The organism is Streptomyces ochraceiscleroticus (genome assembly GCF_000720485.1).
GTDB lineage: Bacteria > Actinomycetota > Actinomycetes > Streptomycetales > Streptomycetaceae > Streptomyces > Streptomyces ochraceiscleroticus.
Map to the genome: position 1 here is coordinate 282,687 of NZ_JOAX01000008.1, position 42,822 is coordinate 325,508.

34 protein-coding genes (1 of these 34 cut by a window edge) are annotated in these 42,822 nt (G+C 72.5%); 17 read left to right on the plus strand and 17 right to left on the minus strand.

All coding sequences use genetic code 11. The annotated features are described in order from the left end of the window. Both IG84_RS0113405 and IG84_RS0113410 read right to left on the minus strand, forming a co-directional pair. Window positions 1–837, minus strand: partial view of a LacI family DNA-binding transcriptional regulator gene (locus IG84_RS0113405; RefSeq protein ID WP_063761786.1) — the 5' portion only. 285 nt of this gene lie to the left of the window's left edge; the window shows 837 of its 1,122 coding nt (coding positions 1–837); it begins with the start codon at window positions 835–837; the stop codon falls past the left edge of the window. Beyond that, window positions 818–2,452 (minus strand): glycoside hydrolase family 13 protein, encoded by a 1,635-nt coding sequence (locus tag IG84_RS0113410; protein ID WP_051861671.1) that lies wholly within the window; start codon window positions 2,450–2,452, stop codon window positions 818–820. The genes IG84_RS0113405 and IG84_RS0113410 overlap by 20 nt, the downstream gene beginning before the upstream one ends. A 231-nt stretch (window positions 2,453–2,683) precedes the next feature. On the opposite strand from IG84_RS0113410, the gene IG84_RS0113415 reads away from it, so the two are divergent. The 7 genes from IG84_RS0113415 (at window position 2,684) to pulA (ending at window position 12,640) form a co-directional block, all read left to right on the plus strand. Next, window positions 2,684–3,952, plus strand: a complete 1,269-nt coding sequence (locus IG84_RS0113415) for an extracellular solute-binding protein (RefSeq protein WP_031055485.1) — start codon at window positions 2,684–2,686, stop codon at window positions 3,950–3,952. A 98-nt stretch (window positions 3,953–4,050) separates the two neighbouring features. Then, window positions 4,051–4,929 carry a carbohydrate ABC transporter permease gene (locus IG84_RS0113420; protein WP_051861687.1) on the plus strand — a complete coding sequence of 293 codons (879 nt, stop codon included), beginning with the start codon at window positions 4,051–4,053 and terminating at the stop codon, window positions 4,927–4,929. 2 nt (window positions 4,930–4,931) lie between these two features. Further along, on the plus strand, window positions 4,932–5,762 hold the full coding sequence (locus IG84_RS0113425; protein WP_031055492.1) for a sugar ABC transporter permease: 831 nt from the start codon (window positions 4,932–4,934) through the stop codon (window positions 5,760–5,762). Between the two features lies 1 nt (window position 5,763). Next, a complete protein-coding gene (locus tag IG84_RS0113430; RefSeq protein ID WP_031055494.1) occupies window positions 5,764–7,359 on the plus strand; it encodes a glycoside hydrolase family 13 protein in 1,596 nt (531 codons plus the stop codon). Then, window positions 7,347–8,423, plus strand: a complete 1,077-nt coding sequence (locus IG84_RS0113435; protein WP_037800210.1) for a LacI family DNA-binding transcriptional regulator — start codon at window positions 7,347–7,349, stop codon at window positions 8,421–8,423. The genes IG84_RS0113430 and IG84_RS0113435 overlap by 13 nt, the downstream gene beginning before the upstream one ends. Window positions 8,424–8,585: 162 nt before the next feature. Then, window positions 8,586–9,971 (plus strand): alpha-amylase, encoded by a 1,386-nt coding sequence (locus IG84_RS0113440; RefSeq protein WP_031055504.1) that lies wholly within the window; start codon window positions 8,586–8,588, stop codon window positions 9,969–9,971. A gap of 23 nt (window positions 9,972–9,994) precedes the next feature. Then, on the plus strand, window positions 9,995–12,640 hold the full coding sequence (pulA, locus tag IG84_RS0113445) for a pullulanase-type alpha-1,6-glucosidase (protein ID WP_078648799.1): 2,646 nt from the start codon (window positions 9,995–9,997) through the stop codon (window positions 12,638–12,640). Between the two features lie 27 nt (window positions 12,641–12,667). Here the strand turns inward: pulA and IG84_RS0113450 are convergent, their stop codons facing one another. The 7 genes from IG84_RS0113450 to IG84_RS0113480 form a co-directional block, all read right to left on the minus strand. Next, a complete protein-coding gene (locus tag IG84_RS0113450) occupies window positions 12,668–13,564 on the minus strand; it encodes a PP2C family protein-serine/threonine phosphatase (protein WP_051861672.1) in 897 nt (298 codons plus the stop codon). A 164-nt stretch (window positions 13,565–13,728) separates the two neighbouring features. Continuing rightward, window positions 13,729–14,427, minus strand: coding sequence for a TetR/AcrR family transcriptional regulator (locus IG84_RS0113455; RefSeq protein WP_031055513.1), 699 nt, complete (start codon window positions 14,425–14,427; stop codon window positions 13,729–13,731). Window positions 14,428–14,512: 85 nt separating this feature from the next. Then, window positions 14,513–15,592: a PDR/VanB family oxidoreductase gene (locus tag IG84_RS0113460; RefSeq protein WP_031055516.1), complete on the minus strand. Its 1,080-nt coding sequence runs from the start codon at window positions 15,590–15,592 to the stop codon at window positions 14,513–14,515. 1 nt (window position 15,593) lies between these two features. Further along, the gene (locus IG84_RS0113465) at window positions 15,594–16,511 is read right to left on the minus strand and encodes a metal-dependent hydrolase (RefSeq protein WP_031055520.1); all 918 of its coding nucleotides are present in this window, start codon (window positions 16,509–16,511) and stop codon (window positions 15,594–15,596) included. Window positions 16,512–16,631: 120 nt separating this feature from the next. Continuing rightward, the gene (locus IG84_RS38890) at window positions 16,632–18,614 is read right to left on the minus strand and encodes a hypothetical protein (protein WP_031055525.1); all 1,983 of its coding nucleotides are present in this window, start codon (window positions 18,612–18,614) and stop codon (window positions 16,632–16,634) included. A gap of 100 nt (window positions 18,615–18,714) precedes the next feature. Next, window positions 18,715–18,951: a DUF397 domain-containing protein gene (locus IG84_RS0113475; protein ID WP_030256868.1), complete on the minus strand. Its 237-nt coding sequence runs from the start codon at window positions 18,949–18,951 to the stop codon at window positions 18,715–18,717. A 131-nt stretch (window positions 18,952–19,082) separates the two neighbouring features. After that, window positions 19,083–22,235: an alpha-N-acetylglucosaminidase gene (locus IG84_RS0113480; protein ID WP_031055528.1), complete on the minus strand. Its 3,153-nt coding sequence runs from the start codon at window positions 22,233–22,235 to the stop codon at window positions 19,083–19,085. Window positions 22,236–22,631: 396 nt separating this feature from the next. On the opposite strand from IG84_RS0113480, the gene IG84_RS0113485 reads away from it, so the two are divergent. Both IG84_RS0113485 and IG84_RS0113490 read left to right on the plus strand, forming a co-directional pair. Beyond that, complete coding sequence (locus tag IG84_RS0113485) at window positions 22,632–23,441, plus strand: GNAT family N-acetyltransferase (RefSeq protein WP_031055530.1); 810 nt, start codon at window positions 22,632–22,634, stop codon at window positions 23,439–23,441. Continuing rightward, window positions 23,438–24,286 carry a lysophospholipid acyltransferase family protein gene (locus IG84_RS0113490; protein ID WP_245659339.1) on the plus strand — a complete coding sequence of 283 codons (849 nt, stop codon included), beginning with the start codon at window positions 23,438–23,440 and terminating at the stop codon, window positions 24,284–24,286. The genes IG84_RS0113485 and IG84_RS0113490 overlap by 4 nt, the downstream gene beginning before the upstream one ends. A 64-nt stretch (window positions 24,287–24,350) precedes the next feature. Here the strand turns inward: IG84_RS0113490 and IG84_RS0113495 are convergent, their stop codons facing one another. Both IG84_RS0113495 and glnII read right to left on the minus strand, forming a co-directional pair. Next, entirely contained in the window at window positions 24,351–24,911 is a 561-nt protein-coding gene (locus IG84_RS0113495) for a winged helix-turn-helix domain-containing protein (protein ID WP_031055536.1), read from the minus strand. A 325-nt stretch (window positions 24,912–25,236) separates the two neighbouring features. Further along, window positions 25,237–26,265, minus strand: a complete 1,029-nt coding sequence (gene glnII / locus IG84_RS0113505) for a glutamine synthetase (RefSeq protein ID WP_031055541.1) — start codon at window positions 26,263–26,265, stop codon at window positions 25,237–25,239. Between the two features lie 285 nt (window positions 26,266–26,550). Here glnII and IG84_RS0113510 point away from each other — a divergent pair, with 285 nt between their 5' ends. The 6 genes from IG84_RS0113510 to IG84_RS0113535 all read left to right on the plus strand — a co-directional run bounded on the left by IG84_RS0113510 (window position 26,551) and on the right by IG84_RS0113535 (window position 33,523). Next, complete coding sequence (locus IG84_RS0113510) at window positions 26,551–27,423, plus strand: HalD/BesD family halogenase (protein ID WP_031055544.1); 873 nt, start codon at window positions 26,551–26,553, stop codon at window positions 27,421–27,423. 90 nt (window positions 27,424–27,513) lie between these two features. Then, window positions 27,514–28,377 (plus strand): class I SAM-dependent methyltransferase, encoded by an 864-nt coding sequence (locus IG84_RS0113515; RefSeq protein ID WP_051861673.1) that lies wholly within the window; start codon window positions 27,514–27,516, stop codon window positions 28,375–28,377. Then, entirely contained in the window at window positions 28,374–30,218 is a 1,845-nt protein-coding gene (locus tag IG84_RS0113520) for a choline/carnitine O-acyltransferase (protein ID WP_031055547.1), read from the plus strand. The genes IG84_RS0113515 and IG84_RS0113520 overlap by 4 nt, the downstream gene beginning before the upstream one ends. Before the next feature lie 119 nt (window positions 30,219–30,337). Then, window positions 30,338–31,159, plus strand: a complete 822-nt coding sequence (locus tag IG84_RS0113525; RefSeq protein WP_157848868.1) for a hypothetical protein — start codon at window positions 30,338–30,340, stop codon at window positions 31,157–31,159. Beyond that, complete coding sequence (locus IG84_RS0113530) at window positions 31,156–32,532, plus strand: hypothetical protein (RefSeq protein WP_031055551.1); 1,377 nt, start codon at window positions 31,156–31,158, stop codon at window positions 32,530–32,532. Before IG84_RS0113525 ends, IG84_RS0113530 begins: the two co-directional genes overlap by 4 nt. Window positions 32,533–32,761: 229 nt before the next feature. Further along, window positions 32,762–33,523, plus strand: coding sequence for a GNAT family N-acetyltransferase (locus IG84_RS0113535; protein ID WP_037800128.1), 762 nt, complete (start codon window positions 32,762–32,764; stop codon window positions 33,521–33,523). 109 nt (window positions 33,524–33,632) lie between these two features. Here the strand turns inward: IG84_RS0113535 and glnA are convergent, their stop codons facing one another. Further along, entirely contained in the window at window positions 33,633–35,042 is a 1,410-nt protein-coding gene (gene glnA / locus IG84_RS0113540; RefSeq protein ID WP_031055557.1) for a type I glutamate--ammonia ligase, read from the minus strand. Between the two features lie 283 nt (window positions 35,043–35,325). Here glnA and IG84_RS0113545 point away from each other — a divergent pair, with 283 nt between their 5' ends. Then, window positions 35,326–35,793: an RDD family protein gene (locus IG84_RS0113545; RefSeq protein WP_031055560.1), complete on the plus strand. Its 468-nt coding sequence runs from the start codon at window positions 35,326–35,328 to the stop codon at window positions 35,791–35,793. Between the two features lie 80 nt (window positions 35,794–35,873). Here the strand turns inward: IG84_RS0113545 and IG84_RS0113550 are convergent, their stop codons facing one another. From IG84_RS0113550 to lipB, 4 genes are all read right to left on the minus strand, one after another. Then, a complete protein-coding gene (locus IG84_RS0113550) occupies window positions 35,874–36,569 on the minus strand; it encodes a DUF4191 domain-containing protein (protein WP_031055564.1) in 696 nt (231 codons plus the stop codon). Between the two features lie 10 nt (window positions 36,570–36,579). Further along, the gene (locus tag IG84_RS0113555; RefSeq protein WP_031055567.1) at window positions 36,580–36,801 is read right to left on the minus strand and encodes an SCO2195 family GlnR-regulated protein; all 222 of its coding nucleotides are present in this window, start codon (window positions 36,799–36,801) and stop codon (window positions 36,580–36,582) included. A 354-nt stretch (window positions 36,802–37,155) separates the two neighbouring features. Further along, complete coding sequence (lipA, locus tag IG84_RS0113560) at window positions 37,156–38,106, minus strand: lipoyl synthase (protein ID WP_030256822.1); 951 nt, start codon at window positions 38,104–38,106, stop codon at window positions 37,156–37,158. A 136-nt stretch (window positions 38,107–38,242) separates the two neighbouring features. Then, on the minus strand, window positions 38,243–39,025 hold the full coding sequence (gene lipB, locus IG84_RS0113565; RefSeq protein WP_030256819.1) for a lipoyl(octanoyl) transferase LipB: 783 nt from the start codon (window positions 39,023–39,025) through the stop codon (window positions 38,243–38,245). A 426-nt stretch (window positions 39,026–39,451) separates the two neighbouring features. On the opposite strand from lipB, the gene IG84_RS0113575 reads away from it, so the two are divergent. Beyond that, window positions 39,452–40,936, plus strand: a complete 1,485-nt coding sequence (locus IG84_RS0113575) for an NsdA family TPR-like regulatory protein (protein ID WP_031055571.1) — start codon at window positions 39,452–39,454, stop codon at window positions 40,934–40,936. Between the two features lie 173 nt (window positions 40,937–41,109). Here IG84_RS0113575 and IG84_RS0113580 read toward each other — a convergent pair whose 3' ends face one another. Then, window positions 41,110–42,636 carry an NAD(P)/FAD-dependent oxidoreductase gene (locus IG84_RS0113580; protein WP_051861675.1) on the minus strand — a complete coding sequence of 509 codons (1,527 nt, stop codon included), beginning with the start codon at window positions 42,634–42,636 and terminating at the stop codon, window positions 41,110–41,112. Between the last annotated feature and the right edge of the window lie 186 nt (window positions 42,637–42,822).

Here is a 42,822-nt window from a genome sequence, read left to right on the forward strand (position 1 = left end):
GGAGTCGTCGTACCCCACCACCGAGACGTCGTCGGGTACCTCCAGGCCGCGCTGCCGGGCCGCCCGGATCGCGCCGAGCGCCATCATGTCGCTCGCGCAGACCACCGCCGTGCAGCCGCGCTCCAGCAGCGCACCGGCCGCGGCCTGCCCGCCTTCGAGCGTGTAGAGGGAGTGCTGCACGAGCTCCCCGGCCTCGGCCGGATCCATCCCGAGCTGCTCGCGCATGGCGCGCAGAAAGCCCTCGATCTTCCGCTGTACCGGCACGAAGCGGCGCGGGCCGAGCGCGAGGCCGATGCGCTCGTGGCCGAGGGCCGCGAGGTGGGTGACCGCGAGGGAGATCGCCACGCCGTCGTCCGGCGAGATGAAGGGCGCCTGCACCTTGTCCGAGTAACCGTTGATCAGGACGAACGGCACGCCCTGGCCGCGCAGCGCCTCGTACCGGCCCATGTCCGCCGTGGTGTCGGCGTGCAGCCCGGAGACGAAGATGATGCCGGCCACGCCGCGGTCCACCAGCATCTCGGTCAGCTCGTCCTCGGTCGAGCCGCCGGGGGTCTGCGTGGCGAGCACCGGGGTGTACCCCTGGCGGGTCAGGGCCTGGCCGATGACCTGCGCGAACGCCGGAAAGATCGGGTTCTCCAGCTCGGGCGTGATCAGCCCGACCAGCCCGGCGCTGCGCTGCCGCAGGCGTACCGGGCGCTCATAGCCCAGGACGTCCAGTGCGGCGAGTACGGACTGGCGGGTGGTGGCGGAGACGCCGGGCTTGCCGTTGAGCACCCGGCTGACGGTGGCCTCGCTGACACCCGCCTGTACTGCGATGTCAGCCAGGCGCGCGGTCATGGAAGGCGACCTTACCGGTCGGGATCCGGCTTGCCCACCACGCGCAGGATTCGCCGGGAAGGAGCACCCGGCCCTCCTCGGTGCGCAGCGGCGCGCTCGCGAGCAGCGGACGGCCCGCGCCCGACACCTCCACCGGCCGGGTGCGGGTGTTCAGTACGCACACGAAGCCGTGCCGACGCAGCGCCAGCACCCCCTCCGGCGCGTCCAGCCAGCTCATCCGCCCGTCGCCGAGGCCGGGCAGCGCGCGGCGCCAGGCGAGCGCGGCACGGTACAGCTCCAGCGTGGAGCCGGGGGTGCCGGTCTGCGCCTCGACGGTCAGCTCCGCCCAGCCCGCCGGCTGAGGCAGCCAGCTCCCGCCGGGCCCGAAGCCGTACGGCGCTTCCGTACCGGACCAGGGGAGCGGCACCCGGCAGCCGTCGCGGAAGCCGTCCTGGCCGTCGCCGCGGAAGAACGCGGGGTCCTGGCGGACCGCGTCGGGCAGCTCGGTGACCTCCGGCAGCCCCAGCTCCTCCCCTTGGTAGAGGTAGGCCGAGCCGGGGAGGGCGAGCATGAGGAGGGTGGCGGCGCGGGCGCGCGCGAGGCTGCCGAGCCGGGTGGTGTGACGGACGACGTCGTGGTTGGAGAGCACCCAGGTGGTGGGCGCGCCGACCAACGAGGTGGCGGCCAGCGACTCGTCGATGACGCGGCGGAGCGCGGCCGCGTCCCAGTCCGCTTGCAGGAAGTGGAAGTTGAACGCCTGATGCAGCTCGTCGGGGCGTACGTAGTGGGCGAGGCGGTGGGCGTCGGGGGCCCATGCCTCGGCGACACCGATGCGTTCACCGCCGTAGGAGTCCAGCAGCCGGCGCCAGTGGCGGTGGATCTCGTGCACGCCGTCCTGGTCGAAGAAGGGGAGCACGTCGGTGCCGATGAGGCGGGCCTGCTGGCGGCGGCCGACATCGGGCAGTCCGGGCGCCTTGACCATGCCGTGCGCGACGTCGATGCGGAAGCCGTCGACGCCGCGATCCAGCCAGAACCGCAGGATCGCGTCGAACTCGGCGCGCACCTCGGGGCGCTCCCAGTCCAGGTCGGGCTGCTCGGGCGCGAAGAGGTGGAGATACCAGTCGCCGCGCTCGGTGCGGGTCCAGGCCGGGCCGCCGAAGACGGACTCCCAGTCGTTGGGCGGCAGCTCGCCGTGCGACCCGCGGCCGGGGCGGAAAATGTACCGCTCGCGGGCCAGGTCCGGGTCGCGGAACCACGGGTGCTGGTCGGAGGTGTGGTTCGGGACGATGTCGACGATGACGCGCAGGCCCAGCTCGTGGGCGGTGTCCAGGAAGTCCTGGGCGTCGTCGAGGGTGCCGAACAGCGGGTCGACGGCGCGGTGCTCGGCGACGTCGTACCCGCCGTCGGCCTGCGGTGACGCGTAGAACGGCGTCAGCCAGACGGCGTCGGCGCCCAGCTCCTTCAGGTACGGCAGCCGGGCGCGGGCACCGGGCAGGTCCCCGACGCCGTCGCCGTCACCGTCCCCGAAGGACCTTACGTAGATCTGATAGATGACGGCGTCGCGCCACCAGCCCGTGCCGGGGCGGTCCGGGGCCGGCGGCGCGGCGGGCGAGGGAAAGGTCAGCTCTTCGGTCATCGGCCGTCCTTCGGTCGATCGGGCTACTGATGATCAACGCCCCGGCGGGCCCGGGGGTGACGGGTCGAGGTAACCGGGCTGCAACATCTTCCGGTGGTCTTGCAGAAATTTGCCGCAAGCTCTTTCGGTTTCTTTTCGCCGCTGTTACGTTCCTGACGCCCTCTCGGGCGGATTCCTACGTACCTCGTTCGTATCTCGGCGTATCTCGGGCTTTTCCAGAAGGAGTTCACAATGCGACGTGGCATAGCGGCCACCGCGCTGATCGCGGGTCTGGCACTGACGGCGACCGCGTGCGGCGGTGACGGCGGCGGGAGCGACCAGAAGAGCGGCGGCAAACTGTCCGGCACCGTCACCTTCTGGGACACCTCCAACGACGCCGAGAAGGCGACGTACAAGAAGCTCGCCGAGGGCTTCGAGCGCGCGCACCCGGGGGTCGACGTCAAGTACGTGAACGTCCCCTTCGGCGAGGCCAACGCCAAGTTCAAGAACGCGGCCGGCGGCAACTCCGGCGCGCCGGACGTGATGCGCACCGAGGTCGCCTGGGTCGCCGACTTCGCCAACCTCGGCTACCTGGCGCCGCTGGACAACACCCCGGCGCTGGACAAGAACGAGGACTACCTGGAGCAGGCGGCCGGCAGCACCCGCTTCAAGGGCAAGACCTACGCGGCGCCCCAGGTCATCGACACCCTCGGCCTCTTCTACAACAAGAAGCTGCTGAAGGAGGCGGGCGTCGGGGTTCCCAAGACCTTCGACGAGCTGAAGACCGCCGCCAAGAAGATCAAGTCGAAGACCGGCGCCACCGCGCTCTACCTGCGCGGCGACGACCCGTACTGGTTCCTGCCCTACCTCTACGGCGAGGGCGGCGACATGGTCGACACCAAGACCAGAAACGTGGCCATCGACGACCAGGCCGGCGTACGCGCATTCAAGACGATCAAGGACCTGGTCGACTCCAAGGCCGCCGTCACCGACGCCACCGACGGCCAGGAGAACCAGCTCAAGGCCCTCAAGGACGGCAACGTCGCGATGGCCGTCGACGGACCCTGGGACATCGAGGGCGCGCTGGCCGGCAAGGAGTTCAAGGACCGCGGGAACCTCGGCGTCGCGCCTGTGCCCGGCGGCAGCAAGGCCCAAGGGTCCCCGCAGGGCGGCTGGAACCTCTCCGTCTACGCCGGCTCCAAGAACCTCGACGCCTCCTACGAGTTCGTGAAGTACATGAGCTCCGCCAAGGTCCAGCAGCAGACCACCGAGAAGCTGAGCCTGCTGCCGACCCGCAAGTCCGTCTACGACGTGCCGTCCGTCAAGGACAACACGATGGTGAAGTTCTTCCGCCCCGCCGTGGAGAAGGCCGTCGAGCGCCCCTGGATCGCCGAGGGCAACTCGCTCTTCGAGCCGATCAAGGTCCAGATGAACAAGGTCCTCACCGGCGCCGCCACCCCCGAACAGGCCGCCAAGAACACCGGTGACGCCTACCGGAAGCTGCTCAAGGACTACAAGTGACGACGCTCGCCCCCACAAAGACCCAAGGCAAGGCGGCGCCCGCCGCGCCGCCCGGCCGCCTCCGCCGGGCCCTGAGCACCCACTGGTACGCCTGGACCATGGTCGCCCCGGTCGTGCTCGTCCTCGCGGTCATCATCGGCTACCCGCTGGTCCGCGGCCTGTACCTCTCGCTCACCGACGCCACCGAGGCCAACGTCGCCCGCGACATCGGCATGAACCACATCCCGGCGACGTACAAGTTCGTCGGCCTGGACAACTACACCGCCGTGCTGAGCGACAGCGTCTTCTGGAGCCGGCTGGGCTGGACCGTGGTGTGGACCGTCGCCTGCGTCGGGATCACCTTCACCCTCGGCCTGGTCCTCGCCAACCTCCTGAACCGGAAGCTGAAGGGCCGCACCTTCTACCGGCTCGCGCTGATCCTGCCCTGGGCGATCCCGGCCTTCATCTCCGTCTTCACCTGGCGGATGCTCTACAACGAGAAGAACGGCCTGCTCAACAAGATCCTCCAGGGCGGCGGCATCGACGCGGTGCCCTGGCTCAACGACCCGACCTGGGCGAAGCTCTCCGTCATCGCCGTCAACGTCTGGCTCGGCGTGCCCTTCATGCTCGTCGCGCTGCTCGGCGGGCTGCAGTCCATCCCCGGCGAGCTCTACGAGGCCGCCGAGATGGACGGCGCGAGCGCCTGGCAGCGGTTCCGCAACATCACCGTGCCGTCCCTGCGCTCCGTCTCCAGCACGGTGATCCTGCTCAGCACGATCTGGACTTTCAACATGTTCCCGGTGATCTTCCTGCTGACGCGCGGCGGGCCCGGCGACGCCACCGAGATCCTCGTGACGTACGCCTACCGGCTCTCCTTCATCGACAGCCCGCGCAACTTCTCCGAGTCGGCCGCCTGGGGCGTGCTGATCCTGCTGCTGCTCTCGGTCGTCGCGGTCGTCTACCGGCGCAGCCTGCGCAAGCAGGGCGAGGTGTGGTGACCATGCGCGAAAAGAAGAGAAGCCCCCTGGCCTCCACCGGCCTGCACGCGACCCTCATCGCCGCCGCCGTCGTCGCGGTCTTCCCGCCGCTGTGGCTGCTGGTCACCTCCTTCAAGCCGAAGAACGACGCCTTCACCACCGAGCCGGTCACCGACTTCACGCTCGCCAACTACACCCATGTACTGGCCGATACCTCGTTCCTGACCTGGTTCGGGAACTCCGTGGTGATCGTCGGCGTGACCACCGTCCTCGGCGTCTTCCTCGCCGCCACCACCGGCTACGCCGTCAGCCGCTTCCGCTTCCCCGGGATGCGCCCGCTGATGTGGCTGCTGCTGATCACGCAGATGTTCCCGGTGGCCGTGCTGATCGTGCCGCTGTACAACCTGCTGGCCAGCCTCGGCCTGCTCAACCAGCCGGCCGGCCTGGTCGTCACCTACCTCACCATCGCCGTGCCGTTCTGCGCCTGGATGATGAAGGGGTTCTTCGACACCATTCCGGTGGAGATCGACGAGTCGGGCCGGGTCGACGGGCTCAACCCCTTCGGCACCTTCTGGCGTCTCGTGCTGCCGCTGGCCCGCCCCGGGCTCGCCGTCACCGGCTTCTACACCTTCGTCACGGCCTGGGCCGAGGTCGCCTACGCGTCCGCCTTCATGACCGGCGAGGAGAACCTCACCCTCGCCGGCGGTCTGCAGACCTTCGTCAGCCAGTACAACAACGACTGGGGATCGATGACCGCCGCGGCCGTGATCGTCGCTGTGCCGGCGGCCGCCGTCTTCGCCTTCGCCCAGCGCCATCTCGTATCCGGCCTCACCGCCGGCACGACCAAGGGATGACATGAACCAGAACTCCACCACCCCTGCCACCGAGTGGTGGCGCCACGCGGTGATCTACCAGGTGTACCCGCGCAGCTTCGCCGACGGCAACGGTGACGGGATGGGCGACCTGGCCGGCATCCGCGAGCGGCTGCCGTACCTGAAGGACCTGGGCGTCGACGCCGTCTGGCTCAGCCCCTTCTACGCCTCGCCGCAGGCCGACGCCGGCTACGACGTGGCCGACTACCGGGCCATCGACCCCATGTTCGGCGACCTGCCGGACGCCGAGGCGCTGCTCCGCGACGCCCGCGAGCTGGGCCTGCGCACCATCGTCGACGTGGTGCCCAACCACTGCTCCGACCAGCACGAATGGTTCAAGCGCGCGGTGGCCGAGGGGCCGGGCTCGACGCTGCGCGAGCGCTTCCACTTCCGCAAGGGCCGCGGCGAGAACGGCGAGGAGCCGCCCAACGACTGGGAGTCCATCTTCGGCGGCCCCGCCTGGACCCGGCTCCCCGACGGCGAGTGGTACCTCCACCTCTTCGCTCCCCAGCAGCCCGACTTCAACTGGGAACACCCCGCCGTCCAGGACGAGTTCCGCTCCATCCTGCGGTTCTGGCTCGACCTGGGCGTCGACGGCTTCCGCGTGGACGTCGCGCACGGCCTGGTCAAGGCCGCCGGGCTGCCCGACATGGGCCACGCCGAACAGCTCAAGCTGCTCGGCAACCAGGAGCTGCCCTTCTTCGACCAGGACGGCGTGCACGAGATCTACCGCTCCTGGCGCAAGGTCCTCGACGAGTATGCGGGGGAGCGCATCGCCGTCGCCGAGGCGTGGACGCCCAGCGCCGACCGCACTGCCCTCTACCTGCGCCCCGACGAGCTGCACCAGGCGTTCAACTTCCACTACCTGAACGCCGGCTGGGACGCGGCCGAGCTGCGCGCGGTCATCGACTCCTCGCTGGACGCCATGCGCCCGGTCGGCGCGCCCACGACCTGGGTGCTCTCCAACCACGACGTCGTACGCCACCGCACCCGGCTCGGCGGCGGCCTGCCCCGCGCCCGCGCCGCCGCGCTGCTGATGCTCGCGCTGCCCGGCTCCGCCTACGTCTACCAGGGCGAGGAGCTGGGTCTGCCCGAGGTCACGGACCTGCCCGACGAGGTCCGCCAGGACCCCTCCTTCTTCAAGGAGAACGGGCAGGAGGGGCTGCGGGACGGTTGCCGGGTGCCGCTCCCGTGGTCCGGTACGCAGGCGCCGTACGGCTTCGGGACCGGTGGAAGCTGGCTGCCGCAGCCCGACGAGTGGGCGTCCCTGAGCGTCGCGGCGCAGACCGGCGACCCGGACTCCACGCTGGAGCTGTACCGCACGGCGCTCGCCGTCCGCCGGGAGCACCCCGCGCTCGGCGCGGGCGACACGGTGGAGTGGCGCCCCGCGCCCGAGGGCGTGCTCCACTTCCGCCGCGCGGGCGGCTTCACCTGCGCGGTGAACACCACGGCGGAGGCCGTGCGGCTGACCGCCACCGGGCGACCGCTGCTGTCCAGCGGCGCGCTGCCGCAGGAGATCCCGGGCCACCCCGGCACCTACGAACTGGCCGCCGACACGGCCGTGTGGTGGGCCGAGTGACGCTGCCCCCCAGGCTCGCTGACATCGCCGCGCAGGCCGAGGTCAGCGAGGCCACCGTGAGCCGGGTGCTCAACGGGAGGACCGGGGTGGCCGGCGCCACCCGGCAGCGGGTGCTGGCCGCACTGGACGTACTCGGATACGAGCGTCCGGTGCGGCTGCGGCGGCGCAGCGCGGGACTGGTCGGGCTGGTCATCCCGGAGCTGACCAACCCGATCTTCCCCGCGTTCGCGCAGATCATCGAGCAGGCGCTGGCCGGGCACGGCTACACGCCCGTGCTCTGCACGCAGATGCCGGGCGGCGCGACCGAGGACGAGCTGGTCGAGCAGTTAGAGGCGCGGGGCGTCACCGGGATCGTGTTCCTCTCCGGGCTGCACGCGGACACCGGTGCCGACCCGGCCCGCTACACCCGCCTCACCGCGCGCGGCGTGCCGTACGTCCTGATCAACGGCTACAACGCGGACATCCACGCCTCATTCGTCTCGCCCGACGACCGGGCGGCCGCCAAGATGGCCGTCACCCACCTCGCCGCGCTGGGGCACACCCGCATCGGGCTGGCCGTCGGCCCGTCCCGGTACGTGCCGTCCCGGCGCAAGGCGGAGGGGTTCACCGCGGTCATGGAGGAGCTGTTCGGCCTGGCACAGGGGGAGGCCCAACAGCTTGTGCAGCACACGCTGTTCAGCGTCGAGGGCGGGCACGCCGCGGCCGCCGCGCTGCTGGACGCGGGCTGTACGGGCGTGGTGTGCGGCAGCGATCTGATGGCGCTGGGCGTCGTACGGGCCGCCCGGCAGCGCGGCCTCGCCGTGCCGGGGCAGCTCTCGGTGGTCGGCTTCGACGACTCGCAGTTGATCGCGTTCGCCGACCCGCCGCTGACCACCGTGCGGCAGCCCGTACAGGCGATGGCGACCGCGGCCGTCGGCGCGCTGATCGAGGAGATCCAGGGAAATCCCGTACAGCGCACGGAGTTCGTCTTCCAGCCGGAGCTGGTGGTACGGGGGTCCACGGGGCCGGTGCCCGGAGGACCGGTCCGGCCGGCCGGGCGCGTGAGGTCCCCACACAGCGGGTGACCCCCGGCCGGCCGGACCGGGGTGTTGCCCGCTGAAGTTAACACCGTTGCAATGTCTTGCGAAAGGTCTTGCAACAACGGATTGCGGCGGCTAGAACTGCAACAGCCTTACGGGCATGGCGCGTTGCCGGGCAAGGCTTTCGTCTCCCCCTCAGGAGGAACCATGCCCCCTCGCAGACCCCTGGCCCGCGGCTGTGCGGCAGCCGCCCTCGCGTTCACCGCGGCGGCCCTCGGCACCCCCGCCGAGGCCGCGCCGCCCGGCACCAAGGACGTCACCGCCGAACTCTTCGAGTGGCGGTACGACTCGGTCGCCAAGGAGTGCAAGGACACCCTCGGCCCGGCCGGATACGGCTACGTCGAGGTCTCCCCGGCCACCGAGCACATCCAGGGCGGCCAGTGGTGGACCTCGTACCAGCCCGTCAGCTACCGGATCGCCGGCCGGCTCGGTGACCGCACCGCCTTCAAGAACATGATCGACGCCTGCCACGCGGCCGGCGTGAAGGTCGTCGCGGACGCCGTCATCAACCACATGTCCGCAGGGTCCGGCACCGGCACCGGCGGCTCCTCGTACAGCAAGTACACCTATCCCGGGATCTACCAGCCCCAGGACATGGACGACTGCACCGCGCAGGTCGGCAACTACCAGGACCGCTGGAACGTGCAGCACTGCGAACTGGTGGGCCTGGCCGACCTGGACACCGGCGAGCCGTACGTCCGCAGCCGCCTCGCGCAGTACCTCAACGACCTGCTCTCGCTCGGCGTGGACGGCTTCCGCGTCGACGCCGCCAAGCACATGCCGGCCGAGGACCTGGCCGCCATCAAGGGACAGTTGAGCAACCCGGGCGTGTACTGGAAGCAGGAGGCGATCCACGGGGAGGGCGAGGCCGTCTCCCCGAGCGAGTACCTCGGCAACGGGGACGTGCAGGAGTTCCGCTACGGCCGCGACCTCAAGCGCGTCTTCCAGAACGAGAAGCTCGCCTACCTCAAGAACTTCGGCGAGGGCTGGGGGTACATGGTGAGCGGCAAGTCCGGGGTCTTCGTCGACAACTGGGACACCGAGCGCAACGGCTCCACGCTCAGCTACAAGAACGGCGCGGACTACACCCTCGCCAACGTCTTCATGCTGGCCTGGCCGTACGGCTCCCCGGACGTGCACTCCGGCTACGAATTCAGCAACAACGACGCCGGGCCGCCCAACGGGGGCACGGTGAACGCCTGCTGGCAGGACGGCTGGAAGTGCCAGCACAAGTGGCCGGAGATCAAGGCCGTGGTGGCCTTCCGCAACACCGCGCACGGCACCGCCGTCACGAACTGGTGGGACAACGGCAACGACGCCATCGCCTTCGGACGCGGCGAGGCGGCGTACGTCGCGATCAACCACGAGGGGTCGAGCCTGAGCCGTACGTTCCAGTCCTCGCTGCCTGCCGGGAACTACTGCGACGTACAGAGCGGGCGGACCGTCACGGTCGACGGCGCCGGCCGGTTCACCGCCACCCTCGCTCCGAACACCGCCCTCGCGCTGCACACCGGCGCCCGCACCTGCGGCTGAACACCGTGAAGGAGACCCCCTCCGTGACCGGCACCCTCCGCCGAACCGTCACCGCGCTCGCCGCGGCGCTCTGCGCCGCGGCGGCCGCCGCCCTGCCCGGCGCCGCGCCCGCGCAGGCGGCCCCGCCGCCCTACCCCGCCAAGGCCGAGGCCCAGTGGATCGACCGGGACACCGTCGTCTGGAAGGGCGCGCCCGACCCGGCCGGCGGCACCCTCCAGCTCGAATCCGGACCCGACGGCGACCGGCGGCTGCGCCTCGCCCCCGGCACCCTGACCCCCGACGAGCGCGCCAAGTACCCGCACCTGAAGGGCTTCCCGGCCTTCACCGTCGACCCGCGTGACCAGGCGGCGGCCGCCACCGCGCTGCGCGACCGTCTCGTCGCCACCCGCCGGGCCGCCGACGGCACCCTGCGCGAGGCCACCGGCGTCCAGATCCCCGGCGTGCTGGACGACCTGTACGGTGCCGCCGCCTCCCGGGCCCGGCTCGGCCCGGTCTTCGACCGCGGCCGCCCGACCCTCTCCGTCTGGGCACCCACGGCCCGTACCGTCGCCCTCGAACTGGACGGCCGTACGGTGCCGATGACCCGCGACGACCGGACCGGGGTGTGGTCCGTGCGCGGTGAGCGCGGCTGGACCGGCAAGCCGTACCGCTACGCCGTCACCGTCTTCGCGCCCGCCGCCGGGCAGACCGTCACCAACAAGGTCACCGACCCCTACGCCACCGGGCTCACCGCCGACGCCGAGCGCAGCCTCGTCACCGACCTCGCCGACCCCCGCCTCGCACCCCGGGGCTGGGACCGGATCGAGAAGCCCGGCGCCGTACCGCTGCGCGACGCCCGCATCCAGGAGCTGCACATCCGCGACTTCTCGATCGCGGACCGCACCTCGAAGCATCCCGGTCAGTACCTCGCCTTCACCGACCGCGCCTCCGACGGCATGAAGCACCTGCGTACCCTCGCCCGCACCGGCACCAGCCACGTCCACCTGCTGCCCGCCTTCGACTTCGGGTCCGTCCCCGAGCGCCGCGACCGGCAGGCCGCGCCGGACTGCGACCTCGCGTCCTACCCGCCGGACTCCGAGAAACAGCAGGAGTGCGTCGCGAAGACCGCCGCGAAGGACGCGTACAACTGGGGCTACGACCCGGTGCACTACACCGTCCCCGAGGGCTCGTACGCCTCCGACCCCGACGGCACGGCCCGCACCGTGGAGTTCCGCCGCATGGTGCAGGGCCTGAACGGCGCCGGGCTGCGCACCGTCATGGACGTCGTCTACAACCACACCCTCGCGAGCGGCCAGGACCCCCGGTCCGTCCTGGACCGCATCGTCCCCGGCTACTACCACCGGCTGCTGGACGACGGCACCGTCGCCACCTCCACCTGCTGCGCCAACACCGCGCCCGAGCACACCATGATGGGCAAGCTCGTCGTCGACTCGCTCGTCACCTGGGCGAAGCAGTACAAGGTCGACGGCTTCCGGTTCGACCTGATGGGGCATCACCCCAAGGCCAACATCCTCGCCGTGCGCAAGGCCCTGGACGCCCTCACGCCCGCGAAGGACGGCGTGGACGGCAAGGCGATCGTTCTTTACGGCGAGGGCTGGAACTTCGGCGAGGTCGCGAACGATGCCCGCTTCGTCCAGGCCACCCAGAAGAACATGGCCGGGACCGGCATCGCCACCTTCGACGACCGCTCCCGCGACGCGGTACGCGGCGGCGGCCCCTTCGACGCCGACCCGCGCGTCCAGGGCTTCGCCTCCGGCCTGTTCACCGACCCCAACGACTCGCCCGCCAACGGCACTCGCGAGGACCAGCGCGCCCGGCTGCTGCACTACCAGGACCTGATCAAGGTCGGGCTGACCGGCGGCCTCGCCGACTACACCTTCACCGACAGCGCGGGGCGCCGCGTCAAGGGCTCCCAGGTCGACTACAACGGTGCGCCCGCCGGCTACGCGGCTGCGCCCGGCGACGCGCTGGCCTACGCCGACGCGCACGACAACGAGACCCTCTACGACGCGCTCGCCTACAAGCTCCCGCGGCGCACGAAGCCCGCCGACCGCGCCCGTATGCAGGTCCTCGCGCTGGCCACCGCCACCCTCTCCCAGGGCCCGGCGCTCTCCCAGGCCGGCTCCGACCTGCTGCGCTCCAAGTCGCTGGACCGCAACTCCTTCGACAGCGGCGACTGGTTCAACGCGCTGCACTGGAACTGCGCCGACGGCAACGGCTTCGGGCGCGGCCTGCCGCCCGCCGCCGACAACAAGGACAAGTGGCCCTACGCCCGGCCGCTGCTCGCCGACCCCGCGCTGCGCCCCGGCTGCGCGGAGATCACCGGCGCCTCGGCCGCGTACCGGGACCTGACCCGGATCCGCGCCACCGAGCCGGACTTCGGCCTGGCCACCACCGAGCAGGTGCAGCGGGCGCTGTCCTTCCCGCTGTCCGGGCGGGACGAGATGCCCGGGGTGGTCACCATGCGGCTCGGCCGGCTGGTCGTGGTCCTCAATGCCACGCCGGAGCGGCAGACGCAGACCGTACGGGACGTGGCCGGGCAGCCGTACGCGCTGCACCCGGTCCAGGCCCGCGGCGCCGACCCCGTCGTACGGACCTCGTCGTACGAGAAGGGGACCGGCACCTTCACCGTCCCGGGCCGTACGGTCGCGGTCTTCACCCGCGGCTGACCCGGCGGCCGCCCGGCCGTCCGGCGCTCAGGACGGCCCGCCCGTCCGTTCCCCCGGCCCGCGCGCCGCGGGAACGGACGGCACCGGGGCCCGGACCCCCGGCTGGCACAGCATCAGCGCCAGGTCGTCCCGGAGCGGGGCCGCCGTGTGTGCGGTGAGGAGGTCCTGCAGCGCCTCGACCGCGTCGTCCAGCGTGGGCCGGGTCAGCGCCTCGCGGACCCGCTCGTCCAGCGGAAAGGGGTCACCGTCTGGGTCCAGCGCCTCGATGAGTCCGTCGGTGTAGAGCAGCAGCCGCTCGTTGGCGCTCAGCCGGAAGCGCTGCGGACACGGGACCGGCTGCAGGCCGAGCGGCGGCCCCGGCTCGTCGGGGGCCAGCAGATCCAGCCGCGCGCCGATCCGCAGCGGGGCCGGATGGCCGCAGTTGACCAGCCGTACCTCGCCCGGCGCGAACTCGGCCAGCACGGCCGTGACGAACCCCTCGGAGTCCAGCTCGGGCGCGAGCCGCTCGTCCAGCGATCTGGTGAGCTGGACCAGGTCGGGCGCGGTGAAGGCGTGTTCGCGGAAGCAGCCGATCGTGAGCGTCGCGAGCCGCGCCGCCTCCAGGTCGTGGCCGCGTACATCACCGATCAGCACCCGCGGGCCGTACGGGGAGTCCGCCACGTTGAGGAGGTCGCCGCCGAGGACGGCGTTCTCGGTGGCGGGGCGGTAGCGGCCGGCGAGACCGACGCCGTTCAGTTCACCGGAGAGGGGCTGCAGGAGCGCCCGCTGGGCCGCGTGCGCGACTGCTCCCAGCGCGGCGGCGCATGCGTCGTGGGCGTCGGGCACCGCAGACGGCGTCCGTGATCGGCGCTCCGCGAGTACGCCGCAGGCCAGGCCGGTGAGGAAGCCGCAGCCGTACCCGAGCAGCGCGCCGATGAACTCCATCGCGGTCAACCCACGTCCCTCCCACGACCGGCGGTGGGACGGCCACTCTGGCACTGTCGCGGAGCCGCGCGGAAGCGGATGTCACAAGCGGGCGGCAGACGATCGCACCAGGTCGGGAAGTGTCCGGTGGTGACGCGAAAACGATCGCCAACGGAGCCCGGGGGTCAGGCGTCGCCCGGTACGAGGGCGAACAGCCGGGCCGCCAGCTCCGCGAAGGGGCCGTCGATCGGCTCGGCGGCGAGGATCGCCCGCAGCGTCTCCGCCGTCTCCTCGTCGTACGCGGCGCTCACTGCCGCCAGCGCGGCGAAGTCGTGCACGAGCTGCCGCTCCAGCTCGGCGCGCGGGATGCGCTTGCCGTCCAGCCACTGCAGCGCGGTGGACTCGGCGAGCGAGATCCAGGAGCGGATGACCAGCTCCATGCGCGGGGCCGGGGTGACCAGGCCCAGGTGGACGACGATCTGCTCGTAGGCGGACTGCCGCACGCCGTTGATCATCGCGCTGGTGCGGCTGGAGCCGACCGCCGGGCCGCCGCGCATCAGCGCGGAGAAGCCGGGGCCGTGCTCGTCGACGAAGTCGAAGAAGCGGCCCATGACCCGCAGCAGGCGGGAGCCCAGCGGGCCTTCGTGCGGCTCGACGAAGCGCGCGGCCAGCTCGTCGGCGGCCCGGCCGAGCGCCGCCTCGTACAGGCTCTGCTTGCCGGGGAAGTAGTGGTAGACCAGCGGCCGCGAGATGCCCGCGGCCTCGGCTATCTCATCGATCGACACGTCCTCGGGCGCACGGTGGCTGAACAGGCCCAGAGCCACGGAGATCAGTTGGTCACGGCGTTCCTCGACGCCCATCCTGCGGCGCACCCCGGTCGTCATGCGAACACCCTAACGACCGGGGTGCGGCAGCGGTATGCCACCGCCTCCAGGCCCGTACCGCTTCAGCCCCGGAGGGGAGCCTGCCTCACAGATCCAGCACCAGCCGCTCCCCGTGGCAGCGCGAGACGCAGATCAGCATCTGGTCGTGGCGCTCGGCGTCGGTCAGCAGCTCGTCGCGGTGGTCGATGTCGCCCTCGACCACACTCTGCAGGCAGGTACCGCAGAAGCCCTGCTCACAGCTGTACGGGAGGTTCGGCAGGGCCTGCTCGCGGACGGCACGCAGGATGCTCTGGTCCCCGGCCACCGCGACCGTGGCGCCGGTGCGCCGCAGCTCCACCTCGAAGGCGCCGCCCGTCGTGCCGGCCGCCGGCGCGAACGCCTCGGTGTGCAGTTCCAGCCCCTCGGGCAGCAGCTCGGCGACCGCGTCCATCAGGGGCTGCGGGCCGCAGCAGTAGACGGCGGAGTGCGGCGGCGCGCCGGCGAGCACGGCGGCCAGGTCCGGCCGGCCGTCCTCGTCCTCGGCGACGACCGTCACTCGGTCCCCGCCCGCCCCCGCCAGCTTCTCGATCTCGGCCAGGAACGGCATCGAGACGCGCGACCGCCCGTAGTACAGCAGCCGCCACGGCACGCCCTCCCGCTCGGCCTGGCGGACCATCGGCAGGATCGGCGTGATCCCGATGCCGCCCGCGAGGAAGAGGTACGCGTGGCAGTCCGCCAGCCGGAAGCGGTTGCGCGGCCCGCGTACTTCCACGACCGTGCCCTCGTGGAGCTGCTCGTGCACCTCGCGCGAGCCGCCCCGGCCGTCCTCGATGAGCCGGGCGGCGATGGTGTACGTACCGCCGTCGGCGACGTCACCGCAGAGCGAGTACTGGCGCACTGCGCCCGAGGGCAGCACGAGGTCGATGTGCGCGCCCGGCTCCCAGCCCGGCAGCCGCTCGCCCTCCAGGCGCAGCCGTACGACGCCCTCGGCCTCCTCGGCGCGCTCGATGACCAGCAGTTCGCGGCGGCCGGGGCGCCCGGCGCCCGAGACCGGCTCCTCCAGGGCCGGCATCGGCCACAGCGGGGACTCCTCGACCCGGCGGCGCAGGGCGCGGTTGACCAGCAGCGCCGCGCCGGTGGCCACCACGAGGGCGCGGACGCGGCGGGAGCGGAAGACGGCGGTCATGTCAGGCGGCTCCGGGAGAGGTGCGGGACTCCGCGGCGGTCGCGGCGGGGGAGGCGGCGAGGTACGCGGCGGCCTGCGAGGTGCTGCCGTACTGCGAGGGGTGGTACGTGCGGTGCAGGTACTGCGGGATCGTGCGGGCCACGGCGCCGGTGGTCGGCAGCACGCCCTGCCGACCGGCCCGGAAGAACTCCTTGAACGACGCCTTGCCGTCCAGCAGGGTCGGGTCGTTCGCCATGAAGAAGCGCACGCCGCGCTGCCACAGGAAGACCAGCGCGGCGAAGGCGGTGGCCCAGGTGCGGGCGCGGCGCCGGTAGCCGCCGTCGAGGTGCAGGAAGAGGTCGAAGGCGACCGAGCGGTGCTCGACCTCCTCGGCGCCGTGCCAGCGCAGCAGGTCCAGCATGGTGGCGTCGGCGCCCTTGGCGTCCAGCGCCTCGGCGTTGAGCACCCAGTCCCCGAGGAACGCCGTGTAGTGCTCGATCGCGGCGATCAGCGCGACCCGCTCCAGCAGCCACCAGTGGCGCGCGCGGCCCGGCGGCAGGGTGCGGTCGCCGAGCAGCTTCTCGAAGAGCCAGTCGACCTGCGCGGTGTACGGCGTGGGGTCCAGGCCCTGCTTCTTGAGGTGCGGCAGCACGTCGTCGTGGGCCTGGGAGTGCATCGCCTCCTGGCCGATGAACCCGATGACGTCGGCGCGCAGCCGCTCGTCCCGGATGTACGGCAGCACCTGCTTGTAGACGTGCACGAACCAGCGCTCGCCCGCCGGCAGCAGCAGGTGCAGCACGTTGATCGTGTGCGTGGTGGACGGGTCGCCGGGGACCCAGTGCAGCGGGGTGCCGGCCCAGTCGAAAGCGACGTTGCGGGCCTTCAGCGGTATGTGTTCGGACGCGACCGGCTCGGGCCGCAACGGGGCCTTGTTAGACATGGCGTCAATGTACTGGGCGGTAAGGAGAGAGCGACAGACCCTTGCACGAGGTTTTCCCGCACCATGCCGACGGGGGTACGGGCGCGTGCCCGTACCCCCGTTCCGTGGCCCCCGGGCCGCTCAGTGCAGCGCCGTGAGCCGCCCGCCGTCCGGCAGCCGTGCGGTGAGCCGGGCCCGCTCGCCCGCCTCGGCGCGCACCGCCAGCAGCCGGCCCTTCGTACGGCCGCTCACCCCGCCGCCCGCCGTCACCTTGCGCAGGTCCGCGCTGCCCGCCGCCACCAGCCACCAGTGCCCGGCCGCCGACTTCCACAGCACCCCGGCCAGCGCGTGCGGCGACCGCGGCCCGCAGGCCCGGCCGCCCTCCGTCCGGGCCGCCACCGCACCCGGTGGGTACCGCCGCGCCCCGGACGCGCCGTCCGCCACCGGCGCCTGGAACTGCGCCATCGTCCGGCTCCCGGGCCCCCGCCAGGTCTCGGCCCGCGTGCACAGCCACGCCGCCGTCCCGCCGTGCTCCGGAAGCCGCTGGCGCGCGTACTCCCAGGCGTTCACGCTCCGCACGCCCAGCGACCGCACGGCCGAGAGCTGGCAGGCCGTGCGCGCCCAGGCCGTCAGCGCCGCGTCGCCCGACGGCTCGCCCGCGCGGCCCGGAGCGCCGTACGTCAGCCGCGCCGGCGTCAGCTCGCCCAGGTCGGTGTAGAGGTGCCCGGCCATCCGCAGCGCGGGCCAGCGGGCGCAGGACGCGCCGCGCGCGGGCGCGGGCGCCGGGTCCGTCACTCCGTCCGCCGTGCGGCCCAGCGCGGCCGCCCGCTCCGCCGGACCGCCGGTCAGGTCGGCGAGCGCGACCTTGCGCACCCAAGGGGCCGTCAGATAGCGGACGTTGCCGTCCGTGCGGCTGACCACCAGCGCCGCCGACCCCGCGGCGTCGGCCCCGTCCGTACGTGCGAAGTCCAGTGCCGCGCCGCCGCCCGGCCCGTCCGCCGACTCCGCGTACCGCGCCACCCGTAGCCCGTCGTACAGCAGCACCACGGCCGCCCGGTCCACCACGCCCGCGAACAACAACTGCGCGGGACCGGCGGCGGGCCCGGACGGCGTGCCGGGCGTCGCGGAGACCTGTACCCGGGGGCCGGGGCGGGCCCAGGCCGCCAGCGCGCGGCGCAGCAGGGCATTGTCGTGCGTCCGGCCGCCGCGCGCCGGCCAGGCCGAGAAGTCCGTACGGACCGCGGTCACCCAGGCATGATCGGGCGCGCGGGTCAACTCGCCCGGATCCAGGGCTCGTTCGGCCGCAGCGTTGCGGGCGTACGGGGGCGCCGCCGCACCGTCCCGTCCCCAGCCGTCGCCCGGCAGCGCGAGCAGCGCCCCGCACACCGCCGCCGCGGCGCCCGCCGCCAGCGCGGCACGCACATGCTGCCGTCGCCGGATCAGGTCCGTCGGCCGGGCCTGCAGAGAGCAGGGGTCGAACTCGGCGGAGTCCAGCAGCGAGCCGTCCCGGCTGCCCGCCGGGGCCGCGGCACCGTCCGCCTCGGCCAGCGCGTCCCGCGGCTCCGCCACGCCCGCGGCCGCCAGCGTCCGCCGCACCTCGCGGTCGCCGAGCCCCTCCAGACCGCGCAGCGCGTACGCCGCGCGGGCCGGGGCCGACAGCGCCGACAGGGTCTGGTCCAGGGCCAGTTCGTCGGCGCCGCCGGAGCGCGGGAAGAGCCGCAGCCCCCAGACCTGGGGGAGCGGCGGCGGGAGGTGCGGCAGCGGCACCCGCCAGGGGCCGAGGCGCAGCGCGGGACGGCCCGAGGCGAGCGCCGCGCGCAGCACCCGCTGGCGCACGAAGGCGTACGCGGGGTCCGGCGCGGGCCGCCCGTCAGCGCCGGGGCGCTGCGCGGGCAGCGCGCTCTCCGCGACGTCGGTGCGGTGCCGGGGCAGTGCGCGCTGGGTGACGGCGTGCGCGGTCAGGACCCGGCGGCTGCGGCCGAGCCGGGGCGGCAGCACCAGATAGGCCAGCCGCACCAGCCGTGGGTAGTGCTCCACGAGCACGGCTTCGGCCTGCTCGACGTCGATGACGCCCAGCGGGGAGGTGCGGTCCGGTGGCGGGGATATTGCCTGCTGCTGTTCCACGTTCCGTAGAACGAGTGATTCTTCGGATGGTCACTTTGACCATCGGACGGACCGGCCGGGGCGCGGCCGGTCCGGAGCCGCGGTGCGCCGCGGCCCCCGCTCAGCGCTGCCGGTCGAGGTCGAACTCGCCGTCCCGGGCGCCCAGTACGAACGCGCGCCACTCGCCCTCGGTGTACCGCAGCACCACGTCGGGGTCGGTGGAATTGCGCATCGCCACCGCGCCGCGCTCCAGGAACGCGATCTCCACGGCCTCCTCGGCGTCGCCGGGGGCGCGCTGCCAGACGGCGTCGGAGATGTCGAGGGCGTAGAGCCACTCCTTCTCGGCTGCGGCACTCATGCGGTGCACTCCTCGCGATAGCCCGGTCGGTACGGAGGTCAGCGTACGCCGCGCGGACCGGCCGCGGGGAGCGTACGGCAAGGCCCCGGACAGCGCGTGTGCCGTCCGGGGCCCTGCCGTGGCGCCGCGGGTCAGTCCGTGCGCCAGCCGTCGAACTCCACCCGGCCGCGGGCGCCCGAGCCGTTGTTGGCCGCCGACATGTGCAGCCCCGCGTCCTGCGCGGCGGCCGCGCCGGGCACGGTGGCGGTGGCGACGGTGCGCCAGGTGTCACCGTCGTCCGTGGAGTACTCGCCCTTGAACGCGCCGCCCGCTTCCCGCGAAAGCCGCAGCGTCACCGGGGTCTTGACGCCCGTGACCCGCTCGTACCGGTCCAGCATGCCGTCGCCGTCGGTGTCGTAGGACAGCGCGACTCCGTTGTCCGGGGTGACGGAGAGGTTCACGAACCCCGCCGAGTCCGCCTCCGCCAGGCTGTTGCGGACGGCGATCCCGGCGCGCGCCCAGGGGCCTGTGGCCGTCTGCCCGGTCACCTTCACCGTCACCGAACCACCTGCGCGCAGCGCGCCCGGACGGTAGACGGCACCGAACTCGGCGGTGGCCTTCCACAGGTCGGCGCCCGCCCCGTCGATGGCGAACCGCCCGTCGAGCTGGCCGAAAACCGCCTCGTTCGTGGTGACCGTGCGCAAGCCCTCGTCCAGCGGCCCGGCCACGAAGAGCGACCCCGTACGCACCGTCGAGACCGCCGTCTCGCCCTGCGGTCCGTAACTCACCGTCAGTTCGTACGGCATCGGCTTCAGCGGCGACGTCAGGGGCTCGGCGGGCGCCGCGACCCGCCAGTCGACGTCTCCCTTGCCGCCGGCCGGTATTGACGGCAGCGAGACGGGGCCGCGGTCCTCGGCGTCCACGCCGCTCAGCGCGAAGTCCACCCGGCCGGTGTCCCGCAGCCCGCTGACGTTGTGCAGGGTGGCGGTGACGGTGGTCGCGCCGCCCGGCTCCATGGCGGCCGGCTCGGCGGTGACCACGACCCGCCCCTGGTACGGCGCCTTGGCGAGCACGTCGTGCACCTTCTGGGCGGTGCGGTACGCGTCCGTGGTGGGCCGCAGCGGGTAGTTCTTGCGCTCCCGCGTCCACGGCTCCTCTATGGCATACCAGTCGAACGCCTTCGGCTTCCGCTTTCCGGCGAGGGCGTCCTCCAGCTCGTCCAAGTACCGCTGCCACTGCGGGAGATGGAAGTCGCCGATCAGGCCGTGCCAGTCGCGGTTGGCGTAGTTGGCGAGCTTCCCGCCGTCCGCGGTGGGCCGGTCCGCCCACGTGGTGACCAGCACTCGCGCGGTGCGCTCGAGCTGCGCCGCCTCCGTGGCACCGGTCGCCATCCGCTTGGCGGCGTCCAGCCACGGCCCGAGGAGGAAGTGCCGGTGTGCGCCGGTCATGTCCTCGCTGAGCCGCATCAGTTGGAGCCAGAGCTTGGCGAGGGCGCGGAAGGCGGCCAGGTCCTTGCGCTGGTACGCCTCCTGGAGCTGCGGGATGAGCTGCCAGGAACGGTTCGCCAGCGCCTGCCGGCCCAGGTCGGTCAGGTCCAGCCGGTACGCGTCGCTGTTGCGCAGCGCGGGCCGGACCGCCAGCAGCGCGGCGAACGCGGCGTCGAGCCGGGCGGAGGAGAACGCGGGCGTGTGCGTGGCGTAGTACGTGCCGGAGCGGGCGGTCAGCGACGGGCGCGCGGCGAAGATCGAGTCGTGCGGCCGCCCGTCCTTGCTGCTGATCTCGTACGTGCTCTCCCGGAGCGCCGCGAAGGCCGCCCGGGCCTTGGCGTCCCGGCCGCCGTACCGCGCGTCCGCGTACCCGTCGAACCACGCCGCGCGGTCCACCGCCTCCTCCCGCCACGCCAGCTCGCTGAAGAGCTCGAACGCGGCCGGGTCCCGCTCGGCGGCCTCGGCCATGTAGGCCGTGCCGACCAGCTTGCTGCCCTTCTTGTCGCGCCACGTCGTGAACCGCTCGGCCCACATGTGGGTCTTGGCCCCTATGGTCGTCCGGCCGCCGAAGTTCGGGATCGTGCCGAACGCGTACGGCACGTCGCCCCAGTCCTGCTCCCGGTCCTCGACCGTCTCCAGGTCCGAGAGGCCGTCCACGATCAGCATGTGCTTGTGGTCGACGGCGTCCAGCAGGTCCCGCCGCGGATTCTCCTGCCAGCCGAGAATCACCCACGTGGCGTCCTTGTGGGCGGCCAGCATCGCCCGCTCCACGGCCTTCGCCGCGGCCGGCACCGGGACGTCCCCCGGGTTGCCGCCTTCGTGCAGCAGGTCCATCTTGAAGTGCTTGACGGTCCCGAAGAGCTCCTTCTGGTGCCGGTAGAAGGACTGCGCCACCTTCTCGAAGACCGTCGTCCGCGGGTCCAGCCAGTCGGGGCGCTTCAGGCCCGCCCAGTTGCCCTGCGGGACGACCCTGGCGCCGGGATTGCGCTTCACGAAACCGTCCGGGACGGTGCCGAAGTAGCCCGGCAGCACCGGGTGCATCCCCAGCGACCGCAGCCGGTCGGCGATCCGCTTGCCCAGCGCGGTCCGCTTGGCGAGCAGCTCCTTGCTGACCGGGCCGCCGTAGCCGCTCATGTTCTGCAGCAGCCACCACGGCTGGTGCGTCGGCGCCGGCAGCCAGGCCCGCGCCTCGGCGTCGGAGTACCCGAAATCCTGCAGCATCCGGTGGTACACGGCCTCCGAGCCCGCCGTGACCAGGACCTCGTTCACACCGTGCAGCGCCAGGACGTCGATCGTGCGCTCCCAGTGCGCCCAGTCGGCGTACGGCGCGGTGTACCCGTCGTGGGTGTCGTTGAGCGCGAAGCGGTGGGCGAGAGCGGTGGAGCGCTCCAGCGGGCGCTTGGGTGCGGGGAGCTTCGCGGGGAGGTCGAGCTGCTCACCGGCCCAGGAGATGTGCGCCTGGCAGGTGTACTTCAGATACCAGTTGACGCCGGTCAGGATCGCGGCCGGGCTGGTGCCCGTGACCTCGATGCGGCCGGGGGCACCGGCGACGAGGAACCGCTCGGCGGTGCCCGCGGCCCGCTTCAGCGAAATGAGGTGGAACTGGTCGGCGTGGTGGGGGAGGAGGCGCTTGAGCGCGGCGAGCGCCGGTGCGGTGTCGAAGGGAGCAGCGGGGGGTTTGCGGCTCGTCGGGCCCGCGGGGCGCGCCGGCCCCGGCACGGCGGAGGCGGCCATGGCGGGGGTATGCCCGCCGACCGCGACCGTGACACCCAGGGCGCCCGCGGTACCCAACACGTTGCGTCTTGTGACGTGGCTCACGCATGCCCCCACTGCTCGGCAGTATCAACGGTTACGTGCGAGGGGTCACGCTAACGGGCCGTCAGCCCATCTCCAAGGATGTTGATACGACCAGAACGCGCCGAATGTCGCCGCTGTGGGCCGGTGGAGTGAGAGGGATTCCGGCGCGTTTTCGACGGCCGTCGTGGCTGCTGTGCCGAGCGTGACCCCGGCCCTTCGAGGCCAGTGTTCGGCGGGTTCTTACCCGCGCTCCTTCTGGGCTTCACGCGACGGGGCGCCGGGCGGGGGAAAAGTCGGCTGGGCGGCCGGGTCTCCCCGGGCCCCGCGCCGCCACTGTGTCACGACCGCCGTGCCCGCCGGCCGGTGCCGTCCCCGCGACGGCCGGTGCGGTTCCCCGCTCACCCGGACGGAGCTGTCATGTCTGTCATGCCCACGTCGATGCCTACGACGACCGCCTTCCCGCACGCCCGGCCCACCCCGGACGCGCCCACCCCTGACGCCCCCGTCGCGTACACCACCTCCATCGCCGACTCCACCGCGCAGATCCGCGCCGCGCAGCGGCTGCGCCACCAGGTCTTCGGCGAGGAGATGGGCGCCACCCTGCACTCCCCGCTGCCCGGCCACGACATCGACGACTACGACGACCTCGTGGACCACCTGATCGTCACCGAGACCGCGACCGGCGAGGTCGTGGGAACCTACCGGCTGCTGCCGCCCGGCCGCAGCGAGCGGCTCTATTCGGACGGCGAATTCGACCTGTCCGGGCTGCACGCGCTGCGCCCCTCGCTCATCGAGGCCGGCCGCTCCTGCGTCCACCCCGACCACCGCACCGGCGCGGTCATCAACCAGATGTGGGCCGCGCTCGCCCGGTACACCCTGCTCTCCGGCCACCGCTACCTCGTCGGCTGCGCGTCCGTACCGCTCGCAGACGGGGGCGCCTGCGCGGCGGCCACCTGGGAACTGGGCCGCTCCAGGCACGCCGCCCCGGAAGAGCTGCGCGTGCGCCCGCACCGCCCCTGGCTGCCGGACGCCGACGTGGCCGCCGCGGCCCGCCCCGCCGTCACCCAGCTCCCGCCCCTGCTCCGCGGCTACCTCCGGGTCGGCGCCTGGATCTGCGGGGCGCCCGCGCACGACCCGGAGTTCGACGTGGCCGACTTCTTCGTCGTCCTGGACATGGACCGGCTCGGCGAGCGGTACCGCCGGTTCTTCCTGGGCGACCAGCGGTGAGCGCCCAGGCCGCGGTACCCGGCACCGCGCGGACGAGCCTCTGGGACGTGCTCTCCACCTGCACGTCCGGCTGCATCGACCACGCCGCGCCCCGGGTGCCGCTCGCCGGGACGGCGCGCCGCGCCGCGTCCTTCGCGCACGTACTGCTGCGCGCGGCCGCCGACCGTGACCGGCTCGCGGAACCGGAGCGGCTGCGGCGGCACGCCCGCGCCGCACTGGGCGCGCTGGGCGTCGGCCTGGTCCACGACGGCCCGCCGCTGCGCGTGGCGGGCGAGCCGACCGGCGGCCCCGGCACGCTCGTCGTGGTCAACCACATCTCCTGGCTGGACATCCTCGCGCTGCTCGCCGTCGAGCCGGTCACGATGCTCGCCAAGCAGGAGGTCGGCGGCTGGCCGGTGATGGGCCCGCTGGCCCGGCGCGCCGGCACCCGCTTCATCGACCGCAGCAGCCCGCGCGGCCTCCCGCAGGCCGTGGCCGACCTCGCGGCGGAGCTCGCCGCCGGCCGCTCGGTGGTGGTCTTCCCGCAGGCCACGACGTGGTGCTCGGCGACCGAGGGTGGCTTCCGGCGGGCGACGTTCCAGGCGGCGATCGACGCGGGCGCGCCGGTCCGCCCGGTCACCGTCCGCTACCTCCAGCACGGCGCGCCCTCCACGGTGCCCGCCTTCGTCGGCGAGGAGGACCTGGCGTCCTCGCTCCGCCGCGTCCTGGTGGCCGGCGCCCTCACGGCCCGGGTCACGGTGCATCCGCCGCTGATACCGGGCCGGCGGGACCGGCGGGAGCTGGCGGCGGCGACCCAGGCGGTGGTACTCGGCCGCCACCGCGCCGAGCCGGCCGCGCACGCGTAAGAGGGCCGCGGGGACGGACGGCAGCGGGGCCCGGCCGTAGTGGCCGGGCCCCGCCCGTCCCCGGTCAGGAGACCGGTACGTACTTGTAGCCGACGCGGCGCACCGTCACGATCGACGAGCGGTGCCCGGCACCCAGCTTGCGGCGCAGCCGGGCGATGTGGACGTCGACCGTGCGGCCGTCGCCGACATGCCCGTAACCCCACACCGTCGTCACGAGCTGGTCGCGGGTGTGCACCCGCTGCGGGTGCGCCACCAGATGCGCCAGCAGCTCGAACTCCAGGAAGGTCAGATCCAGTTGACGGCCCTGGACGTGCACCGTGCGGCGCTCCGGGTCGACCCGGACGCCGCCCTCGCCGTAACTGGTCGCGGGGGCCTTGGGCTCCGGCGCCGGCTGGGGCTCAGGACGGGGTGCGGAGCCGGCCGGTACGAGGACGAGGTAGCCGACCATCGGGGGGCGGCCCGGCAGCTCGGGGAGGGTGTGCTGGGGAGCCGGCAGCCAGGTGGCGTCGGCGCCCAGGAGGTCGGCGACCGGCGGTACTTCGTCGGGGGCCACGGCACGCAGCCGGGGCGGAGCGGGAACGGTGGCCGTCGGGGCGGCAGCGGAAAGGGATCGTACGTGCGTCATCGAGGTCAGCTCTTTCGCGCAGTGGGGCGTCGGGGGACGTCGTGCGCGCGGGCAGGGCTGCTGTCTGGGTGCGTTGCGGGCCCGCGCTCAGTGCGCGCGGCAACACAGACGGTCGAAGAGGTGATCCTGCCGGGACGGCCAGAACGGCTCGAGGTCGGTGCGACCCGTCGAGGTTTCGGTGAGGCTGGCCATGCCCCTATTGAACCAGACGGGGCGTGATCTGTCCTTCGTGCGCTCGTCATACGCACAGAGCGCCCCGCCGTACATACGCAAAGGGCGCCCCGCTTCAAGCGGGGCGCCCTTCTTGCGAATTGACCGCGGGGGATCAGACCTGGAGGGCCTTCTCCAGAGCGGTGCAGCAGGTGTCCACCATCAGGCGGGTGACCACGTAGGGGTCGACGTTCGCGTTCGGGCGGCGGTCCTCGATGTAGCCCTTCTTGTCCCGCTCGACCTGCCACGGGATGCGGACCGAGGCGCCGCGGTCGGACGCGCCGTAGCTGTACTGGTCCCACGGCGCGGTCTCGTGGGCGCCGGTCAGACGGTCCTCGATGCCGGTGCCGTACTGCTTCACGTGCTCCAGCGGCTTGCCGTCCTGGCCCAGCGACTCGCACGCGGTGATGATCGCGTCGTAGCCCTCGCGCATCGCCTTGGTGGAGAAGTTGGTGTGCGCGCCCGCGCCGTTCCAGTCGCCCTTGGCCGGCTTGGCGTCCAGGGTCGCGGTGACGCCGTAGTCCTCGGCGGTGCGGTAGAGCAGCCAGCGCGCGATCCACATGTGGTCGGAGACCTCCAGCGCCGGCAGCGCGCCGACCTGGAACTCCCACTGGCCCGGCATGACCTCGGCGTTGATGCCGGAGATGCCCAGGCCCGCGGCGAGGCAGTGGTCGAGGTGCTTCTCGACGATCTCGCGGCCGAAGATCTCCTCGGCGCCGACGCCGCAGTAGTAGCCGCCCTGCGGGGCCGGGAAGCCGCCCTCGGGGAAGCCGAGCGGGCGGCTGCCCTTGAGGAAGGTGTACTCCTGCTCGATGCCGAAGATCGGCTCCTGGTTCGCGAACTTTTCCGCGACCGGGCGCAGCAGCGCGCGGGTGTTGGAGGAGTGCGGGGTCATGTCGGTGTTGAGCACCTCGCACAGGACCAGGATGTGCTCGCCGCCGCGGATCGGGTCCGGGCAGGAGAAGACGGGCTGCAGCACGAGGTCGGAGGAGTGGCCCTCGGCCTGGTTGGTGCTGGAACCGTCAAAGCCCCACACGGGCAGCTCGGCCAGCTCACGGGGCCCGGAGAGGATCTTCGTCTTCGAGCGGAGCTTGGCGGTCGGCTGCGTGCCGTCGATCCAGATGTACTCGGCCTTGATGGTCACGGGGGCCCTTCCTGCGGTTTGGTACGAATACGCGTGCGGGCGTACTCATGCACCTTCGCAACGGGCCGTTTCCCGTCCATTGCTCGAATGTGAACCCCGTGTTACTCGGGCCTGCTGTGACGCACGCCATGCGGCCCCTGGCCGGACCGGCCCGAAATGGCCGATCAGTATGCGTGAACGCGCCGTGTGACGTGTCACAGACAACATTGCGACACTGTGACACGTTCAACTGCGTTACTCCTCCGTACAGTTGGCACGCCCACCCGCACGCGTGGAGAGGATCGCATGAGCACACTCGAAGCCACGACGCTCGACCAGATGGTCGATACGGCCCGCTATCCCCTGGCGGATCCGGACGGCGCCGAGGGCCTCGCCCTGACCGCCCGCGCCCGCCACGAGCTGGCCACGACCGGCTGCACCGTCCTGCCGGACTTCATCCGCCCGGCCCTGCGCGACACGCTGCGCGAGGAGTGCGCGGCCCTCGCGCCACGTGCCTACTTCGACGTCGAGACGGTCAACGTCTACAACACCGCCGTGCACCCGGACCTGCCCGCCGACCACCCCGGCCGCACCACCTTCGAGCGCGGCAACGCCTTCGTCGCCCGCGACCGCATCCCGGCCGACGCCCTGATCAGCCGGCTCTACGCCCATGGCGCGTTCCGCTCCTTCGTCGCCCGCTGCTTCGGCCTCGCGGAGCTGCACGAGCTCGCCGACCCGCTCGCCGGCCTCGTCCTCAACGTCGTCGCGCCCGGCCGGGAACACCCCTGGCACTTCGACACCAACGAATTCACCGTCTCCCTGCTCACCCAGGAGCCCGAGACCGGCGGCGCCTTCGAGTACTGCCCGAACATCCGGTCGGCGAAGGACGAGCACTTCGACGACGTACGGGACGTCCTGGCCGGGCGCGGCGAGCGGCTGATCCGCCGCCTCCCGCTGCACACCGGCGACCTCCAGCTCTTCAAGGGCCGCTACTCCCTGCACCGCGTCAGCCCCGTCGGGGGCGGCACGGCCCGCCACTCGGCGATCTTCGCGTACAGCGAGCGCCCCGGCGTCATCGGCAGCGTGGCCCGCACCCGCCAGCTCTTCGGCCGGGTGCTGCCCGAGCACCTGGCGGCGGCCGAGGGCCGCGCCGTGCGGGGGGACGAGCTGCTGGACTGAGCCGTCGCGGGGCATCCTCCCTGTGACCCGGGCGCCCCGCAGCACGTTGCAGGACGTTTTCCCATTCGCGATCCACGGAGGAGCAACCCCGTGCGCTTCGACACGACCGGAAAAGTCTCGCTCGACCACATCTACACGCAGCCCGACCCGCGCGCGTACTTCACCGTGCTGCGCACGCTCGACTACTGCGTACCGCAGCTCGCCAAGCCGTACTTCGCCAAGCTCCTCAAGGAGTACCGCGAGGACCGGCGGGTGGCCGTGCCCAAGGTCGTCGACATCGGCTGCTCGTACGGCATCAACGCCGCGCTGCTGAAGTACGACGTGGCCATGGACGAGCTGTACGCCCGTTACGGCGGCGACGCGGCCGCCTGGCTCACGCGCGAGGAGCTGCTCGCCCGGGACCGGGAGCTGTCCCGCGCCCGCCGGCCCGCGCGGCCCACCCGCTTCGTCGGCCTCGACACCTCCGAGAACGCGCTGGCCTACGCGCGCGAGGCCGGCTTCCTCGACGGCACCGTCCACGCCGACCTGGAGAACCACGACCCCACGCCGGACCAGCGCGCCCTGCTGTCCGGCGCCGACCTGGTGTTCTCCACCGGCTGCATCGGCTACGTCACCGAACGCACCCTCACCCGCGTCGTCCGCGCGCAGGGCGGCCACCGGCCCTGGATGGCCCACTTCGTCCTGCGGATGTTCCCGTTCGACCCGGTCGAGCGGGCGCTGGCAGCCCTGGGCTACGAGACCACCCGCGTCGACGGGATGCACAAGCAGCGCCGGTTCGCCTCCCCCGAGGAGCAGGCGCTCGTCCTGGACACGATGTCGGCAGCCGGAGTGGATGCCACCGGCCTGGAAGCGGAAGGCTGGCTGTACGCACAGCTCTACGTCTCCCGGCCGTACGGCCCGGCAGGACGCCTCCGGTCCCATGATCCTCACGACCCGAATCGAGAGCAGCTTTGAACCCCAGTCAGGGCACGGCCACCGCCACCCCGGCCACCGCCGCCCCCACCACCCCCACCTTCGCCCACGAGGACACCCTGCCGCGGGTGCCGCTGCCCTCGCTGGAGGAGAGCTGTGAGCGGTTCCTCGCCTGGTGCGGGCCGCTGCTGACACCCGAGGAGCGGGCGGCGACCGAGGCGGAGGTGGCCGCCTTCCGCCGCCCGGACGGCCCGGGCCCGGTCCTGCAGGCGGCGCTGGCGGGGTACGACCGCACGCCCGGCGTGCACAGCTGGCTCGACACCTTCTGGCCCTACCGCTACCTCGGCCGCCGGGACCGCATCGCCCTCAACGCCAACTTCTTCTTCCTCTTCCAGGACACCGGGCAGCCGCAGGCCGAACGGGCGGCCGGGCTGATCGCCTCGGCCGTCGCCTACAAGAAGCAGCTCGACGAGGAGAAGATCCCACCCGTGGTGCTGCGCGGGGCGCCGCAGACCATGGAGCAGAACAAGTACCTCTTCTCCACCACCCGCATCCCCGGCGCGGAGCAGGACACGGTCCGCCACCCCTACTCCGAGGAGTGGCCGGGTCCGTCCGACGCGCGCCACATCGTGGTGTTCTTCCGGGGAGCGATGTACCGGATGGACGTCCTGGGCGCGGACGGCACCCCGCACAGCCTCGCCGACCTCGAAGCGGGGCTGGCCGCCGTGGTGAAGGCCGGCGCGGAGCCGGCGGCACCGGGCACGTCCGTGGGCCACCTCACCACGATGGCCCGCGCCGAATGGGCCGCCGCCCGCGACGACCTCCTCGCCTACCACCCCGGCAACGCCGCAGCCCTCGACACCGTGGAGACCGCCCTCTTCTGTGTCTGCCTGGAGGACTTCGCGCCCGCCGACACCCAGGAGACCTGCGACGAGCTGCTCTACGGGGACCGCGGCAACCGCTGGTTCGACAAGGCCGTCTCCTTCGTCGTCTTCGCCGACGGCAGGGCCGGCATCAACGTCGAGCACTGCGGCCTGGACGGCACGACCATCCTCAGCTTCGTCGACACCCTCCTCGGCACCCCCGCCGGGGAGCACTCCCGGCTCTCCGGCGCCCGCTCCCAGGGCCGCCCCGAGATCGCCCCGGTCGTCTTCGAGCTGGACGACGCCCTCCAGGCCAGGGCCCGCGCCGCCGCCGAGTCCTTTGCCCAGTACGGCGCGGACACCGCCACGCAGACGGTGTCCTTCGAGGACTTCGGCAGTACCGCGGCCAAGGCGCTGCGCACCTCGCCCGACGCCTTCGTACAGCTCGCCTATCAGCTCGCCCACCAGCGCGCGAAGGGCCGGCTGGGCGCCACGTACGAGTCGATCGCCACCCGCCAGTGGCGGCGCGGCCGCACCGAGGCCATGCGCGTCGTCACCCCCGAGATCCAGGCGTTCGTGGCCGCCATGGAGGACCCGGCGGCCGACGCGGAGGCCCGCCGTGCCGCCTTCCGCACCGCCGCCGCGGCCCATGTCACCCGCGCCAAGGAGTGCCAGGCGGGCGAGGCGCCCGAGCAGCACCTGTGGGAGCTGGAGCTGATCCAGCGCCGCCGCGGCGCGGACCTGGGCGTGACCGAACAGCCGGCGCTCTACCGCTCCCCGGGCTGGCTGACGATGCGCGACGACTACCTGAGCACCAGCTCGGCGCCGTCCGAGCACATCCAGTACTTCGGCTTCGGCTCCACGAGCAGCCGTTGTATCGGCATCGCCTACGTCCTCCTGCCCGACCGCTTCAACCTCTATCTGAGCACCCCGCGCGCGGTCGCCGGCCAGATGCACGCCTTCGCGGACCACCTCCGCACCGCGGTCACCGAACTCCGGGAGCTGCTGACGGGGGAGTGACAGGGGGAGTCACCTCCTGCCGCACCGAGGGCCGCCACCCGCGCGGGGGTGGCGGCCCTCGTGCTGCGGGTAGAACCTTTTCCGGCACCAGAGTTACCGGTGCGGCGGAAGGGGGACGCGTGAGTGAGGAACGGGAACGACCGGCAGGTACGGCGGGCACCATGGGGGCCGACGGCGAGGAGGCGCCGGAAGGCGGCGCCCGGTTCCAGCGGTTACGCACCTGGGGGCTGGCCCTCGCCGGCATCGTGATCAGCAGCCTCGTGGCGGCACTGGTCACGAACTACTTCGACACCTGGACCAGCGCCGGCGACATCCCGGGAGGCCGCGGGCTCCACGCGGAGTCCCAGGTCTGGTGGGACAAGACCCGCGATGTACGGACGGTGGCGATGCCGCACTCCGTGGACCTCGACGACCTCGGGCTCGCCGCCGGCGACGCGGACGGCCAGTTCGACGCCCTCGTCAAGGACGGCGGCAGCTACGCGGGCATGATGCGCATCCGGCTGACGCTCATGAACTTCGCCAAGTCGCCGGTCGTCATCACGGGCGTGCGGGCCGTGCCGACCGCTGAGAAGCCGGTCCCGTCGGGCCCTTCGTTCTCGTGCGGCGGAGCCCAGGGCAGCACGGGCGTCACCCGGGTGCGGCTGGACCTGGGGAGTGCGGACAAGGAGGCGGAGGAGTACGACGGGGACGAGCTCGTGGGCCGTTATCCCGCCGAGCAGATCCAGCTCGCGAAGCAGGACGAACCAGCGATCTTCGACGTACGGGTGAAGGCCGGGCCCACGTTCTACACGTACGTCATCGAGATCCACTACACCCAGGGCACGACGAAGGGGACGCTCCGGGTGGACGACGGGGGAAAGCCGTTCGCGCTGGGCCCGGTGAACAAGCGGGCGACGCACTACCGCTGTGACGAGAACACCAACACCTGGGTCCGGTCATGAGACCCCGCGCCCTCCTGCTCCTCGCCGCGATCATGACCGGCGCCGTCGTGGGCGCGCTCACCGCAGCCGGGACGGGCGGAGCGGAGACGCTCGGCGGCGGCCCGGACGTCCAGGTGCTCGGCCGCTCGGTCCTGGGGGAGTCGGGCGGCTGGGCGGCGACGGTACCGACCCGGCGCGCCGTGCCGCGCCGGCTGCTCGACCCGGCCGGCGGCTGCCTCCCGCTGCACGCCTGGGCGAGCGAGCGCGCCGCGGTGCCCCGGGGCACGGCCACCGCGGCCTTCACCGTCGCGGCACCGGCCGACCGGGCGCTGCTCATACGCGGCGTGAAGGTGATCAAGGGCAAGCGCCTCCCGCAGCCGGAAGGCCGGGACGTGGCGTGCTCCGAGACCCGCGGCTCCGTCCTGGGCTACGGCATGAAGCTGCGCACCCAGCAGAGCCTGGACGGTCCGCCGTCCGCCCGGCCCCTGAGCCAGTACGTGCGCCCGGGCGGCACCGCCGGCGGCTTCGTCCGGGTCCGCACCCGAAGCTGTTCCTGCCAGTGGTGGATCGAACTGGACGTGCTCGACAACGGGAAGCCCGGAAAGCTGCGGATCGACGACGGCGGCAAGCCGTTCACCCTCGCCCCTCCGGTCCCGCCCGTCGCCACGGACGCGGACCGGGAGGTGTGGAAGTACGGCGGCGGAAACATTCCGCTGGCCCGGGCGCCCCACAACGGCACGGTCGGCGATCACCGGCTCTCCGCCCGCGGGCTCTGGCTGACCCCCGGCTCCCAGGCACCCTGGCAGCTCACCACCGACCACGAGGTCCCCGCCGTCCGGCGGATCGCCGGCGGCCTGGACGTACCGGGCGTGCCCTGCGTACGCATGTACCGCACACTCGTCGCCGCGGGCGGCCGGCACACCGGGCACAGCACCTTCGTGGCACAGGTCGCCTCCCGCACCGAGCAGTCCCTCACGGCGGACGTCAGCCTGCACATCGAGAAGGCGGAGCCGCGGCGCGGCGGCACGGGCTACGCCTGCCTGGCCGACAACTGGCAGCAGGACCTCGACCGCACGCGCGAGGAGACGGCCGTGTACCTGACGGGCGCCGCACCCGGTACGGACCTCCCGGTCATGACGGGAAGGGAGCTGGACCTCGCCCGCCCGGAAGGGACCCCCGTCGGCGGGTCCCCGCTGTTCTTCGGGGTGGAACCGGGCGACGCCGACTATTCCTTCACGGTACGGCTGCGCCTCACCGACCGGGCCGGCAAGGTCACGGAGCACACCCTGACCGACAACGGCAGACCGTTCGTCGTCTCCGGGGCACCGCCGCCCGACGACCTCGTCGTGTACCGCGAGACCGGCAACAGCACCAGCCTCTTCCTGCTCGACTGACTCATCAGCTTCCCGGGCGCCTTCCTGGCCGACCGCCTTCTCGCAGGTGGGCCGGGCCGGTGCCGGATTTGCCCCGGCCCCGGGGCGGTATGTCACAGTGGGCGCTCCCGGTGGGCCGGGCGCGCGCGTGCGCTGCCGTTGCCGGGGACCCCTCCCTGAATCCAGACCTTCCGGCCGTGGCCCCTGCGTGTCCGGAATGTCGGCTTACCGACGACCTTCCCAGAGAGCGATGCAGGCAACGACTCTTGCTCCCCGAGCCGCCGACCTGTTCACCCAGGGCCTGGAACGCCGGACCGGCGCCGCCCTGCTGCGCTTCGGCGCCGCGCGGCCGCGCCCGGCCGACCGGATCAGCTGGACCGCTGACGGCGCCGCCGCCTGGCTCGACGACGCCCGCGGCCACGTGTGGTCCGTCGGCGAGCCGGAAGCCGCCGCCGGCCTCGTCCTGCGCGCGGCCCTGGCCCTGCCCGACCGGGTACGGGAGTTCACCGGCCCCCGTGGCACCGAGGCCCTGGTCGGCCGCCATCTCCCGGTGACGGACATCGTCGAGTGGATCTTCCGCTGGACCGTGGAGGCACCGCCCGTCCAGCGCGGCGAGGACCGCGTCATCGCCCTGGACGAGTCCCACCACGAGGAGCTGCTCGCCTTCCTCACCGAGCACAGCCCCGCCCACTCCACCGGCCCCGGCTCCGCCGACGTCAGCCTGTGGGCCGGCATCCGCAACGCCGACGGCCGGCTCGTCGCCTGCGGCGCCCTCAGCAGCCTGCGCGACAGCGGCGCACCCCTGATGGCCTCCGTCGCGACCGACGCCACCCAGCGCGGTCAGGGCCTCGGCGCGGCCCTGACCTCCTGGCTCACCCGCCACGCCGTCCGCCACCACGGCTTCTGCACCCTCTGGCAACTCGCCGACAACACCCCCGCCGACCGCCTCTACACCCGCCTCGGCTACCGCAACGAGGACCCTTGCGTCTCGGGACACCTGACCGCGCACTGACCTGATCACGTACTGAAGCGCCGGCAGCAGCAATGGCCGAGGGCCGTCACCCCGCGATCGGGGTGACGGCCCTCGGTACAAGAGCGGTGCTCTTCAGAGGCGGTGCTCTTTAGATGTCGAAGTACAGCTCGAACTCGTGCGGGTGCGGGCGGAGCTGGATCGGGGCGATCTCGTTGGTGCGCTTGTAGTCGATCCAGGTCTCGATCAGGTCCGAGGTGAAGACGCCGCCCTGCTGGAGGTACTCGTTGTCCGCCTCGAGGGCGTCGAGGACCGCGGGGAGGGAGGTCGGGACCTGCTGGACGTTCGCGTGCTCCTCGGGAGCGAGCTCGTACAGGTCCTTGTCGATCGGCTCGGCCGGCTCGATCTTGTTCTTCACGCCGTCCAGGCCCGCGAGCAGCAGCGCGGAGAACGCCAGGTACGGGTTGGAGGACGGGTCCGGGGCGCGGAACTCGACGCGCTTGGCCTTCGGGTTCGAGCCGGTGATCGGGATACGCATCGCGGCCGAACGGTTGCGCTGCGAGTACACCATGTTGACCGGGGCCTCGAAGCCGGGGACCAGGCGGTGGTAGGAGTTCACCGTCGGGTTGGTGAAGGCCAGCAGCGACGGGGCGTGCTTGAGGATGCCGCCGATGTAGTAGCGGGCGGTGTCCGAGAGGCCCGCGTAGCCCTGCTCGTCGTAGAAGAGCGGCTCGCCACCGGACCACAGGGACTGGTGGACGTGCATGCCGGAGCCGTTGTCACCGAAGATCGGCTTGGGCATGAAGGTCGCGGTCTTGTTGTTGCGCCAGGCGACGTTCTTCACGATGTACTTGAAGAGCATCAGGTCGTCGGCCGCGGCGAGCAGCGTGTTGAACTTGTAGTTGATCTCCGCCTGGCCGGCCGTGCCGACCTCGTGGTGCTGGCGCTCGACCTTCAGGCCGGCCCGGTCCAGCTCCAGGGAGATCTCGGCGCGCAGGTCGGCGAAGTGGTCGACCGGCGGGGCCGGGAAGTAGCCGCCCTTGTAGCGGACCTTGTAGCCGCGGTTGTTCTCCACCGCACCGGTGTTCCAGGCGCCTGCCTCGGAGTCGATGTGGTAGAAGCTCTCGTTCGCCGACGTCTGGAAGCGGACGTTGTCGAAGACGTAGAACTCGGCCTCGGGGCCGAAGAACGCGGTGTCGGCGATGCCGGTGGAGGCGAGGTACGCCTCGGCCTTCTTCGCCACGTTCCGCGGGTCACGGCTGTACTGCTCGCCGGTGATCGGGTCGTGGATGAAGAAGTTGACGTTGAGGGTCTTGTCCCGGCGGAACGGGTCGACACGGGCCGTGGTGAGGTCCGCGCGCAGCGCCATGTCGGACTCGTGGATGGCCTGGAAGCCGCGGATCGAGGAGCCGTCGAACGCGAGCTCCTCGGTCGGGTCGAACGCCTCCGCCGGTACCGTGAAGTGCTGCATGACACCGGGCAGGTCGCAGAATCGGACGTCGACGAACTTGACGTCCTCGTCCGCGATGAACTTCTTGGCCTCGTCGGCGTTCTGGAACATCCAACTCCTCCTAGCCCGGTCACCGGTCGGCGGCTCGGGGTTGCTCCTCGGATCGCGACCATGTGCGGTGGCGCGCTCGCCCGACCATAGGTAGGCGGGATTTCCCAAGCATGACCCATTTGTTTCGCCCAGGTTAACCGGCGCGCGGCGGCAGTGGCTCGTCGTGGCGCTCCGGCCGCGTGCCGGGACGGCCGGGTACCCCGTACGGCGGGGTGGCCGCCGCCCATCCGCTTCCGCCGCCCCGCCCCGCGGGAAATGTATGCGGTCGCAGTACCGTGGACGGGTGGACAACAGGCAAGCAATGGGATCGTGGCTCTCCGGGCCCCGCGCGGCGGCCGAGGACATGGGCGTCGACTTCGGTTACCGGGGGCAGCAGCTCGGACTGCCGGAGCACGGCTCCGGCTCCGTCGCCCGGCCGGGCCGCCGGTTCGTGGCCCTGCTCATCGACTGGGCGCTGTGCATGCTCATCGCGTACGGGCTGCTCAGCGGCGGCAAGGCGAACGCGGCGAGCAACTGGGCGCTGCTGGTCTTCCTGGTCCTGAGCGTGCTGACCGTCGGTACGGTGGGCTTCACTCCCGGCAAGCGGCTGCTCGGCCTGCGCGTGGTCGCCGAGGGCGGCGGCCGGCTGTCGCTGCCCCGCGTACTGGTCCGCACGGTCGCGCTGATGATCGTCATCCCCGCCGCGATCTGGGACCGCGACGGCCGCGGCCTGCACGACCGCCTGGCGCGGGCGGTCCAGGTACGCATCTGAGACGACGCGGACACAGAGAGAAGCGGCCCGGGACCGAGGTCCCGGGCCGCTTCGTGTCGTCCGGCGGAGAGGGGCGCGCCTCAGCGCATGCGGCCGCCCTTCGGCATCCGCGCACCCTTGGGCATCGGCCCCTTCGGTACCGGCATGTTGCTCATCAGGTCGCCGAGCGCCTTCAGCCGGTCGTTGGTGGCCGTCACCTGGGGACCGGTCAGCGTGCGCGGCAGCTTCAGCAGCGTCGTACGCAGCTTCTTCAGCGGGATCTGGCCCTCGCCGTCACCGACCACGAAGTCGTGGACCGGCGCGTCGGAGGCCGTCCGGGCCATCCGCTTCTTCTCCGCGGCCAGCAGGCCACGGAGGCGGTTCGGGTTGCCCTCGCCGACGAGCACGATGCCGGGCTTGCCGACCGCGCGGTGCACGACGTCCTGGTTGCGGTTCATCGCCACGGCGGGCGTCACCGACCAGCCGCGGCCGATGTTCTCCAGGACGGCGGCCGCCGCACCCGGCTGGCCCTCCATCTGGCCGAAGGCGGCCTTCTCGGCGCGCCGGCCGAAGATGATCGCCATCGCCAGGAAGGCCAGCAGGAAGCCCAGGATGCCCGCGTACACGGGGTGGCCGATCAGGAAGCCGATGGCAAGGAGAACGCCGAATACGACGATGCCCACGCCCGCGACGACAAGACCGACCTTGGAGTCGACCCGACGGGTCATCTTGTAGGTCAGGGCGATCTGCTTGAGCCGCCCCTGGTTCGCAGTGTCTGCGTTTTCCTTCCTCGCCATGTACGGAAGTTTACGTGGCCGAGGTGCTCCGGGTCGCCGCGGCCTCCAGTACGTGCTGGGCGGCCCGCCGGTCCTCGGCGCGGCGGCGGTCCTCGAGGACCGCGGTCCAGGCGTTCCGGCGGGCGGTGCGCTGACCATTGCGCATCAGCAGCGACTCCACGGCGCGCAGGGCGCCGGTGACGGACGGGATCGGCAGAGCGGTGGCGCGGACGGGTGCGGGCGCGGCCTGCATGGCGTGAGTCCCCTTCGGGGTGGTGGGAACAGCGGGAGTGTGAACGGTGCGTGCATCCATCGTCACTGAAAGCGTCACGGATAGGTGTTACCAACGGATGACCGTACGGTCAAACGCCCATGAAACGTCGGCGCGGCCCGTACCGCTCCCGCCTGGGAGAAATACGGGCCGCGCCGTCCGGCGTGTGCCGGGATTCACATCGTCGGGGCCCGAAAGGGCCGCTCGCGAATGCAAAGAATCCGCAGGCAATCATGCGGACGGGTGGCGCCCGGTGGTGATCGACGTGGCACGACGACCAGCCGTTCACCATGCGGGCGCTTCCCGATGGCGATCACACCGCCTGCCGGCAGGCGATCAGACCGCCGGGCGCTCCGCGTCCGCCGCGCGCTTGTCCATCGCCTGCTGGTAGAGGCGGCCGGCCCGGTACGAGGAGCGGACCAGCGGCCCGGACATGACGCCCGCGTAGCCGATCTCCTCCGCCTCCTCCTTGAGCTCGACGAACTCCTGCGGCTTCACCCAGCGGTCCACCGGGTGGTGCCGCACCGTCGGGCGCAGGTACTGCGTGATCGTGATCAGCTCGCAGCCGGCGTCGTACAGGTCCTGCAGCGCCTCGCTGATCTCCTCACGGGTCTCGCCCATGCCCAGGATCAGGTTCGACTTGGTCACCAGGCCGTCCTTGCGGGCCTCCGTGATGACCTTCAGGGAGCGCTCGTACCGGAAGCCGGGGCGGATCCGCTTGAAGATCCGCGGCACCGTCTCCACGTTGTGCGCGAGCACCTCGGGGCGCGAGGAGAAGACCTCGGCGAGCTGGTCGGGCTCGGCGTTGAAGTCCGGGATCAGCAGCTCGACACCCGTGTCGGGCATCAGGCCGTGGATCTGGCGGACGGTCTCGGCGTACAGCCAGGCCCCGCCGTCGTCCAGGTCGTCCCGGGCCACTCCGGTGATCGTGGCGTACCGCAGACCCATGGTCTGTACGGATTCGGCCACCCGGCGCGGCTCGTCGCGGTCCAGCTCCTGCGGCTTGCCGGTGTCGATCTGGCAGAAGTCGCAGCGGCGGGTGCACTGGTCACCGCCGATGAGGAAGGTCGCCTCGCGGTCCTCCCAGCATTCGAAGATGTTGGGGCAGCCCGCCTCCTGGCAGACCGTGTGCAGGCCCTCGCTCTTCACCAGGCCCTGCAGGTGGTTGTACTCGGGGCCCATTTTCGCCCGAGTCTTGATCCACTCGGGCTTGCGCTCGATGGGGGTCTGGCTGTTCCGGACCTCCAGGCGCAGCATCTTGCGTCCGTCGGGTGCGACAGCGGACACTCCGGCTCCCTAAGCTTCGTTTCTTCGGCGTACCCAGGGTACGCCCGTTGATTCGCACGTCTTTACGTGCTGCGCAACCCGGTGCGGCCGGGTCGCATTCCGCAGGGCCCCTGGTGAGGGGCGCCGGCGGGCCGGGTCAGACGGCGCGGGGCAGCAGCTCGGCGTTCTCCAGGACGTCGCGCAGATGCTTCTCGGCGACCGGCAGCACCTCGTCGATGGTGACCTCGCGGCCCAGCTCGTTCGAGAGCGAGGTCACGCCCGCGTCGCGGATGCCGCACGGGACGATCTTGTCGAACTCGGTGTTGTCCGGGTTCACGTTCAGCGCGAAGCCGTGCATCGTCACACCCTTCGCCACGCGGATACCGATCGCGGCGAGCTTGCGGTCCTCGCGGCGCTGCCCGGCGTTGGACGGGGCGTACTCCGGGCCGTTCAGCCGGGGGTCGAACAGCTCGTCGTTGACGCGCGGATCGAAGTCCAGATTCAGGCCGCCCAGGGCCGCCCGCTGCTCGATCGGATCGCCCAGCACCCACACACCGCTGCGGCCCTCGACCCGGGAGGTCTCCACGCCGAACTCGGCGGCCACCCCGATCAGGGCCTCCTCGAGGCGGCGCACGTGCGCCACCACGTCGACCGGCCGCGGCAGCTTCTGGATCGGATAACCGACCAGCTGCCCCGGACCGTGCCAGGTGATCTTCCCGCCGCGGTCCACGTCGATGACGGGGGTGCCGTCCAGGGGGCGCTCGCTGTCGGCCGTACGCCGGCCCGCCGTATATACGGGCGGGTGTTCCAGCAGCAGACAGGTGTCCGGGACCTCGTCGGCGAACCGGGCGGCGTGCACCCGGCGCTGCTCCTGCCACGCCGTCGTGTACTCCACGGCGTCGGCGCCGAAGCCCATCCGGACAAAGCGCAGCTCACTCATGGCGGCTCCTCTTATTGCATCCATCGCGCCCGTCACCACTGTACGGCCGTGCCCGGAAACGCCCGAGGGCGGCCGGTGACGAGGCGGTACGGCGGCCGGATGCGGGCGGTGGCGGGACGGTACGGACGGCAGGTGGCGGCGGTGGCGGGACCGTACGGGCGGCCGGTGGCGGCCGTCGCGACGCGGGTGATGCAGGTGTGACGAACAGTACGGAGCGGACGTGCGGGGCAGGACTTTCGGCGGGGCCTACCGGGTCTGTGTTGGCCATTAGCGCTGTGCTCACACGATCGGATGAACGCGGGGCGAAGCTGGCCGGAACTCCTCCGTGGGCCGCTACATTCACGCCGTTCCAGGAGGGCGAAAGCGCCGGACGGTGTCGACCGGGCCCGGGCGGCGCGGCCCGGAAGGCAGGAGACCGTAAAGCTGATGACGGAACGACCCGACCCAGGCCCACAGCTTGAGGGATCGCCGCAACGCACACCCAATCGCAGACTCGCCTCGCTGATCGCGGAGGCGGGATTCTCCAATGCCGGTCTGGCCCGCCGGGTGGACCAGCTGGGGCTGGAACACGGGCTCGACCTGCGCTATGACAAGACATCGGTGACCAGATGGCTGCGCGGCCAGCAGCCACGCGGTACCACCCCCGCACTGATCGCCGAGGTCTTCACCCGCCGCCTCGGACGCCGGCTCTCGGCGCAGGACCTGGGTCTGGACGCCTGCGCACCCGTATACGCGGGGCTCGAATTCGCCGCGAGCCCCGGCGAGGCCGTCGACATCGTCAGCGGACTGTGGCGCAAGGACTCCGGCAGCCACGCCGAACTGCGCAAGATCGCTTTCACCCCGGCCGGCCTGGTGGTGCCCAGCCGCGACTGGCTCATCGGACGCGCCGACGAACGGGTGGCACGCGGCGAACCGGGCCCCGAGCCACCCGGCCCCCGGGTGCCCCCACAGTTGCGTACCGGGGTGCCCCGCCAGCGCCGCCCGGAGCGCCCGGACCCCGCGCACGGCTACCGCGTGACGGCCGGCGACATCGCGGCACTGCGCTCGGTCGGCGAGCTCTTCCGGACGCTGGACCACGCGTACGGCGGCGGGCACGCGCGCCAGGCACTGGTGCGTTACCTGGAACACGAGGCCGAGCCCATGCTGCGCGGCGCGTACAGCGAGGCCATCGGCCGGCGGCTCTTCTCCTCCGTCGCCGACCTGACCCGGCTGGCCGGCTGGACCTCGTACGACATCACCGCGCACGGCCTCGCACAGCGTTACTTCGTCCAGGCGCTGCGGCTGGCCCAGGCCGCCGGAGACCGCGCGTACGGCAGCTACGTCCTGATCACGATGAGCCGGCAGGCGGTATATCTCGGGCACGGCCGGGAGGCCGTCCAGCTGGCGCGGGTGGCCCAGCAGGGCATCGGCAGCGGCCCCCCGCCGCTGGTCCAGGCGCTGCTGCACGCGGCCGAGGCACGCGGGCACGCGGTACTGGGCGAGGTACGCGCCTGCACCGCGTCCCTGGCCCGCGCCGAACGCGCACTGGAGGCCGCGCGCCCCGGGGACGAGGTCCCGCACTGGGCGCGCTTCTTCGACGAGGCCCAGCTCGCGGACGAATTCGGGCACTGCCACCGCGATCTGCAGCAGTACCGCGCGGCCGCCCAGCACGCCGAACGCTCGCTGCAACTGCGCGGCATGGGCTACGCCCGCAGCCGGCTGCTCTGCCGTCTGGTGCTGGCGAGCGCCCGGCTGGGCCTGGGCGAACTGGAGCAGGCGTGCACGCTGGGCGCCGAGGCGGCGGTACAGGCGGCGGAGATGCGGTCCGTACGAGTGCATGAGTACGTACGGGACTTCGAACGCAGGCTGGAGCCGTACCGGGACGCCGCCCCCGTACGCGGGTACCGGGACAAGGTGACCGCGCTGGGCTGAGGCGCGGACGGTACGGAGCGGGGCGGCGGGGCCGGGGCGAGGGTGTGACGCCCCGGCCCCGCGGCGTGACGGAACCGGCGTGGCGGAACCGGCGTGGCGGGGGCCGGTCTGGCGGGGGTCGGTGTGGCGGCGCCGGGGCCGGGGCCGGTGCCGGGTGTCTGCCTCCGGCGGTCTCAGGCGGCGTCGGAGAGGGCGTGGCGGGAGTCGTCGGGGGCCGGGATGCCGAAGTCGCGCAGCAGGGCGCGCGCGGCCCGGCGGCCGGAGCGCAGCGCGCCCTGGACCGTGCCGGTGTCGCGGTGGTCCCCGCAGACGTACAGCCCGGCCAGCAGGCGTACGGGGCGCAGCGGATCGTGCGGCGCGGGCATGGCCGGCACGGCGTACGGATCATGATGCGCGGCCAGCAGCCGCCAGCCGTCGGCGCTGGTCCCGTACAGCCGCTCGAGCTGCGGACGGACGGTCTTGTCGAGCGCGCCGGCGGGCAGCGTGGCGGCGGAGCCGAGCACCGCGGTGGTGATCAGCGGCCGGCCGGGCGGCGTGCGCGAGGGGTCGACCGCGCTCGCCGCGTAGCTGTACGCCACCGGCCCCTCGGTGGGCAGGAACAGCGCCGCGTCCTGTGCCTGTGGATAACTCGGGGCGGTGTCGGCGGTGTGGTGCAACATGGTCACGGGATGGAAATCGGGGACCCGGAGCCCCGGCAACAGCTCAGCGGCGTCGCGCGCCCCCGTGGCCACGAGCGCCGCGCGGCACCGCAGTTGACGCTGATCGGAGGTGGTGACGAGCGTGGTGGAGACGGAGACGGCGCGGACGGACGTGCGCACGGTGCCCGGCGGCAGCGAGGCGGCGAGCAGCTCGGGGACGCTCGCCGCACCTCCCGCCGGCAGACACAGCCGCCCGGTGGCGAAGGCGCGCAGGGTGAGGGCGGCGCCGAGGCTGGACCCTTGCAGCGTGGGATCGCCGAGCAGCGCGGTCAGCAACGGACGCAGCGCGGCGGCCCGGGGCGAGAGGACGTCGTGGACCGGCTGGTCGCGTCCCGGACCCGAGGCGCTGCGGGAAGCCCGTTGCGTGCCCTGGGAGACGCGCAGCGAGGGAAGACGGGGGGTGCCGAGTCCGGGGAAGCGGGAGGTCGCGAGGCCGGGCAGGCGAGAGGTGCCGAGACCGGGGAGCCGGGAGACCGCGAGCGAGGGGAGCCGGGGAGCGCCGAGTGAGGGGAGACGGGGCGACGGGCCCAGCGGTCCGGCGGGCGATGGCAGGCGGGGACCGGGGAGCGAGGGGATACGGACGCCGGTGCGCGGCGAGGGGCGTGCAGAGGCGCGCGAAAGGGCGCGCGCTGTGGCCAGTGCGACCCTTGTGCTCCGGACGGCGCCGATGCGCTGCGCGCGGCGCCCATCGTGCAGACACATACCGGGCGCGAAGGGCCGCAGCGTGAGGCCGTCGAGCGCGGGGGTTCTGGTCAGCTCGGGATAGGAGCTGACCAGGAGCTGACTGCCCCGGTCCAGGCGGAAGCCGTCCAGCTCCTCGGTGACCGCGCGGCCACCGACGCGGTCGGCTGCCTCCAGGACGGCGACGGTGGCGCCGGCGCGGGTGAGGTGGTGCGCGGCGGCCAGGCCGGCCACTCCACCACCGATGATGACGACGTCCACGGTGTCCGCCGGGGATGCTGGCTGGGACGAGGGGGTTCGGGAAGCGGGGGTGCGCGGCACGGGTCCCTCCCTGGGTCGGCCGGGGTTTCGGCCCACGTCTCATGCCCTTCGCACGCACCCCTGATACCCACACATTCGAACGAGAGGGCGCACACGGGCTCACACAAGAGCCATGCCACCGGCAAGCCCTGCAAGGCATGCCGCCGGCAAGAGCGGTGGGGGTGGGGTGGGGGAGGGCCCCCGGGG

Coding starts and splice junctions, on each gene's coding strand:
- IG84_RS0113460 (WP_031055516.1), bottom strand. CDS start 15,592: ATGACCGCCGTCTTCCGCTCCCGCCGCGTCCGCGCCCTCGTGGTGGCC.
- lipB (WP_030256819.1), bottom strand. CDS start 39,025: ATGAGTGAGCTGCGCTTTGTCCGGATGGGCTTCGGCGCCGACGCCGTG.
- IG84_RS0113510 (WP_031055544.1), top strand. CDS start 26,551: ATGAGCACACTCGAAGCCACGACGCTCGACCAGATGGTCGATACGGCC.
- IG84_RS0113495 (WP_031055536.1), bottom strand. CDS start 24,911: ATGACGCACGTACGATCCCTTTCCGCTGCCGCCCCGACGGCCACCGTT.
- IG84_RS0113450 (WP_051861672.1), bottom strand. CDS start 13,564: ATGGAGTTCATCGGCGCGCTGCTCGGGTACGGCTGCGGCTTCCTCACC.
- IG84_RS0113465 (WP_031055520.1), bottom strand. CDS start 16,511: ATGTCTAACAAGGCCCCGTTGCGGCCCGAGCCGGTCGCGTCCGAACAC.
- IG84_RS0113420 (WP_051861687.1), top strand. CDS start 4,051: ATGGTCGCCCCGGTCGTGCTCGTCCTCGCGGTCATCATCGGCTACCCG.
- IG84_RS0113440 (WP_031055504.1), top strand. CDS start 8,586: ATGCCCCCTCGCAGACCCCTGGCCCGCGGCTGTGCGGCAGCCGCCCTC.
- IG84_RS0113550 (WP_031055564.1), bottom strand. CDS start 36,569: ATGGCGAGGAAGGAAAACGCAGACACTGCGAACCAGGGGCGGCTCAAG.
- glnA (WP_031055557.1), bottom strand. CDS start 35,042: ATGTTCCAGAACGCCGACGAGGCCAAGAAGTTCATCGCGGACGAGGAC.
- IG84_RS0113455 (WP_031055513.1), bottom strand. CDS start 14,427: ATGACGACCGGGGTGCGCCGCAGGATGGGCGTCGAGGAACGCCGTGAC.
- IG84_RS0113415 (WP_031055485.1), top strand. CDS start 2,684: ATGCGACGTGGCATAGCGGCCACCGCGCTGATCGCGGGTCTGGCACTG.
- IG84_RS0113425 (WP_031055492.1), top strand. CDS start 4,932: ATGCGCGAAAAGAAGAGAAGCCCCCTGGCCTCCACCGGCCTGCACGCG.
- IG84_RS0113575 (WP_031055571.1), top strand. CDS start 39,452: ATGACGGAACGACCCGACCCAGGCCCACAGCTTGAGGGATCGCCGCAA.
- IG84_RS0113530 (WP_031055551.1), top strand. CDS start 31,156: ATGAGACCCCGCGCCCTCCTGCTCCTCGCCGCGATCATGACCGGCGCC.
- IG84_RS0113535 (WP_037800128.1), top strand. CDS start 32,762: ATGCAGGCAACGACTCTTGCTCCCCGAGCCGCCGACCTGTTCACCCAG.
- IG84_RS0113410 (WP_051861671.1), bottom strand. CDS start 2,452: ATGACCGAAGAGCTGACCTTTCCCTCGCCCGCCGCGCCGCCGGCCCCG.
- IG84_RS0113485 (WP_031055530.1), top strand. CDS start 22,632: ATGTCTGTCATGCCCACGTCGATGCCTACGACGACCGCCTTCCCGCAC.
- IG84_RS0113555 (WP_031055567.1), bottom strand. CDS start 36,801: ATGCAGGCCGCGCCCGCACCCGTCCGCGCCACCGCTCTGCCGATCCCG.
- IG84_RS0113475 (WP_030256868.1), bottom strand. CDS start 18,951: ATGAGTGCCGCAGCCGAGAAGGAGTGGCTCTACGCCCTCGACATCTCC.
- IG84_RS0113430 (WP_031055494.1), top strand. CDS start 5,764: ATGAACCAGAACTCCACCACCCCTGCCACCGAGTGGTGGCGCCACGCG.